This window comes from Actinopolyspora sp. BKK2, from assembly GCF_011291845.1.
Taxonomy (GTDB): domain Bacteria; phylum Actinomycetota; class Actinomycetes; order Mycobacteriales; family Pseudonocardiaceae; genus Actinopolyspora; species Actinopolyspora saharensis.
This window is the reverse complement of the sequence record NZ_JAANTE010000006.1, coordinates 228,424-286,094: the sequence shown is the minus strand read 5'-3', so window position 1 is coordinate 286,094 and position 57,671 is coordinate 228,424. Positions and strand designations below refer to the sequence as shown.

Here is a 57,671-nt window from a genome sequence, read left to right as displayed (position 1 = left end):
GACGATCCCGATCCTCGGGCGCAGCCGCTCGGCCTTGTCGAGGAATCCTTCCCGGGAGTCCGGGTGCTCGATCCGTTCGATTCCCGCCAGTTTGCGAGTTCGGTCACTGAAGTTGAAGGCTGGTGCGTCGTCCTGTCTGTCGATGAGTACGATCACGTTTTCCCCTCTCTGCGTGAACTGCTTCGGAGACTTTTCCGGAGCGCCGGTACCCCCGTTCGAGGCGATGGCTCTCGGAGAGAAAGAGCATGGTCGGTTCCTCGCTCTGGTCGTACCCACCAGAAGCAGCGATGAGGAACTGGGTACTTCGCGCATCGGTCGCGTGGGGTTGCCGGTTGGTTATGTAGTTGAGCAGGGTCAGATAAGGAACTGTCAGCGCCAGATCCTTCTTCGCGCCGGTATCACCGCTGAATCGCAGGATTTCCGCGACGATGTCGAACAGTGTCTTTTCCAGGCGGCGGTGGGGGTGCCACACGATGTGGTGCGGCTTGCGCTCCGCGATCTGACCCACTTCCGACCACTCGGTGGTATCGCCGGATGCGAGTGTATCGCGATAGAGCAGATGGTAGTCGTGAATCCCCGGATTGGGGGCGAAAAACCTCCAGTCCGGGAAGATCAGGTTGAACTTGTCCAGCTTCCTGATCCGGTCCTCGCGTCTGAACGGGTCCTGGCAGAGCACCGTTCCGACGAACCATGACCCGAAGAGTCCGTACAGGGCGGTGCGTAGCAGTGTTCGAGAGTTCATCGCTGATCACTTTTCTCCGCTGTGAGCACGTCCTGCCGTTGCGGTTTCCCGGAACGATCGCTCGATGCCGGTACTCGACAGGGTCGACTCGATGGCTCGCACGACTCGTTCGGCGTGCTCGGGAACGGTGACGAGTGTGTAGTGGTCGGCGTCGTCGACCACCGTGTGAGCGGATTCCGCCCCCAGCGCGGCGAGATCCTGCTGCAGCCGCCCGTGCACGGGATCGTTGCTGATCTGCCTTCCCGCGGTCACCACGGAGAGCGAGCACCCGCCCGGCAGCGGCAGGTTCCTCGTCTCGTACTGGATCGACTCCCGCCAGGCGCGCAACTCGCGCAGCGCGGCCCGCCACGAGCCGGGAGTGCTCATCCGCTCGCGGACCGTGGTGGCCGCTGCCTCCGGGAGCTGGTCGAGCGGGCTGTCCATGTTGCTGTGGCGCAGGATCCCGAGCCGCGCACGTGCCCACCAGGTGTGCATGGTCTGTTCGAGCCAGGGCAGACCGCGCTGCTGCCGCGGGGACCGTTCGAGCTCCTCGGGGTGCGTCGCGTCGACCAGGACCACACCGGCCGTTCGCTCCGGATTGCGGTGCGCGAAGTGGCGGACGAGCAAGCCGCCGAAGGAGTGCCCGACCAGGATGTACGGTCCCGGAACCCGTGCCCGCTCGAGCACGGTTTCCAGCTCGGTGGCCATCCTGTCGGCGGTGCGCGGGTGCGGGGTGGGGTCGCTGAAGCCGTTTCCGGGGCGGTCGTAGCGCACTGTCCCGGTGTGTTCGGCGATCCGTGGCGCGATCCACTCCCATTCCTGGAGCGGGCAGGTCATGCCGTTCTCGAACACGACGGTGGGGCCGGTTTCACGCGCTCCGTCGCACACCAGGTGGATCCGGTGTCCGTCCACGTCGATCAGTTCTCCGGCCGGTTTGGACCACTCGCGGTCCCTGCGCTCCATCACCGCCTGGTAGCAGCTCCCGGCGAGGGCGCCGATGCCGGTCAGCAAACCGAGCCCGCCCACCCACGCCGCGGGTGAGTTCCTCATTCGCGCACCTCCGGGCCCACGAGTCGTAGCGGTTCCCGCTCCTCCGCCGGAGCGTCGTTCCAGGGGGTTCGCTCGTCGACTTCCCCGCCTCTGACCAGCTGCTGGTACAGTTCGTCGGTCGCCAGCAGCTGGTCGTGGTCACCGCGTGCGCGGACCGCGCCGTCCTCGATCACGAGGATGGTGTCCGCGTCGATCACGGTGGACAAGCGGTGGGCGATCGCGACGACGGCGCGATGTTCGGCGATGCCACGCATGGTTTCGCGCAGCGTCGTCTCCGAGTTCGAGTCCAGCTGCGCCGTGGCTTCGTCGAGCAGCAACAGCTCCGGTTCCGCGAGCAGCATCCGCGCGATCGCGACGCGCTGTCGTTGGCCGCCGGAAAGCTTGCTCCCGTGCTGGCCGACATCGGTGTTCATTCCGTCCGGTAGCACGGCGATCACCTCGTCGAGGTCGGCCAGCCGCACCGCTTCGTCGAACTTCTCCGGAGAGGCGTCCGGAGCGGCGTAGCGGATGTTCTCCTCGAGCGTCCCGGAGAGGATCGCCGGGTCCTGCTGCACGTAACCGATTCGAGTGCGCAGTTCCGCGAGGTCCAACGCACCGACGTCCGTTCCGTCCAGGGTGATCGTCCCCGCTTCGGGGCGGTCGAACCGACTCAGCAGCGTGAAGATCGTCGATTTGCCCGCGCCGGAGGGACCGACGAGCGCTGTGAGCCCGGTGCGGGGTATGTCGAACGTCGTTCCGCGCAGTACCTCGACGCCGTTCCCGTAGCCGAAGCGCACGTTCGCGAAGGTCACCAGCGTGCCGCTCCCGGTGGGCGCGGTGCCGCTCCCGCCAGGGGGAGTCCGCGTCGGTTCGGAGCTCTCGCCGTCGACGGCGTCCTCGTCGGGGGAGGGGGCCTCCTGCTCGAGGCGCAGGATCTCGTCCAGGCGTGTGATCGCGGCCAGTCCCTGCTGCAGCTGCCCCAGCGCCGTGGAGACCGTCACCAGCGGGGTGATCAGGTAGAACAGGTAGAGCACGAAGCTGGTGAACTCGGCCACGCTCATACCGCCCGCGGCCACCCGGCTCATCCCGACGGCGAAGACCACCGCGAAGGAGACCTGCAGCCCCACGCTGACAGCGGGGGCCAGCATGGCGTTCAGCCTGGTCACGCCGAGACCGGTCCGGTACGCCTCGTCCATCCGGGTGCCCAGCCGCTGTTGTTCGCGGTGCTCGGCGCGGGAGGCCTTGATCGTGGTCATCGCGAACAGCGCCCGGTTCAGGTCGCTGCCCAGAGCTCCCACCCGGTCGCGGTTGAGCTGAGCGGCGCCGCGCAGTTTCCGCGCGACCAGGAAGGTCACCCCCGCTGCGACCACCAGGCACAGCAGGGTCAGGCCGAGCAGCAGGGGGTCCAGCACCGCCATGATGACGATGCCGCCGGTCACCATCAGCGCGCTGACCACCATGGTCGCCAGGCTCTGCGTCAGGGCGGCCTTGAGCAGCGAGGTGTCGGTGACCACTCGCGCGTGCAGGTCTCCGCTCGGGCGTTGTTCGTGTTCCTTCCGGGTCGCCCTGAAGATCTTGCCGACCAGGGTGTGGCGGACGTCCCGCACCACCGATTCCCCGGCGCGACCCACGAGGTAGTTCTGCATTCCTCCGACGAACGCGTCGACGCAGAACAACCCGATCAGCAGCGCGATCGGCGCGGAGAGCCCTCCGCCGCGCCCCACGGTGTCGACCAGCCAGCCGATCCCCATCGGTTGCGCCAGTGAGGCGAGCGCGGCGAGCACGCCCAGGGCGACCGCGGTGGCCAGCACACCGCGGTAGGGCCGAACGAGGTCCCGCACCCACGGGGTGGTTCCGTTGCTCCGTGCGGACAAGGTGATCACCTCCCGGAGCCGACGAGGCGGGCCACGACGCCCGCTTTCGCCCCGATGCGGGTCGGTTCCAGGTTCTTGGCCGCGTAGGCCACCGCCGGGTAGGTGCCGAGGAAGGCCCAGAGGAACCGGTTGAGGCCCATGAACACGGCGTTGCCCGCGTGGAAGCTCAGCCCCGCGGCGAGGAAGCCGCGCGCCGCCGGGCGCGGTGCGACGAGCACGAGCGGGAGTCCCAGTTCGCCTGCGATCGTCATCCACGCCAGCAGTCGCGCCAACCGCGGTTCGCTCTTCAGCACGGAGTGCACTCGGCGATGGCCGTACATGTGCGTGCGGAAGATGTCGCGCACAGCGGTTCCGTTGCGCCATACCGGCGAGACGAGCTTGGCGAACCCGGCGACGCCGTAGGAGAGGCAGGACTGCAGGGCGACGAAGCGTACGCAGGCGTCCTGCGCCCTCGGGTCGGAACGGGCCACCCTGCTGGCGAGCAGGGAGGTGAACGTGATCATCGAGATGTGCTCGGAACCGTCCGATCCGTACGGGGTGCGCAGGTGCAGCGCGTAGTTCGAAGCTGCCAGCAACGCCGTGGCCGCGGTTTTGGTCGCCCGGGGGCTCCGCGGCACGAGCAGGGTGAGCGCACCTGCGGCGCGGGCGGCGAAGACCACGTTGATGCCCGGCGACTTCATCAGCGGTGTGAGCAGGTCGCCGATGCGGCCGGTGAGCGCCTTGTGCCGAGTCCGGGCCACTTCCCAGCTCAGCAGGTCGTCGTCGGCGAAGCTCTTGCTCGCGGCCAGGTACTCCAACGAGGAGATCAGCGTTCCGAGAGCGGTCAGCCTCTCGACGTTTTCCAGCGTCACCTCGAGACCGTCCGTGTCGACGGCACCTTCGCGTCCGCTCGCCAATGTCAGTCCTTCGGCTCGTTCGGGTCCGGATGTGACGGGGCACCCGAGTCCGGGTGCCCCGCAGGATCGAGTCACCCCAGAAGCGCGGTGCGCTGTCGCAGCAGCTCCTCGCCGGACATGCCGCTGGGGTCCTGTCCGGAAGTCGCCGCGTAGGATCCGGATCCACTCTCGACCGCGTCGGAGGCGACACCGGCGGCGAAGCAGGCCACGGCCGCTGCGGTGATGGCCGCCGCGGTGAGCACGGGTGCGGTGGATTCGGTGGTGCCGAACGTCTTGATCGCGCCGTCGTGCGCGTCGGGCAACTGACTGTTCGCGACCATCTCGATATGGTTCATGCCCACTCCGTTTCTGAGTGAATCGACAATTGCCGGGACAAAGCTAGTGATTCCGGGGCGGCTCGTCGTCCACCAAAATATCGATATGCGGGATCTGGTGGGGTGGTTTGGATCAAACGAACGTGATTCGTTCAGATTGGGTTCATCGACGTGTTGCTTACCCCCTGAACATTCGAGCGAGCAGTGCGGCCCCTAATGGTGGGAACAATTGGCTGTCAATCGACCAAAATGAAAGGTGTCCTACGTCACAGTCTGGGGTTGTTGCGGTTCTTGGTGGGCACAGTGTGTGTGTAACCGAATTCGGGCAGTATTGCTAGCGAAACCCGGTTTTGCTGCTCACCGGTTCGCGGGCAGGCTGGCGGAGTCGTCGTCGACTGTTTCCGGCATTCTGCTGCCTTCTCGGTCGCCCCTCGGGGTGTGTTTCGTGCGGCTCGGACCCGGAGGGGGCGCGCCTTTCGGGTTCCAGAAGTTATGAAGAAGTTATGAAAACGGTGGCGAAGGAAAATGAGAGAGGTTCCACGAGAAATGGGCGATTGTTTCGCGGAGCAGGCCGTGAATCACCGGGACGGCCGGGGCCGTGACTCCGGGGAGCGGACGGTGCGAAGAGGTTCGTACACGACGGAGATGCTGGTGGGAGGTTCGGCGGGGACCGGCGTTGTGCGTCGGAGCGTGCTCCCCTCCGGGTTGAGCGTGGTCACCGAAGGGGTGTCGGAGGCTCGTGCGGCGAGTGTCGGTGTCTGGGTCGGAGTGGGGGCGCGCGATGAGCACGCCCGCGTCAACGGAGCGACGCACTTCCTCGAACACCTGCTGTTCAAGGGCACGGCGACACGCGGTGCGCTGGACATCGCGCGTGAGATGGACGCCATCGGCGGGCAGTCCAACGCGGTCACGATGAAGGAGCAGACCTGTTACTACGCCCAGGTGCGCGACACCGACGCGCCGACGGCGGTGGAACTGCTCGGTGACATGGTCACCTCCTCGGTGCTCGACGAGCAGGCTTTCGAGGGCGAACGTCGGGTGATCCACAGTGAACTGGCCCGTCGCGCGGACAATGCGGCGCAATCGGTCAGCGACACGTTCGAACTGGCACTGTGGGGTGATTCGCCGCTCGGACGCCCCGTGCTCGGCTCCTCCGAATCCGTCTCCGAACTTTCCGCAGGTGACGTCGCGGAGTTCTACCGCGCTCGGTACACCCCGGCGAACGCGGTCGTCGCTGTGGCGGGCAACGTCGAGCACGAGCGGATCGTTTCCGGAGTAGCAGAGGCCTTCGGCGCCTGGGGGGATCCGCCGGCCGCCCCCGTCGCGGAGCGCGACCGCACGGCGGGCTATCCGGAAAACCCCGGGGTGCTCGTGTGCCCCAGGGACTCGCGGCAGGCGAGCGTCATCCTCGGGTGCTCGAGCCTGACCAACACCGACGAACGGCGGTTCGCATTCGGCGTGCTCAGCTGTGCGCTCGGTGGTGGACTCTCCTCACGACTGTTCCAGGAGGTCCGGGAGCGGCGCGGGCTCTGCTACACCGTGTCCACTTCCGGGGCGCACTACGCCGACACCGGACTGTTCGGCGTGTTCGCCGCGACTGCCCCGGAACGAACGGACGAGCTGATCGCCGTTCTCGACGAGAGCCTCGACGAGGTGGCCGCCAACGGGATAACCGACGAGGAGCTGGCCGTGGGCAAGGCGCAGCTGCAGGCGGTTCTCGTGCTCGGCAGCGACACCGCCAACGCCAGGATGACCAAGATCGGCAGAGGGCTGCTCGACGGTGACGTGATCGACATCGACCGGGCGCTGGCCCTGGTGGATTCCGTCGATCAGGACGACGTCCGCGAAGTCGCCGCCGACGTGCTGAACCGGCCGCGCGCGCTGGCCGTGCACGGGCCGTTCGGGGGTGATCGCTCCTTCCGGGCAGCGAGTTCCGCGTAGTGCCGCGGTGGTCGCGCCGCCACGTCGGATATTTACTTGAACGACGTTCCAGTGCTAGCTTTTCGTTCAAGTGAATGGAGGGGCGACTATGAACGACAGTTCGTCGCACGAGATGCCCGCGGAGGAGGCGCTCGGACGTGCGGGGCGCATGAGCGAGCTCGCCCGTGGCGGCACCCGCTGGTTCGGCTACATGCTGGTCGTGCTCGGGTGCGTCACGGCGGGCTTCTTCATCGGCCAGGCACTGACCGAGGGGTGGACCGCCGCCGCGCTGGCGTGGCTGTACGCGGCCTGCATCGCGGGGCTGTTCTGGTACGTGAACCGGCAGCGGGTGGTCGGCAGGGACATGTCGACCATCACCCGGACGGTCGCGGTGAGCTACGTGGCGCTGGTGGTGATCGTCAGCGTCGTCAACAGCACCTGGTTGAACGACGGTTCGCTGTGGCCGTGCCTGGTCGCGCTGCTGCCCGCGCTGCCGTGCTGGCTGGCCGCCTGGCGGGTGCTGGTCCGATGAGCGGCGGAACAGGAGGGCACCCGCGGCACGGCCTGGACACGTTGATCCACACTCCGGTGCGACTGTCCGTCATGTCCGCGCTGGCGGAGGCCGACCACGTGGAGTTCCGGTTCCTGCGGGACAGCATAGAAGTCAGCGACTCGCTGCTGGCCAAGCACCTCGGAACGCTCGAGGAGGCGGGCTACATCACCTCCGTGAAGGGCCACGTGCTGCGCAGGCCGCGCACCTGGTTCTCGCTCACTTCGACCGGAAGGGCGGCGTTCGACTCCTACCTCGCCTCCCTCCGCAGGATCGTCGACCACGACGTCGAGGAGGAACAGTCTTGACACCGGACCAGGTCTCCGCGGAGGAGACACCCCGAACCGCGGGGATTTCGGTATCCGTGACCGGCCTGCGCAAGAGCTACGGCTCGAACCGGGCCGTGGAGGACCTCGACCTCGACGTCGGCTCCGGTGAGCTCTTCGGGGTGCTCGGGCCGAACGGGGCCGGCAAGAGCACGCTGCTGGAGATCCTCGTCGGGCTGCGCGAGCGCGATGCGGGAACCGTCGAGGTGCTCGGAGCGGATCCGTCGACCGACCGCGAGCACCTGCGGCGACGCGTGGCCGTGCAGCCGCAGCAGGCCGAGTTGTTCCCGAACCTCACCGTCCGGGAAATCCTGCACCTGTGGGCCTCGTTCCACGAGGAGGCCGAGACTCCGGAGTCGGTCGTCGAACGCGTCGGGCTCACCGCTTCGGCAGACCGGAGGGTGCACGAGCTCTCGGGCGGACAGGAACGACGCCTGCTGATCGCGACCGCACTGATCAGCGAACCGATGCTGGTGGTTCTCGACGAGCCCTCGACCGGGCTGGACCCCAACGCGCGGGCGGAGCTCTGGGACGTGCTGCTGGCGTTCCGCGACCGCGGCGGCACCGCACTGCTGTCCACCCACTCGATGGAGGAAGCGGAGTCGCTGTGCGACCGGGTGGCCGTCGTGGACGGAGGAAGGATCGTGGCCTGCGGTGCCCCCGCTGATCTGGTGTCCGAGCACGCTCCGCACACCGTTGTCAGCTTCCGTCGCACCGGGGCGCCGAGCACGGCGGCCCTCCGCGCGATGTCCGGGGTCGAGGACATCGAGCTGCACGGTAACCGGGTGCTCGTGCACACCCACCGCGCCGACGAGGTCGTCATCGAGCTGACGGCGATGACGCCCCCGCCGCAGGACCTGGTCAGGCGCGCGGCCGGGCTGGACAACGTCTTCCGCACATTGACCGGACGATCCCTGGACGAGAACGAGGACGGTTGAGACGAGATGACCGGCAGCAGTTTCCGCACGCTGGCGTTGGCCAACGCCCGAGAGCTGATCAGGGATCGCAAGACCGCGTTCGCCGCGATCGTGATGCCCCTGTTCTTCCTGGTGCTGTTCCTCGCGGTGGGCTACTTCGTCAACCGCTCCGGCGAGGCCGACGCCATCAGAATGCTCCTGCCCACAGCGCTGTTCTTCATGCTCGGCTCCATGTCGTTCTTCGGAACGGTCTCGCCCGCGGTGGACCTGCGCCAGCGCAGGACCCTGCGTCTGCTGAGCACAACACCGCTGCGCAAGATCGCGTTTCTCGGCTCGCTGGCGCCCGTGCGCGCGCTCGTGGCCATGGGGTACGTGGCACTGGTGGTCGCTTTCGCGACCGCTTTCGGATACGTCTCACCGGTGCGGATCCCGGTGCTGCTCGTCTCGGCCGCCGCAGGTGTGGCCTTCTTCCTCTCGCTGGGATTCGTGCTCGCCGCGGTACTGCCCAGCGCCGAGGCCGCCAACAACACGCTGAGCCTGGTGCTGGTTCTGATGGCGTTCCTCGGTGGTGGGGTCCTTCCGCTGCGGTCCATGCCGGAGGGAGCGCAGGCGGTGCTCGGTTGGCTGCCCCCGGCACGTCTGATGGAGACGTTCCGGCACTCGATCGCGGGGTTGCCCGCCCAGCACTCGCCCTGGTCCAGCTGGGTGATCATGCTCGGTGCGTCCGCGCTGCTCACGATGCTGGCCACTCGGGTGTTCAGCTGGGACGTCGATGCTCGCTGAACATCGAGGACCGGGCCCCGACTCTGCTCGGGTCACTTTTCGTGAGCAGCTTCGACGGACGGGAGGAAAGCGATGAGCGCGAAGGTCCACAGCGAGTTGATCGACGATCTGGAGGCGGCGGCGGGAAAGGAAGTCGAGGCGCACACCACGATCACTTTCGGCATCGACGGGGACACCTTCGAGGTCGACCTCTGCGCGCGGAACGTGGCGATCCTGCGGTCGGCGCTGTCCCCGTTCCTCGTGGTGGCCCGACCGGTCGGTGGTTGAGGGCCGTGCGGTGCGGATACCCCGGGACCCGGTCGGTGAGGGATCTCCGGACGGCGGTGCCGCGGTTGCGCGATTCCGTCCGTGCCGGTGCGTCGTTGCCGATACGGTATGGGTGTGTCCGGTGAACGGGGTGCTGCCACCGGTGTGGCCGACGACGAGAAGACGACCGCTTCCGCGGAACTGCCCCCCGTGCACGAGGCCTGGCTGCCGCGGGAGCACCCGCTGCACCGACCCCGGCACGGGGCCAGGCAGTACCTCGCTCTCGTGTGCGCGTTCCTGTTCTTCGCCGCGCCGGTGCTCGCGTGGACCCTCGGCGCGCGGGCGGTTCCGGTGGAGAACCGGGCGCTGACCCCCTTCCCGAGCGTCACCGAGGGGTGGGGGTTCTTCACCGGGATGAACGACTGGGCCTCCGACCATCTGGCGTTCCGCTCCGAGGCCGTCACGGCGATGGAGGGGATCAGCCAGGGGGTGTTCGGAGAACCTGCCCCGCACGACACCGAGTCGGGCGGAGCCCCCGTCGGCGGTGGCGGCGGCTCAGGGGGCGAGAAGAGCGACTCCAAACCCGATCCGGCTGTCTTCCCCGATGTGGTCCGGGGTGAGCGGGGATGGGTGTTCCTCGGGCACGACGTCTCCTACAAGTGCCTTCCCGAGATGGAGCTGGACCGGATCATCGAGGGGCTGCGCCGCTGGCGCTCGGTGGTGGAGGAGTCCGGCCGCCAGTTCCGGCTGGTCGTGGCCCCGGACAAGTCCACTGTGTACTCGGAGCACATGCCGGACGACTACGTCGGCAGGCAGTGCATGCGCCAACTGCGCTCGGAGTTCTGGGACCGGCTGCCCGCGGCCACCGGGGCCATCGACATGAGGGAGCCGCTGCGCGCGGTGGCCGAGGAGCGGGGCAGGCCCGTCTACACCAAGCGGGACACCCACTGGCGGCACGCGGGCGGGCTGGAGATGACCAGGCAGCTGGCCGAGTCGTTGCAGCCGGGTGTCAGTGACTCGTGGCGGGTTCGGCAGGGGCGAACCTACCGGCACCGCGCCGACATCCCGGGGATGCTCGGCAAGGACGAGGAGTGGACGGTGCAGTCGTACTCGCTGGCCCCGGACGGCGGCAGCGACAACACGAGGTTCGTCGGCAGCGACTTCCACGAACCGCTGCACCTGGAGTCGAGCCCGCGCGAAGGGATGATCGACGAACCCACGAGGATGATCGCGGACTCGTTCACCCAGTTCGCGAGCCCCTACCTCGGTGCCGCGTTCTCCGACCTGACCATCTCCCACCCCGAGAACGTGCGTGAGCACCCGCAGCGGACGGGCGAGCTGCTGGCCGAGGGCGAAGTCGTGATGTTCGAGCTCTCCGAGCGCTTCCTGGCGGGAGGGCGCTACTCGATGCTCGCCCCCAGGGTGGCGGAGGAAGTGGGCGCGGTCCTGAAGAAGCACCCGGTCGAGTAGCCCCCGACCGGTGGACGCCGCGGACCGCGGTTCCGCCGGGCGGACCAGCCCGCGGACCGCGGCGAGGAACCGCCCTCAGGCCGTGGCCGCGGTGGTCTCGCGGGTGCTCCGGCTGAGCCGCAACCTGCCGATCAAGCGGCACAGCAGGTAGATCCCGAACGAGATGGCCGTGACGAAGGCGCTGACCGGAACGCCGGGAGCCAGCGACAGCAGTATCCCCCCGAGCGCGGCGACCTCGGCGAACACCACCGAGAGCAGGGTCGCCCGGGCCGGGCTCGAGGTCACCCTGATGGCCGCCGCCCCCGGGGTGACCATCAGCGCCATGACCAGCAGGGCGCCCACCACGTGCACCCCGAGCGCGGTGGCTATCCCGACCAGCAGTGAGAACACCGGTGTCAGGACCCGGGTCGGCACCCCGCGCGCGGAGGCCACGTGCGGGTCCACGCTGGCGAACAGCAGCGGCCGGTACAGCACGGCGGTGACGACGAGCACCAGCAGGGCCGCGCCCCCGAGGAGCGTGACGTCGGAGGAGCTGACCCCCACGATCTGCCCGACCAGCAGAGTGAACTTGTTGGCGGTGCGCTCGGGATTCATCCACAGCAGCAGCACTCCGACCCCGAGTCCGAAGGAGAGCACGGCCCCGATGACGGAGTCCCGCTCGTTGTCCCGCTGGCCGAGCAGGCCGAGCAGCAGGGCAGCCAGCACGGCGCCGGCCAGGGCGCCCACCCCGACGCTGAAACCGATCAGCAGCGCGGCGGCCGCTCCGGTGAAGGCGAGCTCGGCGGTCCCGTGCACGGCGAAGGACATGCGCCGGGTGACCACCAGGGGAGCGAGGACTCCGGAGACCAGCCCGAGCGCCGCGGCGGCCAGCAGCGCCTGCTGCACGAAGGGGTAACCGAGCAGCTCACCCGTGAGTTCGAACTCGAAGAACCTGCTCAGGGCGTCGGTCAGCCGGTTCATTCCTGCTCTCCCTCCGGCACGTGGTGGTGCTGCTCCCCCTCGGCTCCGGCGACGACGAGTCGTCCGCCGACTCGGGCCACCTCGACCTCGGTGCCGTAGAGCTCGGACAGCGTTTCCGAGTTCATGACCTCGTCCGGAGTGCCTATCCGGAACTGCCCGTTCACCAGGTAGAGCACCCTGTCGACCATGGGCAGCACCGGGTTGATCTCGTGGGTCACGAACAGGACGGCGGCTCCGGTCCGCCTGGCCTGACGTGCGATCAGCCCGCTCACCCTGTGCTGGTGCGAGGGGTCCAGCGAGAGCAGCGGCTCGTCGCACAGCAGCACCCGCGGGTCCGCGACCAGCGCCTGGGCGATCCGCAGGCGCTGCTGCTCCCCTCCGGACAGCAGCCCGACCGGTTTCTTGCCGTAGTCCTGCGCGTCCACGGACCGCAGCGCGCTGCGCACCAGCTCGGCCCGGCGGCGGCGCCCGCGCAGCCCCGTTCCCCAGCGGTGCCCGTCCAGGCCGAGGCCGACCAGGTCGCTGCCGCGCAGCGCGAGGCTGTCCTGCAGGGAACGTTGCTGCGGGATGTAGCCGATCTTGTCGTTGCCGCGGTGGGCGGGCTCGCCCGCGATCCGGACGCTGCCCGCGCTGAGGTCGGTGAGTCCGAGCAGCACGCGGAGCAGGCTCGTCTTGCCCGAGCCGTTGGGCCCCAGCACGGCGAGGAACTCGCCGGGGCTGACGTCCAGGTCCAGCCCGTGCCAGAGGGAACGGGGGCCGTAGGACAGCCGGGCGTCGCGCAGCCGCACAGCAGGTGTGTCCGTTGTGGACGCCTTCTCGTCACCGACCCCGGCGACCGGTGCCGCTTCGGTGGTGGGGGATTCGTAACGCACGATCTCGTCCTGACGCTTCGTGGCGGGTCAGCGCTGCGGGGTCGGGGCCTTGTCCAGCGCCGCTTGCAGGGCGGAGACCCGCCCCGAGATCCACTGCTGGTAGGTCTCGTCGGCGGGCAGCGTTTCCGGCATGGACACGACCGGTATGCCGTTCCGCTCGGCGCGCTCGCGGAGCCGTTCGGTCAGCGGGGAGGCGGTCTGGGGGTTGTGGATCAGGACCGCGGGGCGTCCGGAGTCCACCAGGTCCTGGAGCTCGGCGATCGTGGACGCCGCGGGGTCGTTGCCCGACTCGACGGACTGGACGTAGGAGCGGGGGGTGATGTCGTTGAGCCCGGTCTCGTCCAGCAGCAGATCGGCGACCGGTGCGGTGGTCAGCACTTCGGTTCCCCGGTGCTGCTGCCGGATCTCGGCGATGTCCCCGTCGACCTCGTCGAGTCGCCGGCCGAACTCCGCTGCGGCCTGCTCGAAGTCGGCGGACCTGTCGGGGCTGATGCCGCTCAGCTCTTCCGCGATCCGGTCGGCCACGCGGCGCACGGAGTGCGGCTGGTACCAGACGTGCTCGTTGCCGGAGTGCGCGTGGTCGTGGGTGTGCTCGTGCTCGTTGCCGGAGTGCGCGTGGCTGTGGTCCTCGGAGTGCTCCGCGTGCTCGGAGGCGGCGTGCGAGCTCTCGGCGGGCTGCTCGGTCGACTCGTGGGACCCGTGGCCCTCTTCGGTTTCGGCGGCCGCGACCGCTTCGACGGAGGGGGTGTCCGCGCTGTTGCCGGACAGCACCTGACTGACGAAGGAGTCGTACCCGCCGCCGTTGTGGACGACCAGGTCGGCCTGGTTGATCTTGGCAGCGTCGCGCGGGGTGCTCTCGTAGGAGTGCGGGTCGGCCTCGTTGTCGCTGATGATCGATTCGACCTCGGCGTGCTCACCTGCCACGGCTTCGGCGACCTTGGCCCACGTGTCGGTGGAGGCGACCACGGTCGGTTCGCCGCCCGAACCACCGCTGCCGGTTCCGCAGGAGGTGAGTAGCAGGGTGGTTGTCAGCCCGAGCAGGGCAACGGGGACGCCCGCTCCGCGACGAGCTCTGTTCCGAACATGGCGACTACGTAATGTGCTCACGAGGGCTCCTGGGTAGGGGACGTGTCACGCGATCCGACCGCTAATGGAAATCATTATCAATTGAAGTCTACGCGTTGCCACTGGACGAGTGCTACCCAGTCACCCCCTCGGGGGAGTGGTGTTCGTGACCTCGTCGCGGGCGCCCTGATGACCTCCGGATCGACCTGCTGCGATCTCCTGCTGCCTGCCGTTGGGGAGGTCGCGCCGGCAGACGAAGAGTTCGGAGCGTGGTGACTCCGGAGAAGCCGCCGCGGGTCCGCGGTGTCGATCCCCGTCCCGACGCGCAGCTTCGCGTTCGGTTCGGACCGTGTTTCCTCCGCGAGCAACGCGCTCGGGTCGCGCGCGATCGCCGGCAGGTTGATCTCCTGCCGGGCGATTCTCGTTCCTCCCGCGCGGTTTCGGCGCGAATCCCGTCGATGTGAATGGCGCCACGTTCCGTGTTCTCCGGTCCCGCGGCCATTCGCGGGGCCGCGGATTTCCCGGCCCGGCAGCGGATCGGGAGGGGGGGTCGTCGTCGACGATGTCCGGATTCAATTCGTCCACGGCGTGCACCGGCGCCGTTGCGGGAAAACGCGGGAAGCGGCGATGTGGGTGACCTCGGCCAGGTGTGAACCGCCGCTCGTCGCGCTGTTGGTGTGGACGGATCAGCCTTCGGCGCAGGCACCGGTGCCCCGTGCAGCCGGAATTCTTCGAGTGCGGCTCCCTTTCCGCGGGATTCGCGGAAGGGGGAGCCTGCGTCCCCGGAGTTGGAGCGCAGTCGGAGCGCCTGCGCCGGCGGCCTCCCGGCGGTCCCGCCCGGCCGAGGACGGCCGGAAGCCCCGAAGTGAACTCGACTCTCGTTCACGTGTGCGATCCCGTTCGGTACACTTCGAAACGTGTGACTTGAATCCGGGTCATCAAAACTTCACCCAGGCCTACTGAACCGTTACGGTTCCTGCATGGTGCGGTCTACGAACTCGAGGCGACCCGCGACGCTGGCCTCTCTCGCCGCGGAACTCGGCGTTTCCCGGACTACGGTGTCCAACGCCTACAATCGCCCCGACCAGCTTTCTCCCGAATTGCGCAAACGTGTACTCGACACCGCCCGCAGACTCGGATATCCGGGTCCCGATCCGGTGGCGCGCTCACTGCGCACCCGCAAGGCGGGAGCCGTCGGTCTGCTGCTGACGGAGAACCTCTCCTACGCGTTTCGCGATCCGGCAGCCGTCGGATTCCTCGAAGGGCTCGCGCTGGCCTGCGAGGACGCGGGGCACGGTTTGCTGCTGATACCGGCGAATCCGGAGCACGAGGACGTGGCCGCCGTGCACAGCGCCGGAGTGGACGGGTTCGTCGTCTACTCGGTACCCGACGACGATCCGCATCTGGCCGCGGTGATGGAGCGCCCCGTCCCCACCGTGATCTGCGACCAGCCGAGCATCCCCGAGATCGACCGGGTCGGCATAGACGACGCCACGGCCATCAAGGGTCTGGCCAGGCATCTCATCGAGCTCGGCCACCGCAAGATCGGCGTGGTCTGCATGCGACTGGCGCGCAACCGCAACGACGGCCCCGCGTCCCCGGAGCGCCAGGCGAACGCGCACTTCCACGTGCAGCGGGCCCGGCTGGCCGCGCTCTCCGAGGTGTTCTCCGAGGTCGGGGTCGAGTGGGACCAGGTTCCGGTGATCGAGCGCTTCGACCACACGCAGGAGTCGGGCGGTTCGGCAGCGGCCCAGCTGATGGAAACGGACCCGGAGGTCACCGCCGTCATCTGCACCTCGGACATACTGGCGCTGGGAGCGCTGGCCGAGATGCGCAGGCAGGGTCGCAGAGTTCCGCAGGACCTCACCATCACCGGGTTCGACGGCATCGTGGACGCGGAGCGGGCCGAGCTGACCACGGTCCGGCAGCCGGTGCTGGAGAAGGGCAGGGCCGCCGGGCGGTTGCTGCTCGACGCGAGCGAATCCACGGGACAGCCGCGTGAGGTCGTGCTGGACACGCAGCTGATCACCGGTTCGACGGCCGGCTCGCCCCGTTCGGTCGAGGAGCGTTGGTTCGGTCCCTGAGCAGTTCCCGGGGAGTTTTCCTGGAACCCGCGCAGAAGCTCTGCGCGGATGGCCGGGTGGCCGTCACGTGAGTCGGCACCTCGGCAGTGCTGGGCCGCTGGTGAGCAGCCACGCGCGGAGCACCCGGACAGGAACTCCCGACCAGGGCGGCACTCCAACGCGAGCGCTGTGAGCCCGATCAGTCGGCACCGCCGCGGGTGAACCAAGCCGACGCGAAACCCGAACAGGCATTCCCAAGCAAAGGACTCACTCCAACGCGAGCGCTGTGAGCCCGAGCCACCGGCACCGCCGCGGGTTCTCTCGTGGTGCTCTCGCGAGGACGGCCCCGACGTTGTGTAGGTCGCTACCCGATGTCGGGGCACCCGCAGCGAGAGCCCGCGAGAGGTTCCGCCACGGAACCACCCGAGCAACCGGCACCGCCGAGCTCTTCTCATCCCCCGGAACGGGCAGGAGCGTACTCATCCAACAACCGATAGGCCCTGCGCGAGACGGTGAGCAGCTCTTCGGTGGGCAGCAGGGTGTCCGGTACTTCTCCGGCCGCTGTCTCGTACGCGTCGTGCAGCTCGATCAGGCTCGCGCGGAGCCGGTCCGGGGGAACCACCCCGCGCAGCTCGGTCAGTTCCCCGACCAGGCGCAGTGATTCGTGCATCCGGGCCAGCCAGGCTCCGTGCGGGGCGAGCCGGGCCACGAGCACGGCCACGGCTGCGCCCAGCAGGGTCGCCCACAGTCTGCTCGCGACGAGCTGTTCCGGGGGTGCTGAGCTCATGAGCCCGCTGACCAGCAGCGCCACCGGGGTCGCGAACAGCAGCCCGAACGCGTAGTTGATCGTCACGGTCGCCTCGGCGCCCCACTGCAGCACGGCCAGCAGCAGGAGCATCACCCACACGGGCGGGTGTTCGGAAAGCAGTGCGAGGCCGATCAGCACCCCGCCCAGCGTTCCGGCGACGCGCTGGAGCATGCGGGGCACCGAGCGGGAGGTGCTGGTCGCCTGCAGCACCGAGACGGCCGAGACCGCGCCCCAGTACGCGTGCCCGATGCCGAGCAGTTCGGCCAGCACTCCCGCGAGCAGGGCGGCCGCTCCTACCCGCAGCGCGAACGGGAGCAGCCAGTTCCCGGAGGCACGTCGGGGGCGTACCGCGGCCAGCAGCACCTCGCGGACCGCCCGCCAGCGCGACGGGGGCAGCGGCGGTGCCAGCGGGGTCTCGCTGCGGGCGTATCCGGGCGGGTGCGGGGTGCTGCCCGCGCGGATCCGTTCCGCGGTCGAGCGCAGCGATCGGACGGTGGCGGAGGCGACCCGTCGGGAGCCCAGCAGCACCTCGCAGATCTCGACGGCCTGGATCAGCTCCCGGTATTCGGCCGTGTCGTGCTTCCTCCCGCCGACGAGGGGAAGTCGTGTCCAGGCCGTCTCGATGGCCACGGCGGCCCGGTGCCTGGTCATCAGGTCGGTGCGGTTCGCCAGGTGGGCTGCCGTGGCCTCCAGCGCGGTGGCCACGGCCCTGCGCTGCGGACGCAGTCCGGCCCACCACGCGCCGAGGGCGCAGATGCTCCAGGCGAAGGCCCCGCTGATGGCGCAGGCGAGGAGGTGGGCAGGAACCTCGGCGGGCTCCAGGGGCATGTTCGCGCAGGCCCCGGTGGCGAAGGAGAAGATCAGGCCTCCTGGTGGGCCCAGCTTCGCCGCGGTGGTGGCCGCTGTGGCCAGCGCGCCGACGACGGCGGTGCCCAGGATCGCCGCCAGGTGTTGCTGCCGGGGTTCCAGGCCGGCCACGGCGATCAGGTCACCGAGCCCCACGGCCAGCAGCATTCCGGCCGCCACGGCGGCCAGTGCCCTGATCTGGTTGCGGTACGGGTCGCTGCGGCAGTAGACGCTGGTCAGGGCGCCGAAGACCGCTCCGCCGACCAGGTCGATCCGACCGAGCTGGAACAGCAGCCCCAGGGGGACCAGTACTGACAGGAAGGCTCTGGCGGCGGGCCACAGAAACGGGCCACGCCGATTCAGATGGAGAGTCTCCCCCAAATGACGTGCCAGTATTGCCGAGGACACATTCTCCAATGTTACACAAGTATTTTACTAGTGAATTGATGGTGCCATGAAACGTCCTCCCGATCTGATCGAGACCGCACGCGCGCAGTGGCAGGAGGTCCACCCCGAGCTGGACACCTCCAGCATCGACGTGATCGGACGAGTGCTCCGCGCTGCGGCGGTGTTGCGGCAACGCCTGGACACGATCCTGCTCGACGAAGGGTTGAATCGCTCCGAGTTCGATCTGCTCTCCGCGCTGCGTCGCAGCGCCGAGCCCGTCACCCCGGGGCGGCTCAACCGCCTGATGGTCTCCTCCGGCGCGGCCACCACCAAGCGGATCCAGCAGCTGGCCGAGCGGGAACTGCTGGAGCGCACACCGGACGAGCACGACAGGCGCAGCGCCAGGGTGCGACTCACCGAGCAGGGTGTCGTGACGATCGACCGCGCGTTCTCCAGGCACCTCGAGGCAGAACGCCACCTGCTCTCCGCGCTGGGGGGCAAGCAGCGCGAGACGCTCGCGGGCGGCCTGGCCGAACTGCTGCGCTCCCTGGAAGGCACGGCCGGTCCGGCGCTGAGGGGAACGAGCGCGAACGAGCACCACAGGGGTGGCTGAGCTTCCTCCCCTCGTTCCGGCCGCCGCGGTTCGCCGGAGCGGAATCGCCACCGCTCGAACGCAGGCACGCGGCGAGGTCCGCTGGGGGAGTCGCCGGGCAGCGCCCCCGGCGACCGGGGCCGTGTTCCACCGCTTCAGGCCAGAACTCCCGAGCAACGTTCTCGACTAGTAGTTCTTCCAGGCGCCCCGCTCGTACTCGATGATCTTCGGATGCATCAGGGTCGACGGCTCCACGCTCGGAATCCGATCCCTGTCGGGCGGAAAGACGCTGGCCGCTCGCAGCGTCCTCTCGTCCAGGGTCCGCAGGGGAGGGGACCCGTCCGGAAGGCGCAGCGCGGGCGCGGAACCGTCCGCCTCGCCCAGGTGGAACCCCCACTGGCCGAAGCTGGGGATCGGACGCGAGTAGGGCACCGTGGACAGGCCCGCCTTCCGCATCGAGGCCTCGATGCACCAGTAGGCCTCCGCGGCGAAGTACGGTGACCCGGCTTGGACGTTCACCCGGGCACCTTCGGCCATGGCCTGCTGGACCAGGGTGTAGAACTCCGTGGAGTACAGTTTCGCGGTCTCGGTGGAATCCGGGTCCGGCATGTCCACCAGCACCACGTCGTAGCGGTTCCTGTTGTCCCGCAACCAGCTGAATGCGTCCGCGGTGACGGTGTTCACCCTGGGGTCGTCGAAAGCGTGGTCGTTCAGCGAGGTCAGCCGCTCGTCGGTGCGCCCGAGCCGCAGCACGGCCGGATCCATCTCCACGAGGGTGGCCTGCTCCACGTCCGGGTAACGCAGCACCTCCCGGAGCGCGAGCCCGTCGCCACCACCGAGGATCAGCACGTTCGAGTGCTCCCCGGTCATGGCGGGGTGCACCAGCGCCTCGTGGTACCTGTGCTCGTCGACCGAGCTGAACTGCAGATCACCGTTGAGGTACAGCCGCGTGTCCTCGGGTCCCGTCAACGAGCGCGACCGGGTGAGCACCACCTCCTGGTACTTGGTGCGTTCGGCGAAGACCACGGGGTCGGAGTACAGGGCCTGCCGCGCCGTCGTCTCGAACCGGGTGGACAGCGCGAACGCGCCACCGAGCACGCCGCCGACCAGGAGGGCGAGCACCGTCATCAGCGCGACCACTCGACCGCCCAGTTCCCGGCGGTAGACGGTGAGCACCAGCCCCAGTCCGGCAGCGGCGTTGAGCATGCCGACCAGCAGCGCCCCCTTGATCTGCCCCAGCAGGGGGAGCAGCAGGAACGGGAACGCCAGCCCGCCGATCAGGGCGCCCACGTAGTCGGCGGCGAACATGTCCGCCACCGCGGACCCCGCCTCCTGCCGCCTTATGCGCTGCAGCAGGACCATCAGCAGCGGGATCTCCGCGCCGATGAGCACCCCCAGCACCAGCGAGATGGCGATCAGCATCGGCATGTACAGGCTCAGCCAGGCGAAGGCCGCGTACAGCCCGAGCACGCTGAGCCCGCCCAGCAGCGCGAGGACCAGCTCCACGGCCACGAAGGAGACCGCCGCCCAGCGTTGCAGGGGTTTGGCCAGCAGCGCACCCACGCCCATGGCGAACACCATCAGCGACAGCACGATGGAGGCCTGCCCGACGCTGTTGCCGATCAGGTAGCTGCCGAGGGCGACCAGAGCCAGCTCGTAGACGAGCCCGCAGGCCGAGCAGACGAACACCGCCACCAGCACCGCGAAACGAGCGAGGCTCCTGCCGCGGAAACCTTCCGCGGTGTTCTCCGCGCTCGGAGGGGTACCGGTGGTGTCGTGGTGTTCGTGCTGCTCGGTTTCGGTCGACACGGTGCTTGCTCTCGCTTCTCGTGGGTGGCCTGCTGCCCGGTCACCAGATCGCGGCGGCGATGATCGTCGCGATCACCACGTGCGCCCCCGCGGAGACCCAGGTGCCCGGGTGGATGGTCGGGGTGGAGAGCTCATCGCCGAGCTTGCCCGGAGTGAGTGCATCGATGAGCAGGAAGGACAGGCCCATCAGGATCAGTCCGAGCACACCGTAGGACAGGGTTCCGACCAGGCCGAGAACCAGTTGGTCGGAGCTGGCCGCGATAGCCGTGGTGAGGATGATCCCGACCCCGAGCAGGCCGGACACCAGCAGGATCGCCGCGTTGGCGTTGCGGTGTACCCAGATCAGGTCCCGGAGCTTGCCCGGAGTGGCCAGGTCCACGAGCACATAGCCGAGGGCCATGAGGACCGCGCCGATCACGCCGTAGGCGATCGCCGCGGACAGACCGGAGATCAGTTGCTGGAACACCAGTAGTGCCTTTCGGATCGAGGACGAACGGTTTGCCGATCATCACTGTTGTGGTCCCTGGCCGGGTGGGCCGGCCTGGGGAGGCCACTGTGGATTATCGGGTGGTTGCTGCGGGGGCTGTCCCCACTGCGGGGGCGGAGCCTGCGGTGGTTGCTGTGGGGGCTGCTGCGGGGGTCCCTGAGGTGGTGGTCCCCACTGCTGCGGGGGCTGCTGCGGAGGGCCCTGGGGCGGTGGTCCCCACTGCTGCGGGGGCTGCTGTTGCGGCGGCCCCTGCTGCCCCGGCCACTGGTTCTGCGGCGGTTGCTGCGGTGGTTGCTGCGGCTGCGGTGGGGGCTGCTGCGGTGGGTGAACCTGCTCGCCACCCCCCTGAGGGGGCTGCTGCTCAGCGTTGCCCGCCTGCGGCGGGGGAGCCTGACCGGACTGCGCGGTTCGCTCACGACGCACCCCGCGGATGCCGAGCACCACGGCCACCACGGTGACCAGCCCGAGCAGGCTCATCCAGATCCACCTGCCCACGCCCTGGGGGCCGTTGTCGGCGGGAGGGAGGCTCTGCTGCGGGGCAGTGCCCTCACTGCTCTCCGCGGGCTCGACCTCGAAGTCCGCGTTGTACTGCGCCAGCAGCAACGGCAGGGACAACGCCGCGTGGCCGGTGGTGTCGACCGGGGATTCGATGAACGTTTCCGCGTCGATGCCGAGCTCGGCGAAGTCCGAGGTGCTGGGGGTGATCAGCGACAGACCGGGCGACTTGGCCACCTCGAGATCCACGGCGCTCCAGTCGTCGCTGGTGCTGGAGGTGTAGGCGACGATGACCCGCAGTTCGACCCACCTGTCACAGACGTCGGCCGGGGTGTTGGGGCCGCGGCTGGATCCCTGATCGTAGCTGCTCGGCCGATCCGAGGAGGCGTCCTCGGCGTCGTTGGTCCCGTCGGTGAGCTTCCAGCCGAAGCAGATCCCGTACTGCTGCTCGTACTCGTTCAACCCCTGCGAGAGGTTCTCCGAGTCCGTGGAGGAGAACCGCGGGATCGACAGTCCGTTGTAGTTCTCGTAGCGGTAGTAGTGACTGCTCTCGTCGTCCCAGAACGTGGGGGAGTCGTCGTCCGCGTCCAGCCCGACGGCCAGGTTGAGCACGACGAAGGCGAGCACTCCGAACCCGAGCAGCACCGCACCGACGACTTTGTACTTCTGCTTTTGTTCGCTCATTTACCGGCTCCAGGCCCCCCTCCCCTGAAGGTCTGTCCGTGCGGGCTGGACCAGCCCCACACCCCACCGACCACGTGGTGGTAGTGCCCGTACGCCTGGTCTATGTCCATCACGTGGATGACAGTGCCCCTGTTGTTCCGCGGCTGCGCTATGACGGCGTCGTCCCGGTAGCGCAGGTAGACGCCGGAGTCGTCCGTGTACTGCGAGATCGGTGTCCACGCCCGGGCCACCGCGTTGGCTACTTCGCTGGGCTTGCGCGAGCTGGTGTAGGCCTTGTTGTCGTCGTCGCCGGGTTTGTCCAGCTGTGCCGCTCTGGTGTAGTGATTCGCCACGTAACCGCGCGGTCCGGTTCCGGTGGAGAAGATCGTCACCAGGGCGATGATCAGCGCCAGCACGGCCGTCATCCCCGCGATGACGAACCAGAATTTCGGTTTCATCGACGCCGCTGGATCCTCTCGTCAGGTCGAAGCCGGGTAGATGCGCACGTCGTAGCGGTTGAGTTCCTCGCCGCGAGTGGCCTCCCACTCGGCGCCGTCGAAGGACTCGAACCCGAGCATCGCTCCGTCCCCGGCCTCGTAGTCGTGATATCGGACGCTGCCCTGCTCGTTGAGACCAGTGGTGGCTTCGCTGCGAAAGCTCGCCGAACCGGACTCCTCGGAACGGAAGGTCCGGCCGCCCAGTTCGATCTTGGAAGGCCCCGGCTCGGGGGCTTCCTCCTCGTCGGTCAGGTCGGTCCACTGGGAGAGGATCAGATCGGGATCCTCTTCCACGGACAGCCACACCTGGTTGCCCCGCGCGTCGTCCAGCAGGTGTTCGGCCCACTTCCAGCCGCCCTCGGACAGCCGCAGCGTTCCCCGGACCGTGTAGGACATCCCGCGGATCTCCACGATGTCGCCCGCGGTCAACTCGCGCGGATCGCCGCGCAGGGCGTCCTGGTCGCCCGAGGCGAACGGGTCCTTCGGTGACTGCTCGTCCCGCTTCGCGTCCTGCGCACGGGCGCGGCGACCGTGCAGCGTCACGATCACGATCACCGCGACCACCACGAGGACCAGCACGATGATCGGGATGATCACGAATATGTTCACTACCGCCCCTTGCTGTGGAATTCCTCGGCGTCACCGGTCGCGCGGTAGCTTATCCGCGGTGAAGCCGAGTTGTCCGCTTTTCGGGCGAAATGATGCCCCACTCCCGGTGTGACGTTGCCGATCGGGGCAGCGCGGCCGACACGACCGGTCGCGCCGCGCGGTGGGCAAGGGCCTCCCGAGGCGCGGAGCCCGGGACTCGCCGAGGCGAAGTCCCGGGCTCCGGTGCTTCAGCGACCGACCGCGCCGAACCCGGTGTCGCGGGGAGGAGCACCGTCGGGACGGCGGGAGCGCTCGGGCCGATTCAGGTGGTGAGCAGTTGTGCGCAGCGGATCAGGCCCAGGTGCGAGTAGGCCTGCGGATGATTGCCGAGCGAGCGCTCGGCTATCGGGTCGTACTCCTCGGGAAGCAGCCCGGTCGGACCCGCGTTGTCCACGATCTGCTGGAACAGCTCCTCGGCCTCGGTGCGCCTGCCGGTGAGCAGGTAGGCCTCGATGAGCCAGGTCGCGCACAGGTGGAAACCGCCCTCGGTTCCGGGGAGGCCGTCGTCCCTGCGGTACCGGTACACGGTGGAACCGCTGCGCAGTTCGGACTCGATGGCGGTGACAGTGGCCCGGAACCGCTCGTCCGAGGGGTCGATCAAGCCCGAGAGCCCCACGTGCAGCGAGGCCGCGTCCAGGTCGGAGCCCTCGTAGGCGGTGGTGAAGGCCTGCACATCGGGGTGCCAACCGTTCTTGAGGACGTCCTCGGCGATCTGCTCGCGCAGCTGCTCCCAGCTCGGGTCCGCCGGGCGGTCGTACTGGGTGGCCAGCTTGAGCGCGCGGTCGACGGTCACCCAGCACATCACCTTGGAGTAGACGTGGTGGCGGGGAACGTCGCGTTCCTCCCAGATGCCGTGGTCCGGTTCGAACCAGCGCCGGGAAACGGCCTCGGCCATGCCCTTGACCAGCTCCCAGTCCGCGTCGCGCAACTTCCCGTTCGCCATGGCCAGATCGGTGGCGAGCTCGACGACCGGGCCGAACACGTCCAGCTGGACCTGCTGGTCGGCCAGGTTGCCCACCCGCACGGGCCGCGATCCCGCGTAGCCGGGCAGGGTGTCGATCACGGCTTCCGGCCCGAGCGTGCCACCGGCCAGCGAGTACAGCGGGTGCAGCCGCTCCGGCCCCGGCAGGGTGTCCATCACCCGGTGCAACCAGTCCAGGAAGGCCTCGGCCTCCGCGGTGGACCCGAGGGACACCAGGGCGCGGGCGCTCATCGCCCCGTCCCGCAGCCAGCAGTAGCGGTAGTCCCAGTTGCGCACCCCGCCGATCTCCTCGGGGAGCGAAGTGGTGGCCGCGGCCATGATCCCGCCGGTGTCGGTGTTGCACAGCCCGCGCAGGGTGAGCGCGGAACGCACGACCAGGTCGGTCTCCACCTCGGGCAGCTGCAGCTGGTCGACCCACTTGGACCAGTAGTTGTTCGCAGCGGCGCGCCGCTGCGACTCGGAGGACTCGGAGGGGGCGAGCTCCTCGGTGCCGCAGCGCAGCTCCAGCACCGTCGGCGAGTCCTCGGAGAGGTCCAGCTGGGCGTGGGCGCTCTCGTGCATCCCGTCCGAGGTGATCTGCCACTGCACCCCCGGGGAGTACAGCACTATCGGTTCCGAGGTGCCGTGCACCCGCAGGCCGCCCGACTCCGCGGTGAGCCGCACCGGCACCTGCCCGAACTCGGGGCGCGGGGAGAACTCGACCACGGCGCGGGTGCTGCCGCTGATGACCCGGATCAGATCTGTGCGGTGCGAATTGCCGCCGTGCTCCAGGTAGTCGGTGACCAGCAACCGGGACCAGCGGGTCTCCACCGTCATGGTGCCCGGTATGTAGCGCTGGCCGAGCGGGAGCGTGCTGCGCGGGGCCCCGTTGCTCGTGTCGGTCTGCGGCAGGTCGGGCCGGATGGAGAAGTGCCCCGCGGCGGGACCACCGAGCAGGTCGGCGAACACGGCGGACGAGTCCGGACCCGGGTGGCACATCCAGGTGAGCCGGGCGTCCGGGGTCAGCAGCGCGACGGTCCGCTCGTTGGCGAGCATGGACAGGCGTTCGATGGCGGGGGCCTGCTCCCCGTAGAGCCAGGTGCGGCGCTCCTCCATCAGCAGTGCCAGCGCCGTGGCGACGCCCGTCGTGTCGGTCACGCGGTACTCGGCGAGGGTCTCGCCCTCGCCGACCTTGATCCCGATGTCGGGGCCGGACAGCGCGCTGAACACCTTCTCGTCGGTGACGTCGTCACCGAGGAAGATCGCCCCGGTGGAGCCGACCTGGTGCCGCAGCGCATCGAAGGCGTTGCCCTTGTCGGTCTCGACCACGGCCAGCTCCATCACCGATTTGCCCTCGGTGACCTGCACGCCTTCCCAGGTGGCCGGTCCGGAGCGGAGCTCGTCCAGCGCGGCCGCGGCCTCCTCCTGCTCGGCGCGGCGCAGGTGCACCGCGACGCTGGCTGGCTTCGCCTCGAGGGTGATCCCGGGACGGCTGGCGGTGATCTCCTGCACGCTGCGCTGGAGCTGGGTGCGCAGCTGGGTCGTGTCCGGATCGAGCTCGTGGACGAAGCCCACGTCGAACTCGGATCCGTGACTGCCGACCAGGTGGACTTCGGCGGGCAACCTGGACAGGGTGGCCAGGTCACGCAGTGCCCGGCCGGATATGACGGCGGCGGTGGTGGTCGGCAGCGCTGCCAGGGAGCGCATCGCGTGGACCGATTCCGGTAGCGGTTTGGCCTGGCTCGGATCCCCCACGATCGGGGCCAGCGTGCCGTCGTAGTCGCAGGCGACCAGCAGCCGAGGTGTGCGCGCGAGCTGCACGATCATGCGACGAAGCTCGGCGGGGAGGGCTTCGGCGGTCAACGCCACACTCCTGTTGAGGTCGTCGGGTTGTCTGGAACGGGATCGACCGGCGCGGGTCGCGCGGCTGTCGGCCCCGTGTCGTGGTGGCCGCTTGCACGAATGCCCCGGTCGATCGGTGCGTCACTGTTGACGTGATGGTGTCGCCGGTTCTAAGAGTCTGTGCCGAAACCGGCTCGAATGCTCGGTGGGAGTATCGCCGAGCGGGTTTCCTGCCGTTCGTACCGGCTGTTCGGAGGTCCGCACGAGCGGCTTCTCCCCCGGTTCGGGGGTGGGAGCCGGGGGCGGGGAGGCAGCCCGGTGCGCGGGATGCGGTTCGGCCTCGGCGGTCGACGGTGGTTTCCGGCACGAGCGAGGTACCGGTTCCGCGGCGGAACGGTTGCCGGGAGCGGTGCGGGGCGTTGTGCGCACCGTTCCGCGGTTCGTCCGGTTCGCCGTGCTCACCGTGGTGCGGGCGGGAAACCCTTCCGGAAGGCCGGGTTCGGCCGTCCGGACGCCGGAGTGGAGGACGGGGGCGTGCCGCGCGTGCGGAGACCGTGGGCCCACGCCCACTCCGCGTGCGCCTTTCCGGGACACGTCCGTCTCACCCACCGGAGCTCCTCGCCGGGAAGAGCGTCCTGACCGAAAACATCCCTGAAGGGCCCCTTAAGCCTGCCGTCGATCACTCTAGCTCGTGGGCGAAGCCCCCAGCGCTTCGAGGAACGATCGCGCCCAGCGATCGACATCGTGCGTGAGCACTTGCCTACGCAATGCGCGCATCCTACGGCGGCCTTCCGTCTGATCGAGATTCAGGGCCGCGAGCATCGAGTCCTTGACCCCGTCCAGATCGTGCGGATTGACCAGGAGCGCGCTGGTGAGTTCGGCGGCGGCTCCGGCGAACTCACTCAGTACGAGACTACCCCCGAGATCGCTGCGACATGCCACGTACTCCTTGCACACGAGGTTCATCCCGTCACGTACCGGGGTCACGATCATGACATCGGCGGCGCAGTAGAAGGCGACCAGGTCCTTGCGGTCCACCGAAGTGTGCAAGTAGTGCACGGCAGGGTGGCCGACGCGCCCGAACTCGCCGTTGATGCTGCCGACCTTGCGCTCGATGTCCTCGCGCATCTGCTTGTAGTGCTCCACGCGCTCCCGGCTCGGGGTGGCCACCTGGATCATAGCCACGTCCTCGACGGAGGCGTGCCCCTCGGACAGCAGCTCGTACATCGCGTCGAGGCGGACGTCGATCCCCTTGGTGTAATCCAGCCGGTCGACACCGAGCATGATCTTGCGCGGATTGCCCAGTTCGGCGCGGATCGCCTTGGCGCGCTGCTGCACCTCCTTGCTCCTGGCGAGCTGGTCCAGCTCTCCGGAGGCGATGGAGATGGGAAAGGCCCCGACCCGCACGACCCGGTCCCCGACCTGCACCACGCCGGGGCGGGAGCGCACTCCCACCTGCGCGCGGCTGGGTTCGAAACCGGCCAGCCTGCGGGCCAGCCACATGAAGTTCTGCGCGCCGCCCGGGCGGTGGAAGCCGACCAGGTCGGCCCCGAGCAGGCCGCGCACGATCTCGGTGCGCCACGGCAGCTGCATGAACAGTTCCACGGGTGGGAACGGGATGTGCAGGAAGAACCCGATCCGCAGGTCCGGACGCAGCTCACGGAGCAGCGCGGGGACCAGCTGCAGCTGGTAGTCCTGGATCCAGACGGTCGCGCCTTCCGCGCTCACCTCCGCGGCGGCCTCGGCGAACCTCTGGTTCACCCGCCGGTAGGCCTCCCACCAGGAGCGGTCGAAGACCGGCGGCACCACCACGTCGTGGTAGAGGGGCCACAGCGTGGCGTTGGAGAAGCCCTCGTAGTACTGCCGGAACTCGGCCGACGAGAGCCGTACCGGGTACAGCTGCATCTCCTCGTCGGTGAACGGTTCGACGTCGACGTCGGGGACCCCGGGCCAGCCGACCCACGCTCCCTTCCGGGCGCGGAGGAACGGTTCGAGGGCGGTGACCAGTCCTCCCGGACTGTGCTTCCACCGCTGCGTTCCGTCCTCCAGGCGTTCCAGGTCGACCGGCAGTCGGTTGGCGACGACGACGAAGTCAGCTTTCGTGGGCGCGTTGCCCTTGGTCACCGTTCTGCCTCCTAGGTCGGTTCCTGAAATCGGTTACCCGTTGTCGAGGTTAGTCAATCGTGATCGTCTGCGCGTGGTTCGCGCGTCGCAACGTCACTGCTCGACTACGCTCACCCCCTCGGGGACGCACGGGGCAGAATCGGAATATTCCGACAGAGCTGTTTCATGTTTTTCCCGGTGACTGGAAGGGGCCGGTGGAAACCGGGCCCCGGAGCGGCGTCCGGGCCGAGGCCGCGGAGCCGCCCGCGGTATCCCGGTCAGTCCAGCCTGCGTTCGGTCGGGCGTATGGGCCCGGACATGCGCGGGCCGGACATGCGGCGCTCCAACCTGCCGAGGCCGGTGCGCACGGGCTGGGAGAGGAACTCGCCGAGCACCACTCCCGCGCCGAGTGCCAGCCCGGTGGCCGCGGCCACCATCAGCGTGGACAGCCCGGTGGGGTTGCCCTGAACGGACAGCTCGTAGAGGGCTCGATAGGTGGACAGGCCGGGCAGCAGCGGGGCGACACCGGAGACCGCGACAACCAGTGCGGGGATGCGCAGCCTGCGCGCGATGACGCCGCCGATGAAGCCGACCACGGTGGTGGCCACGGCCGAGGCCAGGATCGAATCTACCCGAACGAGGGTCATGAGCTGGAATACGCTGGCTGCCACGGCCCCGCCCGCACCGGCCACGATCAACGGCCGGGGAGGGGAGTAGCTGGCCAGGGCGAAGCAGGCCGAGGTGGCAGCGCCCGCCATGGCCTGGAGCGGCAGTTTGAGCAGGCCCGGAAGCAGCACGACCCCGCCGCCGACGTTGAGGCCGCCCCCGAGGGACTCGGCCCCGAGGATGCGTTCGGCCCCGTACAGCGCGAGGACCACGCCGGAGATGAGCCCGGCCGAGGTGAGCGCGAGCTCGGCTATGCGGCCCGCCGCGGTGACGTTGTAGCCGGTGATGGCGTCCTGCATGGAGCCGACCACGGTCATGCCGGACAGCAGCACGATGATGTTCGCGGCCACGGCGAGTGCGGCGTTGGGCAGCAGGCCCGTGGCGTAGCAGGCCAGCGCGACGCTGGTGGCGATGGCCCCGCCGACGGTCTGCTGGAAGAAGATCGGCAGGCCGCGCTGGTTGAGGAAGCGCCCCACCCTGTCGACGAGCGCGGTGGCGGCGGCGGCCACCAGCGGCAACTGGGGGATGGCGCCGCCGCTGAGCAGCACCGCCAGCGCTGCGGCCATGCCGGCCCAGGCGAGGGTGGCGACCCAGCGGGGGAAGGGGTGTGAGGCTCTGGCGACGGTTTCCAGCTCGGCGTAGGCGTCCGAGGTGGTTATCTCACCGGCGACGATGCGACGGATCAGATGTTCGACCTCGGCCAGGCGCGTGTAGTCCAGTGAGCGGTTCCGTACGACCCGCAGGGAAGTGATCGGAAGGTTCTCGGTTCCCCGGTAGCACGAAACGGTGATCGAGGTGTAGATCACGTCCACTTCGCAGTGCGGGAGGCCGTAGGCATCGGTGACGCTGGTGATCGTGGCGCTGACGTCGGAGGCGCCGACGCCGCTGGCCATCTGGATCTCGCCGATGCGCAGTGCCAGTTCGAGTACGAGGTGGACTGTCGAGTCGTCCGGCAGGGAAGGGCCGTAAACGACGTTGCGAGTCCCGACGGTTTCGGAAGGTTCGCGCCGCCGCAGCACACCACGTGCGCGCTGCGTGATTCCCACTGCCGTTCTGCCTCCTTGCCTGGACTTGCGCGTGCCGCGCTGATCGTGCTCTTCTCCCCGGGCATCGGCATCCACGTACGCACCGTTGCACCCGTGCATGGTGTCGTCCATCACTGAACTTCTTGTTCACCGACTGTGTCGTACGGGATAAAGGTGCGTGATCTTCGAGCAGCGCGGTCGGCTGCGCTGCGAGTTGCGGGATGTGCCCCGTGCCGCGTCCCGTGTGTTGCCTGGATCCGAGGAAGGGATCCGTGGAGGGGATCCGAGGTGTGCGGTGTCTCCGGCACCCGAGCTTACGCGTCCTCGCGCGCGGCGGGAGTCGATTCACCGCATCGTGGGAGAGCGCGCGGCGGACGCGACCGCGCGGGGGCCGGGGGCACGGGTGCGGCGGGTGAGGGATTACGATGAAACCGCGTGCTCTCGGGCACGCGTGCCGCTGTAGCTCAGTTGGCAGAGCGCCCGCCTTGTAAGCGGAAGGTCAGGGGTTCGAGTCCCCTCAGCGGCTCCATCTCTCACCTGGGATTCCGTGCCCGGGTTCCCCGCGAGGTGATCTCGCCGGATCGGGCCCGGTGCGTGATCGTTTACACTCGACGCCCGTGACCTGTCGCCTCGTGCCCGGTTGAGTGGATTCGGCTCGCCGCTGGGGGTTCAGTATGGCGGACAAATCCCTCGCCAGGGAAACGAGCGCCGTCGTCGCTTCCGCGCACGCGGCTTGTGCGCGCTTCCGGGGCACCGACCCGCTCGTGGTCGGCCGCACGCGCAGGCAGCTCGCGGCGGAGGTCGGCTTCCCGGACGAGTCGGGGCGCGTCCCCCTCGCCCGGTGGATGCGGGCGATGACCTTCGAACGCCTGGTGCGCGAGGACAGGTTCGCCGCCGAGATCGCCACCACCACAGTGGGCGGACTCGGGCTGGACCGTCCCGGTGGGATCGTGACGTCCGACGCGCACGAGGACGGTGGCAGGACGGCAGATCTGCTCGCGGAGGCGCACGACAGAGCCGTCTCGGAGGGCTCGGTCACGCTGATCCACGGGGCAGCGATCCCGTTCGCCGATTTCGCGGAGCGGGACGCCGCCGAGGTGCGCCCCGACTTCGTCGTCGTCGCGGCGCGGACCGATCGGGACGGTGCGTCCTGGTTGATCGTCGGTGGCGCCAAGGACTACGAACGGGTGAGGTCCCGGATCGAGGACAGCAGGTTGCTGAAGGGCTTCCTGCAAGTGGCCCTGGGGGCGGAATCCGCCGCGTCCTGGTCGCAGGTGCCCACCGGCATGTCGGTCCACTCCTGCGGAGTGCTGGCCGTCCCCCGCAACGCCTTCCTGCAGCCGACGGCTCTGGTGGAATCGCTGGACGACCACCGGGCGGAGGTGCGGATGCGCGTGGCGGAGCGGCGGCGCGAGGTCGAGCAGCTGCCACCGGTCGAACCGCAGGACCTCGCGAACCACGTCGCGCATCTGCGGGCGACGTTCGACCCGGCCACGTGCACCACGTGCACCCTGTTCTCCTACTGCCGCAACGAGCTCAGGACCTCGACCGACCCGACCGACCTGCTGGTCGAGCTGGGCATACCGAGCGAGACGCGCCCCCACGTCGTCGGCCTGGTGGACGGAACGGGCCCTCTCGGCAGGGCCCCGGCCTCGGTGGTCGCCAACGTGACGGCGACCTTGGAGGGGGTCGGGCAGTCCACCGGCCAACGCCGCATCGACCAGGCCGGTCGCCCGGGCACCGTCAACGTGGTTCTCGCCAAGTCGGACTCCGCGGCGCTCGGGGTGCACGGGATCGCTGCGCAGCGCATCACGCCGGAGGGACGTGAGCCGTGGCGGACCACCGTCTTCGACGATCCGCAGTCCGCGCGCTGCCGCCGCGAGGTGATGCGCCTGCTCGGGCGGGAACTGTCCGCGGCGATGGTCGAGGTGCGCGCGGCCGACGCGGCTGGTGCAGCCGAGGTGGCGGACTCCTCGGGCCCGGTTCACCTCGTCCTGCCGGACCAGCCCACGGCCGACGTCCTCGTGTCGATCGCCGACAACTTGGCCGGTGTCGAGCTCAGCCGCTTGCGCTGGGAACGGGACGAGCACATGGGGCGCGCTCCGCTGACGTTCGACGGGGAACCGGCCGAGATCCCGCCCCCGCTGCAGGAGACCGAGCGGATCGCCGTCTCCTTCCTGCTGGAGGCCGACCGCGCCAGGGCGCTCACGCTGCGGTCCCCGATCGTCGATCTCGGAGAGGCGCTCGCGCGGCACGTGGTGGCCGGAGGCCCCCAGGTCGCCTCCCATCGCCTGGACTACCTGCTGGCCTGGGCCGAGTCCACGACCGACGGCCCCGTGGAACCGCGCGAGCTGGAGGACGAGATCGAGGCCGCTCTCCACACCCCCGGCGCCCGGCTGACGAGCCGGTCCTCCGACGCCATCCACGAGGCCCTGACCGCACCGGGCGACCAGCGCAGCGAAGCCGGTGCGCACCACGGGGAGACGAGCGGGTACGCGGCGCTGGTGACCGCCGAGCTCGACTACAAGCGCGGGATCGTGGAGCGCGCCCTGGACGTGTTGGAGGCCGTTCCGGACTCGCGGGTGCGCGAGGTGCACCGGGAGATCGAGGGCGACGCCCAGGCGGTCTGGCGGCGGCGGTTGGCGCTGCGCGCTTCCGACCTGGTGCGGTTCGGCCGAACGCACCGCTACTGGCGCAACGCGCTCGTGCCCGTCATCGAGAGTGACGACAAGTGCCGGAAGCAGCTGCTCGCGCTGACGAATCCGCAGACCGCGGAGGACCTCGCCGTCGACGCGGGCGTGCGGGAGGTCGCGGTCGCGACCGTGGCGGGCACCAGTCCGCTGGTGTTGGACGTCGATTCCCGCCGGATCGGCGGGGGAAGCAGGATCGTGCTGCTGCGGGTCAACGGCGAGATGTGCGTGGAGCGTCCGGAGGTGGGCCTCACGGTCCAGAAGGGCAGTTTCAAGTTCGCGGGGCTGTCGATCGGGGCGTTGACCAGCACCGGCGAGCTGGCGACGTCGCGCCGCTTCGAGTGGGAACCGGAGAACGTCCCCGAGCTCTCGGTCGGCGACCGGCTGGTGGTGGCCGACTTCGCCTGGTTCGCCGCGAACAAGAACAACCGGTTCCTCAACCTCACCCGGCCGCGAGTCGACGACGTCTCGGCGCCGAAGCCGACGTGCGAGCCGAGCTCCTACTCCGAGGACCCCGAGAACCACGAGCGCTGCTGCCGCCCGCACGAGGATGCCGAGGCCGAGCGGGCCGACCGGATCGCCGAGCGCCGCGCTCGCGGCGAGCTCAACCCGGAGGTGTGGCCGCCGGTGGCGGACTCCGACGGGTTCGAGGTGGCCCCGGCGGACGCGCCGGTCGCTGACGTCACGGCCGAGCCGGTGACCAGCCCGCCCGACGACGTGACCATGGACGACCTGGAGTGACGGTGACGGTCGAGTTCTGCCAGCCGGAGCCGCGGGGCGCCGACCGCGTCCACCACCACCGGGCGGCCGCGGGCAACACCGCGGTGGCCGAGGAGGCGGCCGGGGTGCTGCGCTCCGCGCTGTCCGGCACCGCGTCGCTGGACCGGATCCTGCTCAAGGCCGCGGCCGGTGCAGGCAAGTCCCACGTGTTGAAGAAGCTGGTGGCCGAGGCCGTCGGGCACCCCGAGTGCTCGCGCGTGGCGGTGATCGCCTTCACGAACAAGCAGGTGCACCCGCTCGCGGCCGCGCTGGGGCGCTCGCTCGGGCCGGAGCGGGTGTGCCTGTCCGTCAGCAAGGCCCGGTACGAGGAGGTTCCCGAGGAGGCGCGGGCGAACTCGACCGTGGTCACCACCGCTTCGGAGGTTCCGGCCGAGTGCGCTGTGGTCGTGTCGACGTCCCACAAGCTCGGTGCCATCGGTGAGCTCGACCGGTTGACCGAGCACCTCGGCGTCGGCCGCAACGGTGAGTCCGCGTTCGACGCGCTGTTCGTCGACGAGGCCTGGCAGCTCCCGCACCACCTGTTCGACAGGGTCGCCAAGGCGGCGCCGATCACGGTCGGGGTCGGTGACGTCGGCCAGCTGCCCCCGCTGGAGGTGGGGGCGAACCCGTGGCGGGGAGACCCGGGGTTCAACCCGTACCGGGCGTGGCCGACCGACTTCGAGGACGACGAGCGGACCTGGTCGGTCGAGCTGCCCGCGGTCTGGCGGCCCGCGGCTGGCCACCTCGACCTGTGGCGGGCCTTCTACCCCCAGTGGCGCGAACTCCACTGCGTGGCGGCGCCGGGGGACAGGGCACTGGCGGCCGAGGGGCTCTCCGGGGACAACGCCGCGATCTGGAGCCAGGTCGGCACCGGGGTTCCGACGCTGCTGGAGGTCGAGGGGCTGCCGGAGCCCGAGAGCCCGGACGTCGACCTGCCGCTGACGAGGACGGTCGAGTCCCTGCTCGACGGGCTGCTCGCCGCGGGGTTCGTGCTCCAGCACGCGGACTACGACGGCGAGGGGGCCCCGACGGGGGAAACGAGCACTGCGCGGCCCGGCGACGATTCCGGAGATCCGCTGATAGCGATCCTGGCCACGCGCAACCAGGCCGTGGACGACGCGGCCGACGCCGCCGAGCGGCTGCGCGCGAAGTACGCGCTGGGCGAGACCGAGATCGTGGCTTCGACGGTCGATTCCTGGCAGGGGCAGACGAACCGCGTCACGGTGGCTATTCACCCGCTGAGCGGGGCCACGCAGCTCGACGAGTTCAACTCCGCTTTCGGCAGGTTGGCCGTGACCTGCACGCGCGCCACCCACGGGCTGCTGATGGTCACCCGTCCCGGGATCGATCAGCTGCTCGGCGAGGCACCCGCCCGACCGGGCACCCCGATCGGGGAGCCGGGCGATCGGCAGTTGCCCCGGCAGACCCACCAGCGCATCCTCGACACGTTCGCCAGGGGCAGGATCGCGGTCGGGGAAGAGCACTGACAGCAGCGCGATGGCGCTTTGCTCGGTGGGTCGGTTGGCCGGCACGTGAGTCGGCTCCTCGGAAGCGTTGGGCACGCTGGTGAGCAGCCCCTGCGCGGCAACGGCCCGATCTCGCAGCGCATCCGACTCACGCCCCGGGCCTCTTCCCGAGTGGGCTCGAGGCACTCGGGGCGGAGTCAGCCTTCTGCTGGAGGGTTCGAGGGGGCGCCGCGTTCGGTTCGACCTCGCGCCGGTGGGCGCTGCTCGTGGGCGTTGGGTCCCACGCGCTCCCCGGATAGCCTGTGCCGCATGGTCGACACGCTTCCTCGTAGGGTCGAGATCGCCACGCCCGATCAGGTGACTTCCATTCACCGGCTGCGCAGGCATCTCGAGGAGTGGCTGCACGCCAGGGGAATCCGGCAGTGGCCGCGCGGCGAGGTGAGCGGGGAGGAAGTGGCCGCCCAGGTCGATCGTGGGGAGTGGCGCTGCGCGCACCTGCCGGACATCGGCCTGGCCGCGGCGATGCGGGTGCTGTGGTCCGACCCCGATTTCTGGGGCGCCGACGCCACCCCCGCAGTGTACGTGCACGGGCTCATGGTCGACCGCCGCGCGGCCGGGGCGGGACTGGGCAAGTTCATGTTGGACAGTGCCGCCGAGATCGGGCGGGCGGCAGGTGTGGAGCTTTTCCGGCTCGACTGCGTCGAGTCCAACCACGTGCTGCGTGCGTTCTACAGCGGCCAGGGATTCCGCGAGGTCGGCAGGCGCGACTTCGGGAACCTGTTCAGCGTGACCCTGTTCGAGAGAGCTCTCTGACAGCACCGGGGCGGCGCTCTGCCGCGCACGGTGGGAGGAGATCCCGGACGGCGTGAAACCGTTGGCGCGGGGGCGATCGGGATGGGCAGACTGGCCGCATGGTCACTCGTTCCGACGTCGAAGCGGCGCAGCAGCGCATCTCCGGGCACATCAGGCGCACTCCGGTGCTCGAACTCCCGCCGGGAATCGTGCCCGGTGCGGCCAAGCTCTGGTTGAAGCTGGAGCAGTTGCAGCTGACCGGCTCGTTCAAGGCCCGGGGCGCGTTCAACCGCGTTCTGTCCGGGATCGCCTCCGGGCAGGCCGATGACGTCGGAGTGGTGGCTGCTTCGGGGGGAAACGCGGGGCTGGCCGTGGCCTGCGCGGCCGCGCGGCGGAACTTGCCCGCTCGGGTGTACGTGCCGGAGAGCGCCCCCGCGGTGAAGGTGGCCAAGCTGGAGAAGCTCGGCGCTGAGGTGGTGCGCACCGGTCGGAAGTACGCGGAGGCCTACGACGCGGCGGTGGCGGACGCGTCCGGCTCGGGCGCGTTGTTCTGCCACGCCTACGACCAGCCCGAGATCTGCGCGGGCCAGGGCACGCTGGGCACGGAACTTCTCGAGCAGACCGGTGGGGAGTTGGACACGGTCCTGCTCGCCGTCGGCGGGGGAGGTTTGATGGCCGGTGTCGCCGCGGCCACCGAGTCCTCCGCTCGGGTGGTGGGCGTCGAGCCCCGCACCATCCCGACCCTCGGTTCCGCCCTGGAGGCCGGTGGTCCGGTCGAAGTGGACGTTTCCGGGGTGGCCGCCGACTCGCTCGGTGCTTCCCGGCTCGGCGACCTCGCCCACGAGGTGGCCGTGCGCACCGGGGTGGAGTCGGTGCTGGTCGAGGACTCCGACATCGTCGCCGCTCGCGAGCACCTGTGGGACGAGTACCGCGTCGTGGTCGAGCACGGCACGGCGTCGGCGATGGCGGCGCTGCTGTCCGGAGCCTACCGCCCCTCGGCGGGCGAGCGGGTGGCCGTGGTGCTGTGCGGGGCCAACACCGACCCCACCGACCTGGGCTGATCCGCGCGGAACCGCCGCGGTAGCGGGGCCCGCGTCACGCACCGGTCACAGCCGTTCGGCCGCCGCGAGCACGTCGGACACGAGATCGGAGCTCTCCTCGATACCCGCGGCCAGCCGGACCAGCCCTGGCGGGATGCCCGCATCCGCGAGCTGCTGTTCGTCCAGCACCCCGGCCCACATGGCCCCGGGGTGCACGGCCAGGCTCTCGACTCCTCCGAGGCTCGCGGCGCGCCGCGGGTACCGCAGTCGTTCGATGAACGTGCTCGCCGCCGTGTAGCCGCCGGTGAACTCGACGGCCAGCACCCCTCCGTAACCGCTCATCTGCTCGGCCGCGAGCGCGTGCTGCGGATGGCTCTCCAGACCGGGGTAGTGCACTGCGGTGACGCCCGGGTGCGTCCGCAGCGCTTCCGCGAGGGCCTGGCCGTTGGCGTTGTGCCGCTCCATGCGCAGCGGCAGGGTGCGCAGGCCGCGCAACAGCAGCCACGCGTCGAACGGACCGAGCGTCGCTCCGGTGACCACACCGGTCTCCCAGACGCGGTCCAGCAGCTCCGCCGGTCCGGCGACGGCTCCGGCGGAGACGTCCGAGTGCCCGTTCAGGTACTTGGTGGCGCTGTGCAGCACCAGGTCGGCGCCGAGCTCCAGCGGTCGCTGGTTCACCGGTGTGGCGAAGGTGCTGTCGACCACCGTCCGGGCGTCGTGCGCGCGGGCCAGCTCCGTCACGGCCCGCAGGTCGGTGATCCGCAGCAGCGGGTTGCTGGGGGTTTCGAGCAGCACGAGCTTCGTTCGAGGAGTCATCGCCCGTGCGAACTCCTGCGGATCCGTCTGGTCCACCTGGGTGGTGTGTATGCCCAGGCGGGGCAGCAGGTTCGTCAGCAGCGAGGCTGTGCCGCCGTACGTGCTGGTCTGCCCGATCACGTGGTCCCCGGCCGAGGCCAGGCTGAGCACCGTCGTGGTGAGCGCACCCATCCCCGAGGCGGTGACCAGGGCGGTTTCGGCGTTTTCCAGTTCGGCCAGCACGGCCGCTACGTGCGCGTGGTCGGGATTGCCGTAGCGGGTGTAGAAGTCCTGGCCACGGGGCTCGACCGCGGCCGCGGCGAACGCCCGCTCGTCCGCGGAGTGGAAGGTCGCCGACTGGTGGATGGGCGGCACCACGGGACCCCCGTCCCGGGATGTCCCGCGGTCCGCGTGGACTGCGCGCGTCTGGTCCGGCTCGGACACGGCTCTCCTGTTCTGTTGCGGGGAAGGTTCCGTCACACCGGGCAGTGTGCGGCCGGGACCGCAGCGGGGTCAGCACGAGCGGGGAGATTTGGCAGTGCGTTGCGTCGCTCCCGGCATTGGATTGCCGCCTAGCATGGAATGGCGCAACAGGATGCCAACAGCGGTGAGATGGGATTTCCGGGCATGGACGATGTCGACAGGGCGATCCTGGAGGTGCTGGAGCGGGACGGCCGTATCAGCAACCAGGAGCTCGCCGAGCGGGTCGGGCTGTCGCCCTCGCCGTGCCTGCGGCGCGTCCGTCGCCTGGAGGAGTCCGGAACCATCCGCGGCTACCGCGCCGTTGTCGACCCGGCCGCGGTCGGACGGGGGCTTCGCGTCTTCGTCGGCGTCCGGCTCGAGCGGCACGCCAAGGAGGACGTCCGCGAGTTCGAGAGCCGGGTCGTGCTGCTGCCCGAGGTGGTCCGGTGCCACCACGTGACGGGCAACCACGACTACCTGCTCCACGTCGAGGTTCCCGACCTGCCCACCTACGAGACGTTCCACGCCGACAAGCTCGCCGAGCTCCCCGGAATCGTCGCGGTGACCAGCTACATCGCGATGAAGACACTTCCCGCGGGCGAGGGCTGAGCCGTCCCGCCGCGCACCGGAGGCTGCCGTGCTCCCGGTGCGGTGCCCGGGTGGCGCTCGGAACGGGGTCACCGCGTGGCGCGGGCCGTCGACGCGGCCGGGGCCGGTCCGGTGCTTCGCTAGCCGCACCGGCCGTGGTGCTGATCGGTTCCCGCCCCCCGGGAGCCGCGGTGGGGCCGCTTCGCGGCGGAACTCAGACCCCGCGCGGGGCCTTCTCCGCCGCGAGTCGGATCTCGGCGGCGAGCTGCGGTACCGGCATGGCCACCGTGGTCTGCGAGATGTTGACCGGTGTGCCGGTCATCCTGGTGCTGGTGCGCAGCAGCAGGCCCTTGAATCCGGTAACGCGTCCGAGCACCTTCTCGGGGGCGACGAGCACGACGCTCAGCACGCGCTGGGTGCCGTCGGTGTCGGCCACGGCCCCGGCGATGTCGTGCCAGCCGATGAAGCCGACGCTGGTCAGCGAGGCGTGATCGCGCAGCCCGGCGTTGTCCAGCAGCACGACCGGTTTCGGCTTGAACAGGCGTAACGCTCCGTAGACCAGGAACGTCCCGAAGAACACGATTCCGGCGGCGCCGAGCGCCAGGAAGACTCCCGCCCGTGGTGCCGAGCTCATCGCGGTGACGGCCTCGTAGCACATGGTCAGTCCGAACAGGATGAACACCAGCGCGCCCAGCGTCAGCAGCCCCAAACGGGTTCGGTTCGGGTAGACCGCCAGCAGGTATCCCGGATCTCCGGGGCGCCCGGTTCGCTGGACCGTGCTCATCCGTTCCTCCTCGTCCGCCGTTGCTCGATCCGGGATCCGGCGTGCGGCTCGGCACTTCCGAAGCGCTGAGCTTGCCATCCCCGGAAGTGGGACGTTTCGGCCGGGAGCGTGAAACGCGTTTTCACCCGGTCGTGTCCGAAGACGTCCCGATGATCCTCGTGGCGGGGAGCTGAGGAGCGGCCGCGGGGTCAGGTCTCGTCGGTGCCGTGGGCGAGGCGGGCCTTGGCGGTCTGCCTGCCCGGTCCGATCGGCACGTGGTGGGTGGCCTTCGCGAGTCCGAAGGCGGGCATGTTGTCGTATACGGCTTCGGCGCGTCCGGGGCTGACGAGGTAGGTCTCGTGCCATATCCCGACGGTGCCGTCGGCGCCGATGCGGCGGTTGAACTCGCGCCACGCCGTCGCGTGCGGCGCTGAGGAGGACGTGGCGAAGGTGTGCAGCTCCTCGACGCTGCGCCAGTACTGCACCACGAGGATCGTGCGGCCGAACCACATCCTCCAGTTCAGCAGTCCCGCGTCGCGGGTTTCGAGGTGGCGCAGCATGCGCGGCATGGCGGTGACCACCGTGGCCCACTTGTCCGCTCGCCACCAGTGGTTGAAGCGCATTCCGATCAGGAAGACCACGGTCTCCTGCCCGTCGAGGTCGGCGGTGTAGCGCCCGTTGAACACTTTCCCGGTCATGGAGGGATCCTCGATCAGGTTTTGCAACGCTGTTTCAGAATAGCGCGGGATCTACCCTGGGTCCATGCCTCGGCCACGAGTCCACGACGAAGTTCTGCGGCAGCGCCTGCTCGCACTGGCTGGTGAGAAGCTCTCGGAGAAAGGGCCCGAAGGGGTGAGCCTGCGAGCTCTGGCCCAGGAGGCCGGGACGACGACCAGAGCCATCTACTCGCTGTTCGGCGGGCGGGAGCAGCTGCTGCGAGCCGTTTTCGACGAGGCGTTCGCCCGGTTCGGGGCGCATCTGGCCGAGGTCGCAGGCACGGGCGACCCGCGCGAGGACATCCTCCGGCTCGGACGCGCCTACCGCGCCAGCGCGCTGGACGACCCGCACTTCTACGTGGTCATGTTCGGCTCGACCCCTTCGGGGGTGAAACCGGGGCAGCGCTCGCAGCAGCGGGCCGCGGACACCTTCGAGCCGCTGCGCAGGAGCGTGGAGCGGGGGATGCGGCAGGGCGTGCTGCGGCAGGACGATCCCCTGCGGGTGGCGACCGCGCTCTGGAGCGCGGTGCACGGCCTGGTCTCGCTCGAGCTCGGCGGACACCTGGCCGTGGAGCTGGGCGATCCGGCCGAGTTCTTCGAGGCGTCGATGCGTGCCGCGCTCACCGGTTGGGAGGCGGACTGAGCGAGCGCCCCAGGGCCGCACCGCTGCTTGTGTGACCGGAGGGCGGCGCGGCGGCGATGTTGGTTCACCACGGGATCGGGGTGGCGTTTCCGACCAGCATCGCGAAGCACCCGCTGCCGACGAGCGCTCCGGTCAGCGCGCCGCCGACGACTTGCGCGGGGGTGTGGTCCTCGACGGCCACGCGGGCCCAGGAGACGGCCGCCACCACGACGGCCAGCAGCCACCAGAGCGCCCCGTAGGTCAGCGCCAGCACGACCGTGGCCCCTGCGGCCACGGCCGAGTGTATGGAGACCTTCCAGAAGATGGTGATCGCTCCGGTGAGGAACAGGCTCACGATCATGCCGATGTCCAGCGCGATCAGCGGCCACGGAGCCTCGGCCGAGATCAGTATGGCCAATCCGAGCATGCTGAGCACGATCAGCGTGATGAAGGGGATCAGCCGCCCGCGGCGGTCCCGGACGTGGTGCCCGTCCCACCGCCCGGTCCGGCTGCCCCAGACGACCACGCCCATCGGCAGCACGCTGCTGGTCAGCGCGACCACCGAGCTCCACAGCACGGTCGGGAGCACGGCCCCGGTGGCCTGCCAGGCCACCGTCAGCGGTAGCACGAGGACGATCACCGAGGGAGCCAGCGCCTCGTTCAGCAGGCGGGCCGTGGCCGTTCTCCAGTCCCGTCGCGGGGGCGAGGTGTGGGTGCTCATGGCTCTCTTCCGTCGAACCGGTGCTCGTTCGGGTGTGGAAGGTTCGAACACTACCGGAGAACGGGGCGGAAGAGCTGCCTTTCGCGGGAGTGGTCAGCCCGAAGTGGGCACTCCCACGGGCGGTCGTGCGGGACTGCGCCGTCCGAGAGCAGTCCCCGCGTGCGGGGGTCGGCCCGACACGACGGCCTGCCCGTGCGCGAGCTTTTGCCCGAATCGCCGCGCACCGGCAGGAGATGTTGCTAGTCTGCCCGGCGTGAAACAGCGCAGCGACCGACCGACCGAGAACTCGTTCCACTCCGGACAACTTCGCGCGGCGGGAACGGCAAGCGCCTCCCGCTGCGGCGAGTCGAGGGGACCGACGGCCCAGTGAGACCGGCCGACCGCTCCTTCCTGCTGCGCTTCCTCCAGGTCCCGCCCTCGCTGGAGCGCGAGCTCCGCACCGCCACCAGGAGGGCGGGCGCGGTCTCGACGGTGCTGGCCGTGCTCACGGGAGCCCTCGTGTTCGCGCTGTGGGGCACGGTCAACTTCGTGCTGGTGGTGGAGGGGCTGACCGCCCTGGCACTGCTGGTGTCCGGCAGCGTCCTGCTGACAGCACCCTCCCACCTGGCGCGGGGACACCTGAACCTGGCACTGGCCGAGCAGACCGGACGCCTCACGCTGCTCTGCTGGATCCTGACGATCGTGCTCGCGGTGCCCGCCCTGATCGGCGTCCTCGTGCGGTCGACCTCCGCGGTGGGGAGCTCACCCGCGGCTCTGATCGTCGTCCTGCTGCTCGCCGTGCTCGCTCCGGTCTCGGCCGGTTTCGGCCACTTCGGGACGCGAGGGCTGCTCCCGCCCACGTACGGGGTGCTTCAGCGACACCACGCCAACGGGCGAGCTCCCGGCGCTATCCCGAGCGGAGCGGTCGAGTTCCCGGACTCCGTCAACCTGCCCGAGCGGGAGGCGCGCCGGTCGCGCAAGGCCGCCACCCGGCTGGGCGGCGTCTCGACCGCGCTCTCCGGGACGATCGCGATCGCGCTGCCGGTGCTGGCGTACTGGCTGCCCACCGGTCCGTACTCGTTCGCGTCCAGCGCGGTGCCCTACGCGGTCATGGCCGCGATGATGGCGCTGTGCAGCGCGATCCTGGTGTGGACCGGGCGCGGCTGCGTGACCGCCTGCAGGCTGGACGTGCCGAGCTCCACCGTCAAGCGGCGGGTGCTGCTGACCCCGCTCGTGTTCACCGTGATCATGGCCTCGTCCTGCTACGCGATGCTGACGGTCAACGCGGCTCCGCCCGCTGCCTCCGGTGGGTGGGACGAGCACTCCGCTGCGGCCGTTGCCGTCTTCACCGCGCTGCCGTTCGTGGCGGTGGTGCTCGCGGGCGTCAACTACTTCGCGGGCCGTGCGCTGTTCCCCTCTCCCGTCACCCTGCTGCGCAGGTTCGGACCGCCACCGCACTGGCCCCGGCAGTGAACCGGTCGACGGAGCCTCCGACACGCCGATATGACGAGGATCTCCGTTTGAAACACCGCCTTCTGGGGTAAAAGTCGTTCAGGTAGTAGCGCCGACCCACGAAACGGAGTTCACGGTGGGCATTCTCAGCTGGATCCTGTTCGGTCTGATCGCGGGAGCTGTGGCCAAGGTGATCATGCCGGGCAAGGATCCGGGCGGAATCATCGTCACCATCATCATCGGCATACTCGGCGGGCTGCTCGGCGGCTGGATCGGCACTTCCTTCTTCGGCTCGGACGGTGTGTCCGGTTTCAACCTCGCCAGCTTCATCTGGGCCGTGATCGGCTCGCTGATACTGCTGATCCTCTACCGGCTGATCTTCCACCGCAGCCGCTCCTAGCAGGGCCCGGCCGGGGCGTGAGCTCACCGCTGCGGAGCTCCCCGCCCCGGCCTTCAAGCCTTTCCAGTCCTTTTCAGCTCTTTCTATCCCTGGTCAGCGCAGGGCCAGTGGCAGATACGTGGCCCCGCGCAGCTCCGCGTCGTCGATGGTTCGCGGCGCGCGGGCGAGCTGGGGCAACCGCTCCCGCATCAGCCGAACCGGCTCGTCGACCTCGGCGGGCGTGGCGAGCATGATCGCCGCCCAGGGGTGTTCGGTGGAGCGGAAGAAGACCCTGGTGCCGAAGGTGTTGCCGAGTTGCTGCCACGGGCGGCGCAGGCTCTCCGCGGTTTCGGCCGTGGGAAAGCTCAGGTGCGGCCTGCTGACGTGGGTGCTGAGCACCCCACCCGGATTCAGCAGCTGCCGGTAGGTGGTGAAGAACCCCTGCCCGTACATCGCGTTGTGGCCCGCGTCCTGGTCCTCGTCCTCCTCCGGCAGGTCGAGCACGATCACGTCGTAGCGGTCACCCCGGCGCAGCGCCTCGGAGACGAAGTCGGCCCCGTCGGCGTAGTGCAGCCGGACGGCGCCCTCACCGCGCTCGGCCCGCTTCAGGTCCTCGGGGGTGTAGCCGTAGGGCAGGTGGTCGGCGCACAGCCGCACGCACTCGGGGTCGATGTCCACGTGGTCGACGTGCTCGACGCCGAGCTCGGTCGCTATGAGCGGGACCGTGCCCTCGCTGCACCCGATGACCAGCACGCTGCGCAGCTGCTCCGCCAGCAGCGCGGCGGGGGTGAACTCGGCCTCGTGGAAGATCAGCTGGCCGTTCTCGGCGCTCTGCGGGTTGTCGTCGCAGAACAGGGTGACACCGAGGTGGGTGTCCGCGATGAGGACACGTTGGAAGTCGGTGTCGGCCGTGCAGTGGACCTCGCGCAGCCGCCACAGGTCCACGACGTCGTCGCGTATGGGCTCACGCAGCCAGGAACCAGTCGTGTTCGCCATCTCACCGCCGTCCGCTCGTCACTGCTCGTAGCTGTAAGTCGGTTCGGGGTTACACCGAGTGCAAGCTTACGAGCGGCCGAAACGAGGATTGACGGGTGGTTGGCTTTTTCGTGGCCGAGTGGTGAATCGTGTGAGAGTCGTTCGCCTCTTGCTACCCGTCAGTAGGAGAGGTTTACTGACGTCCCATGTGTCATGGATCACAGCGCGGTGGGTTTTCCCGGGGCGCGCCGTCGGATCGGAAACGCCCCGCCGTTCCTGCGGAAGGGAGTCGCAACGGTGCGTCGATTACCCGCGCTCGTCACGACCGCGATCACCGCGGTCCTGTGCGGTCAACTGGTGGCCCCCGCGGCCGCGACCGCGGAGGGATTCACCGTCCGCGAGGCGAAGATAGCCGGATCGGGTGGAATTTCACTGGCGGCCAAGGTCATCGAACCGGAAGGCGCGGATCGCGGTCCCCGCCCGCTGCTGGTGATGCCGGCCAGCTGGGCGCTGCCGAACATCGAGTACGTGGGCGCCGCGGTCAGGTTGGCCACGAGTCGGGATGCGTGGTCGTCAGTTACACGGCCCGCGGCTTCCACGGATCAGGGGGAGAGGTCGAGGTCGCCGGCTCCGCGGACGTCGCCGACGCGCGGAAGGTGATCGACTGGGCGGTGGAGCACACCTCGGCCGGGGACGAGCACGTCGGCATGGCCGGGATCTCCTACGGTGCCGGGATCAGCGCCCTCACCGCGGCGGAGGACTCCAGAGTGGACGCTGTGGCGGCCATGAGCGGTTGGTCCGATCTGGTCGCCTCGCTCTATCCGAACGAGACGGTCAGCTCGGCGGCGGCCGAACTGCTGCTCGCCAGCGGGAAGCTCACGGGACGCCTCGGCTCCGACCTGCGTGAACTGGAGCGCGCCTACCGGCAGCACCGCGTCGAGGACGAGCTGGACATGGCCCGCGAGCGTTCGCCGAAGAACCGGATCGACCAGCTCAACGCCAACGGAACCGCGGTGCTGCTGGCCAATGCCTGGCAGGACTCGCTGTTCCCACCCGGGCAGATCACCGAGATGTTCGAGCGGTTGAACGGGCCCAAGAGGCTGATGCTCTCCCCCGGCGACCACGCGACCCCGAACTGTTCGGGGCGGCCGGGCTGCCCAACCGCGTCTGGGAGCGGGTGGCCGACTGGTTCGACCAGCACCTGCGTGGGGTCGACCGGGGTGTGCCCGCCAGTGGGGTGGAGCTCCAACCGCTCAACAGCTCTGAATGGCGTTCGTATTCGAGTTGGCGGGCGGTGAGCCGCCGCACCGAGACGCACTACCTGGACGCCCCCCGGAATCGGCATCCCCTCGTCCCCGGAACGGGTGAGCTGCCCACGGACGAGCGGCCGAGCTGGCAGCACCGGATCGAGGCGGGCGACCCGACGCCGGCCCACAGCGGAACCGTCCTGGTCAGCGGGGCACTGCAGGGATTCACCCGCATGCCGGTGGGGGGCCCGCTGCCGCTGGTGGACCGGGAGGACGCGGCGGTCTGGGCCACCGAGCCCCGTTCCGAGGAAGTCCTGGTCAGCGGAACCCCGAAGCTGGGCGTGACGGTCACTCCCAGCGCGCGGAGCGTCTCGCTGTTCGTCCACCTCTACGACGTGGGGCCCGCGGGGCGGGGCAGCCTCATCAGCCGTAAGCCGGTCACGCTGCGCAGCGGGGAGCCCGGGGTGCAGCGGCGCGTCGAAGTGGCACTGCGTCCCACTTCCTGGGAGGTTCCCGCCGGGCACCGACTGGCGCTGGTGATCGACACCGTCGACACCCGGTATCGGGACGAGAGTTCCGGGGGTACCGTCACGTTCGGCTCCCCGGACGGGAACCCCGCCGACTTGCGAGTCCCTTTCGGGTGAGGCATCGGGACGAGTTCTCGCCTTTCCCGAAAGTGAATCGAGAAACCCGGTGTCCCGGTCTGTTTTCGGGGCGGCGGAGCGGGACACCGGGAAAGATGTCGACACGAATTGTGCACGATTGAGAGCGCAGCGAGTTATTTTTGCGCGGAAGATCGTTTTCCCGTCTTCTCGGCGGGGTGGTGCTGTTCCGAAATTCCCGATGTCGGCTGTACCATGGGATCCATGACGGATGTTCGTCCTCCCGAGGCCCGGAGCGGTGGTGCCCAGGACGAGCCGCACGGGCGGCCGCTGAACCGCATAGCGGGGGACCTCTACGGTCGGGGGGTGAACATGCAGTGCCCCAGCGCCGCGCGCATGTTCGATTATTGCCTGGGGGGAACGGCGAATTTCGCCGTGGACAGGCAGGCCGTTGATCGGCTGCTGCCCGAGGTGCCCGAGATTCAGGTTTACGCCCGTGCCACTCGCGCCTTCCTCTGCCGTGTGATTCGTTTTCTCTGCGACCGGGGAATCGATCAGTTTCTGGACCTGGGGTCGGGAATGCCCACGGTCGGAAACGTTCACGAAATCGCCGGGCGCAGGCGTGCCGGTGCCAGGGTGGCCTACGTCGACGTGGAGCCCGAAGTGGTCTCCCACTCCAAGGAGCTGCTCCGCGGGACCGAAGGGGTCACGGTCACGCAGGCGGACATGCGCGAGCCGGAGGCGGTGCTGGCCGCGCCGGGGGTGGCCGGACTGCTCGACTTCAGTCGCCCGATCGCCGTGCTGGCCGTGTCGGTGCTGCCGTACGTCCCCGACGCGGACGATCCGGCGGGGATCGTGCGTCGCTACCGGGACAACTGCGCTCCGGGCAGTTACCTGGCGGTCTCGCACGGCGCACCGCTGACGATGTCCGTGGACCAGGTGCGCAGCAGCGAGTACGTCTATCAGAGCACGCACACCCCGTTGGCCATGCGCTCCCCGGAGCGGATCCGCTCGTTGCTGCCCGGCTACGAACTGCTCGAGCCGGGACTGGTTCCGCTGCCGGAGTGGCGTCCGGAACCGGATGTGAACGCGGCCCAGGACAGCACTCGCTCGGCGAACGGACTGGCCGCGGTGGGGTACCTGCCGCACGAGGTGCTGGACGCGCGCGAGGGATGAGCACCTCCCGCAGCGGGTGAGGCTCCCGACGATTCCGAGGTCGGGGGATCGGCGCGGAACAGCTCCCGAGGGCGGCGGCCGAGCGCGTCCCGTCAGGCCCTGACCCGTTCCCTGAGGTCCACTGCGGACTGTCTTCGCCCGGTTGGTGCACTGTGGACCTCGATGCCGCCGCACGGCACCGCGGCGGCCGTGTTCCGCGGCTCGTCTCCTGGGCAGCGCGCTGCTTTCGCGGTGCTCGCTCCACGGTGTGCAACTTGATCCCGAGTTGTTCCGTCAGACGGTTCTCGGCTCCAGCTGGTTGGCGACTAGTGACCAAATAGTTGACCTTTCCACTCTTTCGGGTGATGTTTGGACACGTTCCGATCACGAAGCGACCAAGTCGCTGTTCAAGAAGGAGCCAGCTTGTCGATAGCGCGTATCGCGTCCCGGGCCGCCGCCGCGGCTCTGATCGCCGTGGGCATCGCAGCTCCGGCGCAGGCCGCGGCCTCGGCGGAGTCCCCGGCGCCGGAACCGATGATCATCGACGGCGACTACGCCACCGACGCGCCGTGGGCCGCCCGGATGTTCGCCGACGGGCAGCAGGCGTGCACGGCCAGCGTGATCGCCCCGAAGTGGGTGCTCACCGCCCAGCACTGCGTCGAGGGAGCCGATCAGGTCAGCTTCCGCGTGGGCAGCCTGGACCAGACCGAGGGCCGTGAGGTCTTCGCCCAGGACAACGGCGTGCACATCCACCCGAGCGCGGACATCGCCCTGGTCAACATCGCCAGCGAGGTCGACGTCGAGTACGCCCCGCTGGGCAATCCGGGAGACGCCCAGCTCTGGGAGACGGTCCAGACCTACGGCTGGGGTGCCACCTGCACCGATCGCCCCGAGATCGAGTGCCAGTCCCAGCGGCTGAAGGTCGCCGACGTCTCGGTGACCGACACCTCCTGCTCGGACTACCGCGGCGGCACCGCGATCTGCGCCTCCCGCGGTGACGGCATCCCCGCGGGCGGTGACTCCGGCGGGCCGATGTTCGCCAACGCCGCCGACGGTGAGTACGTGCAGGTCGGCGTGGCCTCCACCAGCGACCGCTCCAGCCGCACCGCCTACGTCAACGTCACCCAGTACCGCGACTGGATCCAGTCCTACGCGGGAGTGTGAGCTCCCGACCCGGGGCGAGCGCGCGCCGCGGGCGGTTCCTCGACGAGAGGGGGCGAGGAACCGCCGGGCGCGTGACCCGTCCGGTGGTGCGAAATCCTCCGGCGATGGTCGGGGGATTTTTTCGCGCTCGCGCCCCGCTAGGTGCGTGCGGATTCCGGCGGGCGGATGCGGCGCGCTCGGGGGTGCGGACACCCGGATGGTTTCCGGGTGAAATTGCGAACCGGATGATTGTCCACGAAGTTCGATGTCGGTCCGGGGTGGCGAGTCGGGGGATTCTTTGCCGGAGAAGCCCCGCGTCGGACGAAATTGGATCTTGACTGTAGTAGTTTTCCCTGGTCAGAGGCTTTTGATCTTTTTCTCGCGCGGAGGGGTGCGTTCGCTGCTAGCGAGGTGAAACGTCCTCCACAACGAAAATGTTGCCCTCCTCACGTGTGTTTTTGTTTTCCGCCTGGTGCGGTGTTCGGGCGCCGATTTTCCTGGCGAATTCGCCGGTCCGTGGTTAGTTTGGTGAAACATGACCGGCGAGAAACCGAGCCATGGCAGCGACGAGCTCGATGGCACGAGCGGGGCAGCCGGGCGGGTGGAGATCGACGCTCCGGCCGTCTCGGACGGCCAGGAAATGTACCGGATCACCCGTGATTCGGGGGTGCTCGATGTCAACTCCTCCTACGTCTATCTGCTGTGGTGCCGGGACTTCGCGGCTACCTCCCTGGTGGCCCGCGCGGACGGACGGGTGGTCGGCTTCGTCACCGGCTACCTCCGACCGGACGCCCCGGACACCGTCGTGGTGTGGCAGATCGGAGTGGACGCGGCGCAGCGTGGCCGCCGAATCGCGGCGCGGCTGCTCGACGGCCTGCTGAGCGAGGTCCTGCCGCGCGGAATCCGCTACCTGGAAACCACCATCACCGCGGACAACACCGCCTCGGTCAACCTCTTCTCGGCGTTGGCCCGTGATCGCGGAACCCGGCTCACCACCGGTGAGCTGTTCACCGCGCGGATGTTTCCCGACACGCACGAAGGGGAGGACCTGTATCGCATCGGCCCGCTGGGCACGGCCGGTGCTCCGGTCTAGCGAACCCCGCAGGTTCCCGTCGCGGCGAGCGCGTCCGCGAGCCGGTGACCGACCCGGCCCGCGCCGTCGCGAGAACCCCGGCCGCTTCCGATGCGGCCCCACGCGCACACAACCGGCCCGCGATCGCGTTCTCGAACGCGGGCGACCGGTTCGAACGGAGGATCGTGAAGGACGTTTTCGCAACCCGGGAGTCCGAGGTGCGCAGCTACAGCCGCACCTGGCCCGTGGTTTTCGACAAGGCCCAGGGCAGCTGGTTGTACGATGAGCACGGCAAGGGATACCTGGATTTCTTCGCCGGAGCCGGTGCGCTCAACTACGGGCACAACAACCCGCTGCTGAAGCGCAGGCTCATCGACTACATCGAACGCGACGGGGTGCACCACGGCCTCGACCAGGCCACCTCGGCCAGGGCCGAGTTCCTGCACACGCTGAACGAGACCCTGCTCGAGCCGCGCGGGCTCAACTACAAGGTGCAGTTCCCCGGGCCGACGGGCACCAACTCGGTGGAAGCCGCGTTGAAGCTGGCCCGCAAGATCACCGGACGTGAGTCGGTCATCAGCTTCACCAACGCCTTCCACGGGATGACCCTCGGCTCGCTGTCCGTCACGGGCAACTCGATGAAACGCGGCGGTGCGGGAATCCCCCTGGTGCACGCCACCCCCATGCCGTACGACAACTACTTCGACGGCCAGGTGGACGACTTCCTGTACTTCGAGCGGTTGCTGGCCGACAGCGGCAGCGGGCTCAACGCACCCGCCGCGGTCATCGTCGAGACCCTCCAGGGGGAGGGCGGCATCAACGACTCGCGCGCCGAGTGGCTGCGCAACCTGTCCGAGCTGTGCGGCAGGCACGGCATCCTGCTGATCGTCGACGACGTGCAGATGGGTTGCGGCCGTACCGGCCCCTTCTTCAGCTTCGAGCAGGCGGGCATCGAGCCCGACATCGTCTGCCTGTCCAAGTCGATCGGGGGATACGGCAGCCCGCTGGCGCTGACGCTGATCAAACCCGAGCACGACGTCTGGGAGCCGGGCGAGCACAACGGGACCTTCCGGGGCAACAACCCGGCCTTCGTCACTGGGGCCGAGGCGCTGCGGCAGTACTGGAGCGACGACGCGCTGCGGGACTCCACCCTGGCCAAGGGCGAGCGGGTGGCAGGCACGCTGCACGAGCTCGGCGCGAAGCACCCCGGGCTGGTCTCCAAGGGGCGGGGACTCGCCCGCGGTCTCGGATTCGCCGAGCCCGAGATGGCGGGCAAGGTCTCCAAGGCGGCCTTCGACAGGGGAATGATCCTGGAAACCGCGGGCCCGCAGGACGAAGTGGTCAAGATCATGCCGCCGTTGACGGTCACCGACGACGAGATCGAGCAGGGGCTGGAGATCCTGCGGGACTCCGTGCGAGCGGTGTTCGCCTGACGACGACCTCCCGCCGCTGGGCGGGAGAGCACCGGCGGGCAGGGCCCGGAAGGACCCGCGAGCGGCGAGGGCTCGCGCGGGGAGACGACGAACGGCGCGACGAAGGGAGCAGGCGATGATCGTCCGCACGGTCGGGGAGATCGAGGACACCGACGCCGACATCAGGACCGAGAACTGGCGCAGCAAGCGCATCGTCCTGGCCAAGGAGAAGGTGGGGTTCTCGGTCCACGAGACCACGCTGTACGCGGGCACCGTGAACGACTTCTGGTACGCCAACCACATCGAGGCGGTGTTCGTCTTCGAGGGCGAGGGCGAGATCCTCGACCACGGCACCGGTCGGACGCACCGGCTCGGGCCCGGATCGCTGTACCTGCTCGACAACCACGACAAGCACCAGGTGCGCCCCGAGACCGACATGCGCACGGTGTGCGTGTTCAACCCCCCGGTGACCGGCAGGGAAGTGCACGACGAGGACGGGGTGTACCCCCTGGTGACCGAAGACGACTGAATTCTTGGTCGGTGGTGCCGGTTGCTCGGGTGGTTGCGTGGCGGAACCTCAGTCGGCGCCCGGCTGCGGGTGCCCCGACATCGGGTAGCGACCTACACAACGTCGGGGCCGTCCTCGCCGGGCACTCGACTGAGAACCCGCGGCGGTGCCGGTGGCTCGGGCTCACAGCGCTTTCGTTGGTGTGGGCCTGTTGGTCGGGAGTTCCTGTTCGGGTGCTCTGCGCACTTCAGATGGAAGGCTCCGTTCGACGCGAGTGCTTCAGCCTGACCAGGACGAGAAGCTCCGGTGCGTGAGTCGGATGCATTGCAAGGCCGGGCCGCTCGCCGCGTAGGTCGCTACTCAAGAGCGTGCCCAACACAGCAAGGCGCCGACTCACGTGCCGGCTAACCGGCCACGCAAGCAACCGGCACCGGGCCGAAACACAGCTCAGCCGAGGCTGAGGTACCTCCGATCGTTGAACTTCTCACCGACGCAGGAGGCGCCGAGGTCGTGTCCGATGCGCTCGATCACGTCGGCCAGTTCCAGTCGGTTGAGCCAGGAGCGGGGCAGTGCTCCGGTCCCGTGCCGCGCTCCGAGGATCGCTCCGGTGATGGCCGCGGTGGTGTCGCTGTGCCCCGAGTGGTTGGCGGCCAGCCGCAGCGCGTCGCAGAACTGGTCCCGCTTGGGCAGGGCCAGCGCGCAGTACGCGCCGATGGACAGCGCTTCGGGGCCGATCCAGCCCTGACCGAGCCGCTGGATGTAGGCGGTGCGCACGTCGATGCGTGCCAACGTGGCCGCGTCGGCCAGTCCGGAGGCGGTTTCCCCGTCCTCGCGCAGCACTCGTCCGGCTGTCTGGTCCACGGCCTGGGGCAGCCGCCTGCCCTGCACGGCCAGCAGGTGTATCAGCGCGGCCATGGCTCCGGCCGAGGCCCAACCGGCCGGAGCACCGTGGGTGAGCGCTCCGAACTGGCACCCGAGGGTGTAGGACATCTCCACGGTCGGGGCGAAGCCCGCCGCCGCGGCGCGGTCCACCGCCCCGCAGCCCTTGGAGGTGTTGGCCGGTTGTTCCGGCGTTCCGAGCAGTTCTTCCTGCAGGGCACGCAGGCTGGTCAGTCCGGGTGAGCGGTTGGCGTAGAGCTCGTGCTCGGCCATGAGCCCGGTGGCCCCGTAGTGCGGTTTGCTCTCCTGCTGGGTGATCAGCCACCTGCGGTAGGCGGCCGCCGTCGCCTCCACCGGGCGCCACCGTCCTCCGTTGTTTCCGGTGGCCCAGGCGTGCAGATACCCCTCTCCGGTGAACAGCAGCATCTGGGTGGCGTCGCCGAGCAGGGCTTGCGGTGGTGGTTCGACCACTCCGGCCGGTCCGTAGCGGGCACGTATGTCCCCGTACTCCTCGAACTCGACCGGAACACCGAGGGAGTCGCCCAGCGCCGCACCGAGCAGACACCCCACGGCACGATCCACCACTGTGGACGATGTCGACACGCGGGATACCTCCACAGTGCTCTTGCGGGCGTTCGGGCGTGAGTCCCGACTCTACTGGGCGTCGGAAGGAGCTTGGCAGATAACGGTCCCATTTATATCGCCGAGTTTGCTCACACTTCGTGTCCATCTTCGGGCGTGTCGGCAAATTGTTCGTCCGTTGGGGTGAAGCAAAGTGAACTCGGACACGTTGGGTATGGCTTTCGGTTAACGTGGATCGGTTTCACCGGTGTTCATTCGATGAGGGGGTCTTTCGGTCGCGGCGGAGAAGTTGGAAAGAATGAGCGAACGTGGGATCGAACTTCGGGGGGTTATGCCACCGGAAGACAGCTCGCCCGCAGGGCCGGGCAGCGGCTACGAGTTCCGGCTGCTCGGGCCGCTGGAAGTCCTCCACGGCGGTGAGCGGCAGCCACTGGGGAACTCGGGCGTGCGCAGCGCACTGGCGTGCCTGCTGCTCGAGCCGAACCAGGTCGTGTCCATGGACCGATTGATTGACACCCTTTGGGGGGAGAAGCCGCCGCGCACGGCGCGGACGATCATCCACGGCTACATCTCCCGCTTGCGCAAGCTACTTACCCCCGAAGGGGGGACGTGCGGGGAGGAGAACCCCGAGATAGTCACCCGCTCGCCCGGGTACCTGCTGCGGATCGACAGCGAGCGCATCGACGCGCACCGGGCGCGCTCGCTGATCAACCGGGCGGGCAACATGGAACCCGCCGAGCGCTCCCGCGTGCTCGGGCAGGCGCTGACCCTGTGGCGCGGCCCGATCCTCGCCGACATCTCCTCCGGCAGGCTGCACCGCATGGTCGTCCCCAATCTGGACGAACTGCGGATGATGGCGCTCGAGGAGCGCATAGCGGCCGATCTGGAGCTGGGCAGGCATCGTCAGCTGGCGGTGGAACTGCCCGCTCTCGTCGAGCAGTACCCGCTGCGCGAGCGGCTGGCGGGACAGCTGATGCTCTCCTACTACCGTTCCGGGCAGCGCGCCCGGGCGCAGGACTGCTACCACTCCCTCCGCGAACGGCTCTCGGACGAGCTGGGCATCGATCCCGGCCCCGATCTGCGCTCGCTGTACGAGCGGATGCTGCGCGACGACGAGAGCCTGCTGACTCCGGTGCGGGTGGTGTCGGGCGAGGGAGGGGGGTCCGGAACCGGCGTCGTCACCCACCCCGCCGAGCTGCCGCCCCGCACGGCCGGCTTCGTCGGGCGGAAGACGGAACTGTCCGCATTGGACCGGATGCTGTCCGAGGAGGAGCAGGGATCGCCCGGAATGCTGGCCGCCGTCACCGGGACGGCGGGCGTCGGCAAGAGCGCCCTGGCCGTGACCTGGGCGCACCGCGTGGCGCACCGCTTCCCGGACGGGCAGCTCCACGCCTGTCTGCGCGGGTTCGACTCCGAGAGCCCCCCGCTGTCGCCGGGTGAGGCGCTGACCGGCTTCCTCAAGACACTCGGGATCGCCGACGACGTCATCCCGATCGACCTGCAGGAGCGCGCCGCGCTGTACCGGTCGCTGCTCGCGGACCGGCGCGTGCTGATACTGCTCGACGACGCGCGGGACGCCGATCAGATACGCCCGCTGCTTCCGAGCAGCACGGGCTCGCTCGTGCTGGTGACCAGCAGACGACGGCTCGACGGGCTGGTGGTGCGCAGCGGTGCGCGGACGCTGCCGCTGGAGACCCTGCCCACCTCCGCCGCCGTGGAGCTGCTGGACCGGGCGGGGGTTCCGGGCAGGTCGAGCTCCGAACCGCAGGCCGCGCGGGAGCTGGCCGAGCTGTGCGGCGGGCTGCCCCTGGCGCTGCGGATCGCCGCCGCGCGGTTGGCCGCCAACCCGGGGCGCGCGGTGCGGGAGCTCGTCGGTGAGCTCACCGACGAGCGCGAGCGGCTGACCGCCCTCGACATCGACGACGCGGACGCCAGCGTCCGCCGGGCCTTCGACATCTCCTACCGCAACCTGCACCCGAGCCAGGCCTGGACCTTCAGGCTGCTGGGCCTGATCCCGGGGCACACCTTCACCACGCACGCGGTGGCCGCCCTGTGCGGCACCGACCCGGAGACGGCGCGCCGGAGGCTGCGCGCGCTGACGCTGGCCCACCTGGTGAGCGAACCCAAGCAGGACCGCTTCGCCATGCACGACCTGCTGCGGGTCTACGCCCGCGAGCTCAGGGCCTCCGAGGACGGCGGGCAGGACGCGGAGACGACGAACACCGCGTTGCGCGGTCTGCTGGAGCACTACCTGGCCGCTTCCGACCACGCGCGAAGATTCCTGCGGCCGCCGCGGGACGAACTGGACTTCTCGGGCTGGAAGTGGGCCGTTCCGGCCATATCCGGGCGTGAACAGGCGTTGGAGTGGTTCGACGCGGAGTGGTCGAACCTGGTCGCGGCCATCGACACGGCGGCCGACGCGGGCTGGAACAGCGTCGTCTGGCAGCTCGTGCGGTTGCAGTTCAACTACCTGATGGTGCGCTGCCCCTGGGAGGACTGGGTGCGGATCTACTCCGGGGGGCTGGAGGCCGCGCGCCGCGCCGACGAGTCCAGCGGCAGGGTGCTGATGCTGGCAGGGCTCGGGGTGGTGTACTCCCGCTCGGGCGCTCCGGAGGAGGCGCTGAAGTACTACGCCGAGTCCTACCACCTGGCCGACTCCCTGCCCGATCCGCGGAAACTGGCGATGACCCAGGTCAACATGGGCAGCGCGCTGTTCCGCCTCGGCCGCTACCCGGACGCCAGGCGGCACTGCGAGGAGGCGCTGCGCACCTACCGGGAGCAGAAGGACCGCTACGGCGAGGCGGGGGCGCTGAACAACCTGGCCCAGGTGGAACAGGTGACCGGCAACCTCTCGGCGGCCTTCGGATACCTCCGAAAGGCGGAAAAGCGCTACCGCGAGACCGACGATCTCGAGATTCTGGCCATGGTGTTGAACAACTGTGGTGAAGTGAGTCTCGAACTGGACAGGATCGACAACGCGCGGCGCTACTACGGGGAGGCTCTGGACGTGGCACGGCAGTGCGGCTCCACGATGCGGCAGGCCGCCGCGTACATGGGGTTGGGCGACGTCGCCTCGTTGCGCGAGGGGCCGGCGGCGGCACGTCGTCGCTGGGACACGGCGCTGTCCATCTTCGAGGCGGGCGGTTCTCCTCGGGCGGCGGAGTCGCGGGCCAGGATCGAGCGGCTCGAGTCCGAGCGGGGCGAGACGTGAGGTCGTGCCGGTGCGCGGGCGCGCCCCGGCAGGGGAGTTCGAAGCCCGCGCGGGCCGGGCGAGCACCCGCTCGGTCGGCACGGTTGCGGGAGGAGCGGCGGAACCGGTCTCATCCACGCCAACCCCCGAGCGGACCGCCCCGCGCAGTCGATTAGCCAACGTTTAGCGCGTGCTTAGCCACCCCTGCCAATGTGTGGATCGTGCGGTTCGAGTCGTGGCAGTGCAGCAGGGCTGGAACCGCGCAACGGCAGCTCAGCGGGGGGAGTGAGTTGACCGGCACATGCGGCGTGCGGGTGTGGCCCTTCGGTCACACACTGCTGCCGAAGGGGTCAGGTTATTTCGGCCGTCACGTGGCCGGAAGGACGTGGGGGTGAGTGCGGGCTCCGTGTCCTGGGGGGATTCGATACAGGCACGGAGTCCGCGCTCGTGTCGGGGCGCGTTGCCGACGGGCAACGGCGCCCCGATCGATTCACGGGCACGGAACTCGCGACGAGGTGTCGAGCGGCCGCGGCTCCGGACGCTTCGGTTTCCTGCCGTCCCCGGAGGAGGTGCCGCGGATCCGGCGCCCGATCCACGGGGCGAGGTGCTGCTTGACCCAGTGCAGGTCGTCGCCGCGGCGGGCCGTCCACGGGCGGGTTCGTTCCGGCGGCCACGGTGCGCGCCAGTCCTGCCCCGGGGCGAGACCGAGGGCTTCGGCGGCGTGCAGGGCGACGCGGCGGTGTCCCTCCGTCGACAGGTGCAGGCGGTCCTCGCTCCAGGCGCGCTGGTCGTGCAGCACCCGCATCGACCAGAGGTCGACGACGTAGCACCCGTGGCGCTGCGCGATCGCCCAGAGGTGTGAGTTGTAGGTTCCGACCTTGCCGCGCACCAGCCGCATCACCGGGTTCCGCCGCGTGTCGAAACCGGTACCGATCAGCACGTCGGCCCCGGTGGCCCTGATCCGGGTCACGGCGTCGTCGAACCGCTGGGCCAGTTCGTCCGGGTCGGTGAACGGGCGGATTATGTCGTTGCCTCCTGCGGTGAAGGCGGCCAGATCAGGCCTCGTCCGCACCACGGCCGGGAGCTGCTCGGCGAGGATCTGATCCAGCAGCTTTCCGCGCACCGCGAGGTTGGCGTAGCGCAGCTCCGGGTTCTGCCCGGCCAGGACGCTCGCCAGTCGGTCGGCCCAGCCCCGGAAGGTGTCCTCTTCGGACGCCGGGTCGTTCAGGCCTTCGGTGAAGCTGTCGCCGAGGGCCACGAACGTGTTCCAGCGCCGCGCGGTGTTCGCGCTCCCCGAACTCCGCACGTCTTCCCCCGGTGATCGCTGCCGCTCGTAGCTCATCGCGACTGCCCTTCGTGTTCATGGTGTTTCCCGTTCTCGGCTGCCGCGGCTTCGCCGGGGCGGATTCCCCGCAGGTGCTCCGGTGCGGACGCCCGACGTCGAGCGGCGAGCTGCGCGTGGTCGGACCCCTTTTCCGCACGAGAGCACGCCGCGGGGGAGTCCGCGGCGGTGCCGGAGGACGGCTTGCCCGTTCCGGCGTCGCCGGAACCGGGGGATCACCCCGACCCAACCGTCGAGCCGACCGGAAAGCCCCGGTGACTCGTGTCTTCCGCTCGTGAAGCCGTGACCGAGCAACACATTGGACCCGTCCGGTTGACCTACGCCACCGTTGGTGCGTGCCGCGGTGATTAACGGCACGTTCTCCCCGCGGAGATCCTCACTCTTCCGAAGGACCGGATATATCGGTTTGAACACGTGATTTCGTATGGTTGAACCGGGCGTGCCCGCGTCGGGAAAAGATCGGTGGAAAAGCCACGCGCACGCGTGCGCGGGCTGCTACCGTTCC

The 57,671-nt window shown here is 69.4% G+C and carries 51 protein-coding genes and 1 tRNA gene (1 of these 52 running past the window's edge); 26 read left to right on the top strand and 26 right to left on the bottom strand.

Annotation, left to right across the window (positions count from 1 at the left end; genetic code table 11):
• The 6 genes from G9Q41_RS22735 to G9Q41_RS14990 form a co-directional block, all read right to left on the bottom strand.
• On the bottom strand, positions 1–156 hold the start of the coding sequence (locus tag G9Q41_RS22735; protein ID WP_347567536.1) for a response regulator transcription factor. The gene continues 525 nt to the left of window position 1, outside the view; 156 of the gene's 681 nt are visible here — the first part of the coding sequence; the start codon lies at positions 154–156; the stop codon falls past the left edge of the window.
• Positions 104–742, bottom strand: coding sequence for a hypothetical protein (locus G9Q41_RS15010; RefSeq protein WP_207631061.1), 639 nt, complete (start codon positions 740–742; stop codon positions 104–106). Before G9Q41_RS15010 ends, G9Q41_RS22735 begins: the two co-directional genes overlap by 53 nt.
• 6 nt (positions 743–748) lie before the next feature.
• Positions 749–1,771 carry an alpha/beta hydrolase gene (locus tag G9Q41_RS15005; RefSeq protein ID WP_165632795.1) on the bottom strand — a complete coding sequence of 341 codons (1,023 nt, stop codon included), beginning with the start codon at positions 1,769–1,771 and terminating at the stop codon, positions 749–751.
• Positions 1,768–3,624: an ABC transporter ATP-binding protein gene (locus G9Q41_RS15000; RefSeq protein WP_165632796.1), complete on the bottom strand. Its 1,857-nt coding sequence runs from the start codon at positions 3,622–3,624 to the stop codon at positions 1,768–1,770. The genes G9Q41_RS15005 and G9Q41_RS15000 overlap by 4 nt, the downstream gene beginning before the upstream one ends.
• Positions 3,625–3,629: 5 nt before the next feature.
• Positions 3,630–4,520, bottom strand: a complete 891-nt coding sequence (locus tag G9Q41_RS14995) for a hypothetical protein (protein ID WP_207631062.1) — start codon at positions 4,518–4,520, stop codon at positions 3,630–3,632.
• A 71-nt stretch (positions 4,521–4,591) separates the two neighbouring features.
• Positions 4,592–4,855, bottom strand: coding sequence for a hypothetical protein (locus G9Q41_RS14990; protein ID WP_165632797.1), 264 nt, complete (start codon positions 4,853–4,855; stop codon positions 4,592–4,594).
• 597 nt (positions 4,856–5,452) lie between these two features.
• On the opposite strand from G9Q41_RS14990, the gene G9Q41_RS14985 reads away from it, so the two are divergent.
• From G9Q41_RS14985 to G9Q41_RS14955, 7 genes are all read left to right on the top strand, one after another.
• Entirely contained in the window at positions 5,453–6,775 is a 1,323-nt protein-coding gene (locus tag G9Q41_RS14985; protein ID WP_207631063.1) for a pitrilysin family protein, read from the top strand.
• A gap of 88 nt (positions 6,776–6,863) precedes the next feature.
• Complete coding sequence (locus G9Q41_RS14980; protein WP_165632798.1) at positions 6,864–7,286, top strand: hypothetical protein; 423 nt, start codon at positions 6,864–6,866, stop codon at positions 7,284–7,286.
• On the top strand, positions 7,283–7,612 hold the full coding sequence (locus G9Q41_RS14975; RefSeq protein WP_165632799.1) for a transcriptional regulator: 330 nt from the start codon (positions 7,283–7,285) through the stop codon (positions 7,610–7,612). The genes G9Q41_RS14980 and G9Q41_RS14975 overlap by 4 nt, the downstream gene beginning before the upstream one ends.
• The gene (locus G9Q41_RS14970) at positions 7,609–8,568 is read left to right on the top strand and encodes an ABC transporter ATP-binding protein (RefSeq protein WP_165632800.1); all 960 of its coding nucleotides are present in this window, start codon (positions 7,609–7,611) and stop codon (positions 8,566–8,568) included. Before G9Q41_RS14975 ends, G9Q41_RS14970 begins: the two co-directional genes overlap by 4 nt.
• 6 nt (positions 8,569–8,574) lie before the next feature.
• Positions 8,575–9,330 carry an ABC transporter permease gene (locus tag G9Q41_RS14965; protein WP_165632801.1) on the top strand — a complete coding sequence of 252 codons (756 nt, stop codon included), beginning with the start codon at positions 8,575–8,577 and terminating at the stop codon, positions 9,328–9,330.
• Between the two features lie 72 nt (positions 9,331–9,402).
• Positions 9,403–9,597 carry a histone-like nucleoid-structuring protein Lsr2 gene (locus G9Q41_RS14960; RefSeq protein WP_092524552.1) on the top strand — a complete coding sequence of 65 codons (195 nt, stop codon included), beginning with the start codon at positions 9,403–9,405 and terminating at the stop codon, positions 9,595–9,597.
• Positions 9,598–9,711: 114 nt separating this feature from the next.
• A complete protein-coding gene (locus G9Q41_RS14955; protein ID WP_347567537.1) occupies positions 9,712–11,046 on the top strand; it encodes a hypothetical protein in 1,335 nt (444 codons plus the stop codon).
• A gap of 75 nt (positions 11,047–11,121) precedes the next feature.
• Here the strand turns inward: G9Q41_RS14955 and G9Q41_RS14950 are convergent, their stop codons facing one another.
• The 3 genes from G9Q41_RS14950 to G9Q41_RS14940 form a co-directional block, all read right to left on the bottom strand.
• Positions 11,122–12,006 carry a metal ABC transporter permease gene (locus G9Q41_RS14950; protein ID WP_165632802.1) on the bottom strand — a complete coding sequence of 295 codons (885 nt, stop codon included), beginning with the start codon at positions 12,004–12,006 and terminating at the stop codon, positions 11,122–11,124.
• Entirely contained in the window at positions 12,003–12,794 is a 792-nt protein-coding gene (locus G9Q41_RS14945; protein WP_092524550.1) for a metal ABC transporter ATP-binding protein, read from the bottom strand. The genes G9Q41_RS14950 and G9Q41_RS14945 overlap by 4 nt, the downstream gene beginning before the upstream one ends.
• A gap of 111 nt (positions 12,795–12,905) precedes the next feature.
• The gene (locus tag G9Q41_RS14940) at positions 12,906–13,985 is read right to left on the bottom strand and encodes a zinc ABC transporter substrate-binding protein (protein WP_165632803.1); all 1,080 of its coding nucleotides are present in this window, start codon (positions 13,983–13,985) and stop codon (positions 12,906–12,908) included.
• Between the two features lie 938 nt (positions 13,986–14,923).
• Between G9Q41_RS14940 and G9Q41_RS14935 the strand changes: the two genes are divergently transcribed.
• Positions 14,924–16,027, top strand: a complete 1,104-nt coding sequence (locus tag G9Q41_RS14935) for a LacI family DNA-binding transcriptional regulator (protein ID WP_092524546.1) — start codon at positions 14,924–14,926, stop codon at positions 16,025–16,027.
• A 430-nt stretch (positions 16,028–16,457) separates the two neighbouring features.
• Here G9Q41_RS14935 and G9Q41_RS14930 read toward each other — a convergent pair whose 3' ends face one another.
• A complete protein-coding gene (locus G9Q41_RS14930; protein WP_347567538.1) occupies positions 16,458–18,068 on the bottom strand; it encodes an FUSC family protein in 1,611 nt (536 codons plus the stop codon).
• 46 nt (positions 18,069–18,114) lie between these two features.
• Between G9Q41_RS14930 and G9Q41_RS14925 the strand changes: the two genes are divergently transcribed.
• Entirely contained in the window at positions 18,115–18,660 is a 546-nt protein-coding gene (locus tag G9Q41_RS14925) for a MarR family transcriptional regulator (protein ID WP_165632804.1), read from the top strand.
• A gap of 165 nt (positions 18,661–18,825) precedes the next feature.
• Here G9Q41_RS14925 and G9Q41_RS14920 read toward each other — a convergent pair whose 3' ends face one another.
• The 8 genes from G9Q41_RS14920 to G9Q41_RS14885 all read right to left on the bottom strand — a co-directional run bounded on the left by G9Q41_RS14920 (position 18,826) and on the right by G9Q41_RS14885 (position 29,856).
• Positions 18,826–20,448 carry a polyamine aminopropyltransferase gene (locus tag G9Q41_RS14920; protein WP_165632805.1) on the bottom strand — a complete coding sequence of 541 codons (1,623 nt, stop codon included), beginning with the start codon at positions 20,446–20,448 and terminating at the stop codon, positions 18,826–18,828.
• 40 nt (positions 20,449–20,488) lie between these two features.
• Positions 20,489–20,914: a DUF350 domain-containing protein gene (locus tag G9Q41_RS14915; protein WP_092524539.1), complete on the bottom strand. Its 426-nt coding sequence runs from the start codon at positions 20,912–20,914 to the stop codon at positions 20,489–20,491.
• A gap of 42 nt (positions 20,915–20,956) precedes the next feature.
• Positions 20,957–22,114, bottom strand: coding sequence for a hypothetical protein (locus tag G9Q41_RS21585; protein ID WP_207631064.1), 1,158 nt, complete (start codon positions 22,112–22,114; stop codon positions 20,957–20,959).
• A complete protein-coding gene (locus G9Q41_RS14905) occupies positions 22,111–22,551 on the bottom strand; it encodes a DUF4247 domain-containing protein (protein WP_165632806.1) in 441 nt (146 codons plus the stop codon). Before G9Q41_RS14905 ends, G9Q41_RS21585 begins: the two co-directional genes overlap by 4 nt.
• A gap of 21 nt (positions 22,552–22,572) precedes the next feature.
• Positions 22,573–23,199 (bottom strand): DUF4178 domain-containing protein, encoded by a 627-nt coding sequence (locus G9Q41_RS14900; protein ID WP_165632807.1) that lies wholly within the window; start codon positions 23,197–23,199, stop codon positions 22,573–22,575.
• A 301-nt stretch (positions 23,200–23,500) separates the two neighbouring features.
• Positions 23,501–26,062, bottom strand: a complete 2,562-nt coding sequence (gene otsB, locus G9Q41_RS14895) for a trehalose-phosphatase (protein WP_165632808.1) — start codon at positions 26,060–26,062, stop codon at positions 23,501–23,503.
• 663 nt (positions 26,063–26,725) lie between these two features.
• Positions 26,726–28,165 (bottom strand): trehalose-6-phosphate synthase, encoded by a 1,440-nt coding sequence (locus tag G9Q41_RS14890; RefSeq protein WP_165632809.1) that lies wholly within the window; start codon positions 28,163–28,165, stop codon positions 26,726–26,728.
• Between the two features lie 257 nt (positions 28,166–28,422).
• A complete protein-coding gene (locus G9Q41_RS14885; protein ID WP_092527621.1) occupies positions 28,423–29,856 on the bottom strand; it encodes a threonine/serine exporter family protein in 1,434 nt (477 codons plus the stop codon).
• 432 nt (positions 29,857–30,288) lie between these two features.
• Between G9Q41_RS14885 and G9Q41_RS14880 the strand changes: the two genes are divergently transcribed.
• The 5 genes from G9Q41_RS14880 to G9Q41_RS14860 all read left to right on the top strand — a co-directional run bounded on the left by G9Q41_RS14880 (position 30,289) and on the right by G9Q41_RS14860 (position 36,603).
• A tRNA-Thr gene (locus G9Q41_RS14880) sits at positions 30,289–30,364 on the top strand.
• Between the two features lie 145 nt (positions 30,365–30,509).
• On the top strand, positions 30,510–33,266 hold the full coding sequence (locus G9Q41_RS14875; RefSeq protein ID WP_165632810.1) for a hypothetical protein: 2,757 nt from the start codon (positions 30,510–30,512) through the stop codon (positions 33,264–33,266).
• A gap of 2 nt (positions 33,267–33,268) precedes the next feature.
• Positions 33,269–34,771 (top strand): AAA family ATPase, encoded by a 1,503-nt coding sequence (locus G9Q41_RS14870; protein ID WP_165632811.1) that lies wholly within the window; start codon positions 33,269–33,271, stop codon positions 34,769–34,771.
• 288 nt (positions 34,772–35,059) lie between these two features.
• A complete protein-coding gene (locus G9Q41_RS14865) occupies positions 35,060–35,563 on the top strand; it encodes a GNAT family N-acetyltransferase (RefSeq protein ID WP_165632812.1) in 504 nt (167 codons plus the stop codon).
• 98 nt (positions 35,564–35,661) lie between these two features.
• A complete protein-coding gene (locus G9Q41_RS14860; RefSeq protein WP_165632813.1) occupies positions 35,662–36,603 on the top strand; it encodes a threonine/serine dehydratase in 942 nt (313 codons plus the stop codon).
• 45 nt (positions 36,604–36,648) lie between these two features.
• Here the strand turns inward: G9Q41_RS14860 and G9Q41_RS14855 are convergent, their stop codons facing one another.
• Positions 36,649–37,755 (bottom strand): aminotransferase class I/II-fold pyridoxal phosphate-dependent enzyme, encoded by a 1,107-nt coding sequence (locus G9Q41_RS14855; RefSeq protein ID WP_347567539.1) that lies wholly within the window; start codon positions 37,753–37,755, stop codon positions 36,649–36,651.
• 249 nt (positions 37,756–38,004) lie between these two features.
• Between G9Q41_RS14855 and G9Q41_RS14850 the strand changes: the two genes are divergently transcribed.
• A complete protein-coding gene (locus G9Q41_RS14850; protein ID WP_092527615.1) occupies positions 38,005–38,448 on the top strand; it encodes an Lrp/AsnC family transcriptional regulator in 444 nt (147 codons plus the stop codon).
• Positions 38,449–38,641: 193 nt separating this feature from the next.
• Here G9Q41_RS14850 and G9Q41_RS14845 read toward each other — a convergent pair whose 3' ends face one another.
• Positions 38,642–39,211 carry an STM3941 family protein gene (locus G9Q41_RS14845; protein WP_165632815.1) on the bottom strand — a complete coding sequence of 190 codons (570 nt, stop codon included), beginning with the start codon at positions 39,209–39,211 and terminating at the stop codon, positions 38,642–38,644.
• A gap of 188 nt (positions 39,212–39,399) precedes the next feature.
• The gene (locus tag G9Q41_RS14840) at positions 39,400–39,888 is read right to left on the bottom strand and encodes a DUF4188 domain-containing protein (protein WP_165632816.1); all 489 of its coding nucleotides are present in this window, start codon (positions 39,886–39,888) and stop codon (positions 39,400–39,402) included.
• Positions 39,889–39,952: 64 nt separating this feature from the next.
• Here G9Q41_RS14840 and G9Q41_RS14835 point away from each other — a divergent pair, with 64 nt between their 5' ends.
• On the top strand, positions 39,953–40,549 hold the full coding sequence (locus tag G9Q41_RS14835) for a TetR/AcrR family transcriptional regulator (RefSeq protein WP_165632817.1): 597 nt from the start codon (positions 39,953–39,955) through the stop codon (positions 40,547–40,549).
• Positions 40,550–40,613: 64 nt separating this feature from the next.
• Here G9Q41_RS14835 and G9Q41_RS14830 read toward each other — a convergent pair whose 3' ends face one another.
• Entirely contained in the window at positions 40,614–41,249 is a 636-nt protein-coding gene (locus G9Q41_RS14830; protein ID WP_092524514.1) for a phosphatase PAP2 family protein, read from the bottom strand.
• Between the two features lie 366 nt (positions 41,250–41,615).
• Here G9Q41_RS14830 and G9Q41_RS14825 point away from each other — a divergent pair, with 366 nt between their 5' ends.
• Positions 41,616–42,701 carry a hypothetical protein gene (locus tag G9Q41_RS14825; RefSeq protein ID WP_165632818.1) on the top strand — a complete coding sequence of 362 codons (1,086 nt, stop codon included), beginning with the start codon at positions 41,616–41,618 and terminating at the stop codon, positions 42,699–42,701.
• Between the two features lie 115 nt (positions 42,702–42,816).
• Positions 42,817–43,080, top strand: coding sequence for a GlsB/YeaQ/YmgE family stress response membrane protein (locus G9Q41_RS14820; RefSeq protein ID WP_092524510.1), 264 nt, complete (start codon positions 42,817–42,819; stop codon positions 43,078–43,080).
• Between the two features lie 93 nt (positions 43,081–43,173).
• Here the strand turns inward: G9Q41_RS14820 and G9Q41_RS14815 are convergent, their stop codons facing one another.
• Positions 43,174–44,055, bottom strand: a complete 882-nt coding sequence (locus G9Q41_RS14815; protein ID WP_165632819.1) for a hypothetical protein — start codon at positions 44,053–44,055, stop codon at positions 43,174–43,176.
• Positions 44,056–44,384: 329 nt separating this feature from the next.
• The gene (locus G9Q41_RS22035; protein ID WP_242687512.1) at positions 44,385–44,588 is read right to left on the bottom strand and encodes a hypothetical protein; all 204 of its coding nucleotides are present in this window, start codon (positions 44,586–44,588) and stop codon (positions 44,385–44,387) included.
• A gap of 12 nt (positions 44,589–44,600) precedes the next feature.
• Here G9Q41_RS22035 and G9Q41_RS22030 point away from each other — a divergent pair, with 12 nt between their 5' ends.
• From G9Q41_RS22030 to G9Q41_RS14785, 7 genes are all read left to right on the top strand, one after another.
• Positions 44,601–45,332, top strand: coding sequence for a CocE/NonD family hydrolase (locus tag G9Q41_RS22030; protein ID WP_347567540.1), 732 nt, complete (start codon positions 44,601–44,603; stop codon positions 45,330–45,332).
• Complete coding sequence (locus tag G9Q41_RS22025) at positions 45,257–45,925, top strand: CocE/NonD family hydrolase C-terminal non-catalytic domain-containing protein (RefSeq protein WP_347568692.1); 669 nt, start codon at positions 45,257–45,259, stop codon at positions 45,923–45,925. The genes G9Q41_RS22030 and G9Q41_RS22025 overlap by 76 nt, the downstream gene beginning before the upstream one ends.
• Positions 45,926–46,147: 222 nt before the next feature.
• Positions 46,148–47,059, top strand: a complete 912-nt coding sequence (locus G9Q41_RS14805) for an SAM-dependent methyltransferase (RefSeq protein WP_347567542.1) — start codon at positions 46,148–46,150, stop codon at positions 47,057–47,059.
• 402 nt (positions 47,060–47,461) lie between these two features.
• Positions 47,462–48,202, top strand: a complete 741-nt coding sequence (locus tag G9Q41_RS14800) for a trypsin-like serine protease (RefSeq protein ID WP_092524502.1) — start codon at positions 47,462–47,464, stop codon at positions 48,200–48,202.
• Positions 48,203–48,716: 514 nt separating this feature from the next.
• Positions 48,717–49,274, top strand: coding sequence for a diaminobutyrate acetyltransferase (gene ectA / locus G9Q41_RS14795; protein WP_092524500.1), 558 nt, complete (start codon positions 48,717–48,719; stop codon positions 49,272–49,274).
• A gap of 164 nt (positions 49,275–49,438) precedes the next feature.
• Entirely contained in the window at positions 49,439–50,686 is a 1,248-nt protein-coding gene (ectB, locus tag G9Q41_RS14790; RefSeq protein ID WP_092527609.1) for a diaminobutyrate--2-oxoglutarate transaminase, read from the top strand.
• 115 nt (positions 50,687–50,801) lie between these two features.
• The gene (locus G9Q41_RS14785) at positions 50,802–51,194 is read left to right on the top strand and encodes an ectoine synthase (protein ID WP_092524498.1); all 393 of its coding nucleotides are present in this window, start codon (positions 50,802–50,804) and stop codon (positions 51,192–51,194) included.
• A 426-nt stretch (positions 51,195–51,620) separates the two neighbouring features.
• On the opposite strand, the gene G9Q41_RS14780 is transcribed toward G9Q41_RS14785, so the two are convergent.
• The gene (locus G9Q41_RS14780) at positions 51,621–52,655 is read right to left on the bottom strand and encodes an ADP-ribosylglycohydrolase family protein (protein WP_245695811.1); all 1,035 of its coding nucleotides are present in this window, start codon (positions 52,653–52,655) and stop codon (positions 51,621–51,623) included.
• Positions 52,656–52,965: 310 nt separating this feature from the next.
• On the opposite strand from G9Q41_RS14780, the gene G9Q41_RS14775 reads away from it, so the two are divergent.
• On the top strand, positions 52,966–55,845 hold the full coding sequence (locus G9Q41_RS14775; protein WP_165632821.1) for a BTAD domain-containing putative transcriptional regulator: 2,880 nt from the start codon (positions 52,966–52,968) through the stop codon (positions 55,843–55,845).
• Positions 55,846–56,314: 469 nt separating this feature from the next.
• On the opposite strand, the gene G9Q41_RS14770 is transcribed toward G9Q41_RS14775, so the two are convergent.
• Positions 56,315–57,166, bottom strand: coding sequence for an SGNH/GDSL hydrolase family protein (locus G9Q41_RS14770; protein ID WP_207631067.1), 852 nt, complete (start codon positions 57,164–57,166; stop codon positions 56,315–56,317).
• Between the last annotated feature and the right edge of the window lie 505 nt (positions 57,167–57,671).

Coding starts and splice junctions, on each gene's coding strand:
- G9Q41_RS14845 (WP_165632815.1), bottom strand. CDS start 39,211: ATGAGCACGGTCCAGCGAACCGGGCGCCCCGGAGATCCGGGATACCTG.
- G9Q41_RS14925 (WP_165632804.1), top strand. CDS start 18,115: ATGAAACGTCCTCCCGATCTGATCGAGACCGCACGCGCGCAGTGGCAG.
- G9Q41_RS14905 (WP_165632806.1), bottom strand. CDS start 22,551: ATGAAACCGAAATTCTGGTTCGTCATCGCGGGGATGACGGCCGTGCTG.
- G9Q41_RS14965 (WP_165632801.1), top strand. CDS start 8,575: ATGACCGGCAGCAGTTTCCGCACGCTGGCGTTGGCCAACGCCCGAGAG.
- G9Q41_RS14775 (WP_165632821.1), top strand. CDS start 52,966: ATGCCACCGGAAGACAGCTCGCCCGCAGGGCCGGGCAGCGGCTACGAG.
- G9Q41_RS14865 (WP_165632812.1), top strand. CDS start 35,060: ATGGTCGACACGCTTCCTCGTAGGGTCGAGATCGCCACGCCCGATCAG.
- G9Q41_RS15010 (WP_207631061.1), bottom strand. CDS start 742: ATGAACTCTCGAACACTGCTACGCACCGCCCTGTACGGACTCTTCGGG.
- G9Q41_RS14875 (WP_165632810.1), top strand. CDS start 30,510: ATGGCGGACAAATCCCTCGCCAGGGAAACGAGCGCCGTCGTCGCTTCC.
- G9Q41_RS14805 (WP_347567542.1), top strand. CDS start 46,148: ATGACGGATGTTCGTCCTCCCGAGGCCCGGAGCGGTGGTGCCCAGGAC.
- G9Q41_RS14815 (WP_165632819.1), bottom strand. CDS start 44,055: ATGGCGAACACGACTGGTTCCTGGCTGCGTGAGCCCATACGCGACGAC.
- G9Q41_RS14785 (WP_092524498.1), top strand. CDS start 50,802: ATGATCGTCCGCACGGTCGGGGAGATCGAGGACACCGACGCCGACATC.
- G9Q41_RS14850 (WP_092527615.1), top strand. CDS start 38,005: ATGGACGATGTCGACAGGGCGATCCTGGAGGTGCTGGAGCGGGACGGC.
- G9Q41_RS14980 (WP_165632798.1), top strand. CDS start 6,864: ATGAACGACAGTTCGTCGCACGAGATGCCCGCGGAGGAGGCGCTCGGA.
- G9Q41_RS15005 (WP_165632795.1), bottom strand. CDS start 1,771: ATGAGGAACTCACCCGCGGCGTGGGTGGGCGGGCTCGGTTTGCTGACC.
- G9Q41_RS14950 (WP_165632802.1), bottom strand. CDS start 12,006: ATGAACCGGCTGACCGACGCCCTGAGCAGGTTCTTCGAGTTCGAACTC.
- G9Q41_RS14770 (WP_207631067.1), bottom strand. CDS start 57,166: ATGAGCTACGAGCGGCAGCGATCACCGGGGGAAGACGTGCGGAGTTCG.
- G9Q41_RS14990 (WP_165632797.1), bottom strand. CDS start 4,855: ATGAACCATATCGAGATGGTCGCGAACAGTCAGTTGCCCGACGCGCAC.
- G9Q41_RS14935 (WP_092524546.1), top strand. CDS start 14,924: ATGGTGCGGTCTACGAACTCGAGGCGACCCGCGACGCTGGCCTCTCTC.
- G9Q41_RS14860 (WP_165632813.1), top strand. CDS start 35,662: ATGGTCACTCGTTCCGACGTCGAAGCGGCGCAGCAGCGCATCTCCGGG.
- G9Q41_RS14840 (WP_165632816.1), bottom strand. CDS start 39,888: ATGACCGGGAAAGTGTTCAACGGGCGCTACACCGCCGACCTCGACGGG.
- G9Q41_RS14960 (WP_092524552.1), top strand. CDS start 9,403: ATGAGCGCGAAGGTCCACAGCGAGTTGATCGACGATCTGGAGGCGGCG.
- G9Q41_RS21585 (WP_207631064.1), bottom strand. CDS start 22,114: ATGAGCGAACAAAAGCAGAAGTACAAAGTCGTCGGTGCGGTGCTGCTC.
- G9Q41_RS14835 (WP_165632817.1), top strand. CDS start 39,953: ATGCCTCGGCCACGAGTCCACGACGAAGTTCTGCGGCAGCGCCTGCTC.
- G9Q41_RS14975 (WP_165632799.1), top strand. CDS start 7,283: ATGAGCGGCGGAACAGGAGGGCACCCGCGGCACGGCCTGGACACGTTG.
- G9Q41_RS14830 (WP_092524514.1), bottom strand. CDS start 41,249: ATGAGCACCCACACCTCGCCCCCGCGACGGGACTGGAGAACGGCCACG.
- ectA (WP_092524500.1), top strand. CDS start 48,717: ATGACCGGCGAGAAACCGAGCCATGGCAGCGACGAGCTCGATGGCACG.